A 57671-nucleotide genomic window follows, 5' to 3' on the forward strand; every position below is an offset into this window, starting at 1 on the left:
CTCCACACCAGACAGCAGCCCGAGTAGGTACTTCTGAGCACGGGCACGCGAATCGGCCTGCGCGAACCGGCCAGCTACCAGCGCGAACATGTCATCAAACCCGGCCCGCCAGCGGGCGAAACCCTCGTCTACTACAGTCTCTGACGCGGCCACCGCGTCTTCCTCGAGTCCAATCACACCTCGAAGTTGATCACGCGGTGGCCGCACCCATGATCACGACCCCACACCAAGATCACACTGTGCTGCTGTCGTACTAGGCTCAGCCCCAGATCTCGCGGCGTTGTACGAACAAGCGGTCGGCGGAACACTCTTGCCCACCTTGCTCGGCTTCCTCCACGGCGCCGCGATGATCACCGCCCGCGATCTGCCCGCGGAAACCATGGTCCGCTTCACCCAGAACTGGCTAGCAATGATCGCCGCCCAACTACCCAGACTGGCGGCAGAGATCGACGCAGGCGACTGCACCAACCCAACATCCACAATAGCCTTGTTCGAAGCAGGAATCCCCCAAGAATTGGCCATTGCCAAGGAATCCGGCCTAGACCCATCCTGGCAGCACGGAATGCACGCAGTAGTACAACGCGCAGTGGACCTCGGCCACCGAGACCACAGCATGTCAGCATTAATAGAACCACTCCGGCAGGTAGCACACCCGCGTGTCCACCATTCCTTGTGGTGAGTTGAACGCGCGAGCGGCGCGCGACGGCGAACAGCAGTGCTGGTAGCGAGTCGAGCAGTTTGACTCACCATGAAGGAATGGTGGACACGCGCCAGGGCGGTGAAATGAAAGACGCCCCCGAGACAAGAGCCCCGCAAGCGCAAAGAAACACGGCTGGAAAAAGACCCGACCGCAAGCAACGGCCAAAACACCGGCAAGCAACGGTCAACAAGGCATGCCGGAAAGGTCAACACCCCCTTCAGGAACGGTGGACACGGTCGCAAGGAACGGTGGACACACCCTGCTGGAACGGTGGACACGGCCTGCGGGACCCTGGACACGCGCCAGCCCTCCTGCTCCCCACCTCCCCGCCACTTCGCTCGAACGAGTGTTCGAAATGGGTGTAGTGTTGAGGGCGTGCAGGGATCACTCTTCGACACAGCGGGCGCGGTGGGCCTGCGTCCGCTGGATGCGGTCCGGCGTACGACGCTGACCGATGGCGCGTGGGTCGATGTCCTGCCCGGCTGGCTGACTGGAGCGGAGGACCTGTTCACCCTGCTGGCCGCGGACGTCCCTTGGTATGCCGAGCGCCGCCAGATGTATGACCGCGTCGTCGCTGTGCCACGGTTGTTGTGCTTCTACGCCGAACGAGACTCCTTACCCCATCCGGTTCTGGACGAAGCCCGATCTGCCCTGACCGCGCATTACTTACCTGAGTTGCGTGAGCCATTCCGGACTGCGGGCCTCTGTTACTACCGCGACGGCCGGGACAGCGTCGCGTGGCATGGCGACCGCATTGGCAGGGGCGCGACCGAAGACACGATGGTCGCGATCTTGTCGGTCGGTGATGCGCGTGGGCTGTGGCTGCGGCCGCGGGGTGGTGGCGAGGCCGTGAAGTTCTCGGTTGGCCACGGCGACTTACTCGTGATGGGCGGTTCCTGCCAACGAACGTGGGAGCACGCCGTACCGAAGACGAACCGCGCCGTCGGACCTCGGATCAGTATCCAGTTTCGCCCGGCTGGGGTTCGGTAGTGCGCTTGACGATGGACAGGAACGTCAGTAACTCGGCGTCCTTTCTGCCCGGAGTCGTGGTGAAGATGACCAGGTTCTGCCTGTGGCTCGGCGATATGAGGATCTGACAGTCCAAGGTGATCAGGCCGACGACCGGATGCAGGATGCGTTTCCTGATGTCGGTGCGGACGGCGACCTCGTGCTCCTGCCACAGCCTCGTGAACTCGGGGCTGCGGCGTTGGAGTTCGGCGACGAGCTCGGCTGGCTTCGGGCTGCTTTCATCGCGGCTGTAGGCGGCCCGCAGGTGCGCGGTATAGCTGCGGGAGTGCGTTTCGTGGTCATCTGCGGGGAAGCGGTGTCGTTCTTCGGGGTCGGTGAACCAGCGGTAGATCTGGCTGCGCCGCAGGCCGGTGTGTCCGGTTTGGACGCCGAGCAGCTCTTCGGCGAGTGGATTCTGCTTGAGCGTGACCCCGAGGTCGCTGACGATCTGGGCGGGCGTGTCCAGACGCTCGAGCACGCGTAGCAAGGAGGGGTCCGCATGGTCGCCGTGGGCAGCGCGCGGCGGCGGCTGGTGACCGGCCAGCCGGTACAGGTGATCGAGTTCGTCCTCGGTCAGCCGCAACGCCAGCCCCAAGGCCGCGACCGTAGTCTCGGAGGGACGCGACCCTCGGCGTTGTTCCAGCCGTGTGTAAAAGTCAGTCGAGATATGCGCGAGCCCAGCGACCTCGTCGCGCCGCAGGCCTTCGGTGCGTCGGCGCGCGGACGCGGCGAACCCGAAATTCACCGGCTTCAGCGCCTCACGGCGTCGCCGGAGAAAGTCCGCAAGACCGTCCCGATCCATGCCGGAAACGCTACGCCGCCGCCCGCGAGTGATCCACGGACAGCTTGTCCCTGGACAAGCTGGCTGATTGTCCCGATCGTGGACGGCATTGACGATTTCCGCCGTGACTACTTCTCCCAAGATCGCGCTGATCACCGGCGGCAACCGCGGTATCGGCCGGGCAACGGCTTTGGAAGTCGCCCGCAGGGGCTTCGACGTGATCGTCACCTATCGAACACACGCTTCGGAGGCCGACGAGGTCGTCGCTTCGATCACCTCGCTCGGGTGTACGGCCGCAGCCCTCCCGCTCGACATGGGCGGCGCCTTCGATGAATTCGCGATCGTTTTGGCCGACACCCTGCGCTCGACCTGGGGACGCGACACCTTCGACTTCCTGATCAACAACGCGGGCACGCAACGGCCAGGCTCGTTCGCCGACGCGACCGAGAAAGACTTCGACTTCCTGGTCGACGTGGCGTTCAAAGGAGTGTTCTTCCTGACGCAGAAACTCGTGCCGCTGATGGCCGACAACGGCGCCATCATCAACATTTCCAGCGGAATGACCCGTTTCTACGTTCCGCAGCGGGTCGTCTACTCGGCCGTGAAAGGCGCGGTCGAGGTCCTGACCCGCTTACCTCGCACAGGAGCTCGGTCCACGCGGCATTCGCGTCAACACCATTGCTCCTGGCGCAGTGGCCACCGACTTCAGTGGCGGCTTGCTGCGTGACAACCCACAAGTCCAGGAAGCCGTGGTGTCGGTGACAGCCATGGGCCGCTTCGCCGAGCCGGACGACATCAGCGGCGCGATCGCGGCACTGCTCGACGACAGCAACCGATGGGTGACCGGCCAGCGCATCGAGGTCTCCGGCGGAGTCCACCTCTGAACGGGAAACTGTCGTGACCACGCTCGCCTCCTTCATCACCCTGGTCACCGAGGGCGCACCTGCATGGCGCCCAGACCGGGGCGGATCGGCAACCGAGCGGACAGCAGGAACATCGCGGCCATTCCGGCGAGGGCGAGCATGATCCCGTCGGGGGAGAGCCAGTGGATCGCCGCGCCCGTCAGCGGCGGGCCGACCAGACTGCCTACGCCCCACAGGGTCGTGGCTCCGGCGTTCGCGGTGATGAGGTCGGCGCCTCGGAAATGGTCGCCGATCCGGACGAGACCGAGCGTGTACACGCCTCCGGCTGCGCCGCCAAGCAACACCAGTGCGGGCCACACCAGCGTGGAATCGCCTATCAGTGATGGCATGGCGAGCGCGAGGACCAGGACGAGGACGCCGCATGCCATGTGCAGCCGTGCGCGGTCGGTGCGGTCGGCCCACCAGCCCAGTGGTATCTGTAGTACTGCGTCCCCGGTGAACACCGCGGCCACCATCAGGACCGCGACCGTCTCCCGGTGACCGTTCGCCATGCCGTACAGCGGGAGCAGGGCGAGCACGACGGCGTCGAGAAAGGAGAACATCAGCACGGCCAGCACGATCACCGGCGCCGAGCGGGCGAAGCCGAGTAGTCCGAACGACTTCGTTTCCGGGTTGGCGTCGACCTCGCAGCGCGACAGCGCCAGCAGTGCCGCGCCGGGCAGGTGGACCAGCACGACCACCAGCAGCGACTGCGGCCCGGCCGAGCCGAGTGCGGCCAGCAGGCCCGGTCCCGAGACCTGGCAGAGCGTGAAGACCGCGGTGTACAGAGCGATCCACCGGCCACGGGTCGCATCTGAGGACACCGCGCTGATCCACGTCTCACCGAGAGCGAGCAGTAGACCGGACGCCACACCAACGGTGAAGCGCAGCGCCAGCCACACTGGCATCCAGTCCGTCACCGTGAGCAGACCGATGCTCGCTGCTGACCCGGCGACGCCAATCAGCAGCAGCGTTTTCACGGGCCAGCGGGCGGCGAGCCAGCCCGTGCACAGTGCTGCGATGAGGATGCCGAGTGCGGGCATGGAGGCGGCCACGCTGATCAGCGCGGTTGACGCACCGGTTGCGCTGAGTCGTAGTGACACTAGTGGGATGGTGAGGCCGGTGACGAGGCCCACCACGACCGTGCTGATCGCGGCGATGGGCTCCCAGCGTCGACCTAGCATGCGCCCTCAAGGTGGGGTGCGACCAGGTGCCGGTGGATGTCGCGTTGCGGCAGGGTTGCCCCGAGCACGCGCTCGCCGTTCGTGTACAGGCAGGACGCGGCGGGGCCTTGGCCGCCGTACGGTAGGTAGCCCTTCTCCGTGAGGTGTAGGTCGGTGTCGCGGAGCACGGAATCTGGTTCGTGCAGTGGTGTGTCTACTAAGGACTTGATGTATGGGCTGTCGCCGAATAGTGAGATGTACATGGCGTTCTGGCGGTAGCGTTCGTCGGTGAAGTAGTCCTTGAGCGCGTCGTCGGACTCGTAGGGCTGTATGTAGAACACTGGGGCGAAGAACTCCTCGTAGTTGCCGCCCTTGGTGAGGTCACGCTCGAATACCGTTGGATGGATCATGCCGGTCACCGGATTGGTTTCGCCGCCATAGACGAAGTGCTCGCGCTCGTCACGGAACACGCGGGCGATCTTGGCGGCGTGGTCGGGGTCGCTGTTCGGACCGACGATGTTCGCTGGGTCTGAGTACGGTCCGACGCGCGGCGCTAGCTCGTCCAGCGCGCGGATCAGTGCTGCGCGGAAGACGTCGATCCTGCTGCGGTGCACCAGGATCGCGTTCGGCGCGGCGCAGTCCTGGCCTTGGTTGTACAGCACGACCCGCAAGGCGCTGTCCACTGCTCGGTCCAGGTCGGCATTCTCCGTGACTACCAATGGGTTGTGGCCAGCGCCGTTGAGGATGAACAACGTCTTCTTCAGAAACGCCCGTCGTACTTTCACCGCGTTCTCCGGGGTGCCGGTGAACACCACGGCGTCGGTACGGCGCGCTCGCGCGACCAGGTACTCTTCCTTGTCCTGATAGGACACCGTCAGGTTGGGGAAGAAGCTCGGCAGGTCCAGAATCTCCGCCAGCTTACGGTAATGCGGGTGCATCACGGTCGGTGGGCGCATCGCGGTGTCCTCGGCCATCAGGGATGGTACGACGCCGAAGCACACTGAGGCGTACAACGGTTGGTTGAGCGGGAGGAACGTGGTCACTCCGTGCACTTTGGCCTGGAAGTACTCCTGGTTCAGGTGCAGGTTGGTGAGCAGTTCGACGGATCGCTCGATCTCGTCGAGCGCCACGTTCGCGCACTGGTACTCCGACAAGCTTTTGACGATCAGGCCATGGTTCTCGGCTAAGGTGTCGGCGAACGCCTGCGCGCGCTGCCGCACTTCGGCGAAATCGATGGGGGCCAAACTCTTGGTCACGAATGTCCACTTTCGACTGAGGCGGCAATTGCGATGGCAGGCAGGGTTGCCCTGAGCAGACCTGCCGCGCGCCTGGCGCCGGTGATCCGTAGCCAGGTCACCAGGCGTGGACCGTGCGGACGGCCGAGCAGGGCAAGGTAGAACTTCCGATACGCGGCACGGTGGTCGGGCACGCCGTCGAGGACCGTGGCCAACGCCTTGGCAGGATCGCTGGGTTCGGCGTCCAGCGCGTCGGCGAGCCGATACAGCAGGGCGGAATCTCCTGGCTCACACGTCCGCGCCCGCGCCCGGCGAGTCTCGTGGAAAGCCCACACTTTCGCCACCAGCACCGGATCGACGTCGTGGAAGTATCGGCGCACGAACGTCGACGCATCGGCTGCGTCAACGGGGGCGCAGGCGTCCAGGATGCGCGCGAGGGTGCCGAATCGCGGCCCGGTCACCTGTGTGGGTGCGTTGACTCGGCGCAGTCGCAGCCGGGCGCCCCCGCCGCGGTGCGGGTCGGCGGCCCGGCGAGTTTCGTGGTGCACGGCGTCGTTGATGGCCGGCGTCATGGCTGGGCCGAATCGGCGGAGGCGGTGCGGTTGCCGGTAGAGCAGCAGCCGCAAGCTTTCCGGGGTGAGCAGCCTGCGCACGTCCGCCAGGGAAAAGCCGTTGCCGATCGACTTGGAGATCTTGCGGCCGCGTTCGTCGACGAACAGGCCGTAACTGAACAGCACCGGGGGTACGCGGTCCAGCCGGTGGAAGACCGAGCGGACGACGTTGGCGGAGCCGGTCAGGTCCTCGCCGTGCATCTCGTAGGCGGTGTCCCGGCTCAGCAGCCGAAGCGACCAGTCCGCCTTCCACTGCAGTTTGCACGCGCCGCCAAGCGCGGACACCGTGATCGGCTCGCCGATCGGATCGTGCGGGTACACCTCGTGTGGCTCCGCCCCGTACTCCATACCGGGGCGCTGGATCACGACGTCTTCGGGGATCTCATAGGTGATCGTGCCCGCCGCCGGATCGACGTCGAGCACACGGGTGTGCTCGAGCACCTGTCCGGTGTTCGCCGAGATCGGCATGAACACGCTGTAGGAGGCGCGGCGGACCGGACTGACCGAACGTCCGATCAACTCGTTGAGCCCAGGCAGGTCAGCAAGGAACTCGCGAATGGTGCGGTCGTACTCACCCGCGAGGTAGGCGGCCGAACTGCGCACCAGCTCGTATTCGACATCCATCGCGTCGAGCGCGTTTCGCAGGCGGTCGATCATCCCGTCGGACAGGCTCGCCGCCCGGCCAAACGGGTCCGGCACGCGGAATAACGGAATGCCGAGATGGGCCGCCAGCATATCTGTTTCGGGAAATCCGCCTGGAATTGCTCGCATGGCATCCATGTCGTCGGCGACGACAACCAGCCTCGTCGGTCGACCGGTGAGCTCCTCGAACGCCCGGCATACGAAGGAGGTACGGATGACCTCGCATAACGTGCCGATATGCGGTATTCCTGACGGGCCGAAACCGGCACCGAAGATGACGGTCCCGTTGGTCGAGCCGATCTGTTTAAGTCGGTGCATAATCTTTCTGGACTCGCGAACGCACCAGTCGCGCGGCTGAGCATCCTGAACGAGGGCATGCGGCATCGAAGCGGCTCACAAAGAGAGTCGGTTGAGGAGTTCAGAAAAAGGTCAGTGCGATTCACATGGGACGGTTTTCGGCGCACCGGTCTTCCGGCGCGAGCGAAATCTTCTCGCGCCATTGACGATCACGTCCACGCATCTGGTCCTATCGCTAGCATTCCGACAGGACCGCGGTTATCACTTCTCCAGAACGGGCGGACCGTCCACATAGGAGTGGCGGCCCGAAGGCCGCCACGGATCACACCAGGAAACTGATGAACTCAGGGCCGGACAACCAGCACCGGACACGGCGAAAGGTGCAGCGCCGTCCGGGTGATCGGGGACAACCGGCCGGGCTGGCTCCCGGGGCCGACAACCAGCAGATCGCTTCGCGTGCAAGTCTCGACAGCCTCATGCGGCCTGCTCCGCACGAGATGCAGACTCGGGGTCAACGTCGGGGCGAGCTTCGCGACCAACCGCCGAGCTCGGTCGAGAACCTCGTTCGGCTTGCCTGCCTCCACTGCCCGCGGGCCGGGCAGCGGCCAGGCGTGCACGATTCGCAAGCCGTCGCGGTAGCGGGTCGCTATCTCCGTCGCGCGACGGATTATTGCCTCATCGTGTTGGCCACCGATCGCCGCTGTCACCCATCCGTGTTCGGCGCGGACGGCTCGTGGCTCTCCGCGTACGACGACTGTGTCGCACTGGCTTCGGCTCACCACAGGGAGGACGAGATGGCCGATGCCCAGATTGTGGTGACCATGCCCGTGATGGCCGAGCACCAGAAGATCTGTGTCCGCGCTCGCGGTCAGCAGGGTGTGTTCGGGGGTTTCGTCTGAGGTGGTCACCGACGCGTGTAGCCATCGGTATACATCGAGCCTACGGGCGATTGCATGGTCATCGCTGGTTTTCGCCGAATAGACCTTGAGTCCGGCGTTGACAAGCCAGGCGTGCCGCAGCGCCCACTCCAGCGCGGCATCACCCCAAGTCGAGCCGTCTGTGCCGATCGTGACACGGGGGCGGTGCCGTGCGGACGATTGCTGCGCCGGTACGGCTACCGCGGGCGTCGCCGCCGAAGTAGCTGTCATCGAGCCTCCCGGAAATGGCCACTGGAATGGCCCCAGAATTGACCGGGGTCCACGGTAGTCCTGTCGGAATGCTAGCGATAGGGCCAGATGCGTGTCTGCCTGTACCGGTTAACCGTCCAACATGGACCTTTCCGGGAGATTGCCGTTCGTTTACGTTCGCCGCACAGTGGCAACTCGATATGGGGACCAACCCTCAGGAGGTGCCATGTATCGACGCCGTCCAACGGGTGCACCTGCGCGAATCGGGATCGCGGACGTCGAGAGCGTTGAACGGACAGTCCGGGATCTCCGGGCGCTGGACTACCAGTACGGCGGTGGCAGCTGCCACCGTGCGGTACTCACGCGCCTGCCGATGGCGCAGGCGTTGCTCGCGGCAACAGTACCCGTTCGGTTGACGCGCAGAGTCGACGCGGCGGTGGCGGACATGCACAACCTGGCTGGATGGACGCTGTTCGACAACGGGTCGATCACCGAGGCGCTGCACCACTTCGGCGTCGCGTTGGACTTGGCAACGCGCGCGGGCAACCGGGCCATGGCTGCCAACATCCGTTACCGCAGGGGCCGCGTCCACCTGCACTACAACTCGGCCGGGCAGGCGCTGGCGGAGTTCGAGCGCGGCCGGATCGAGGCGCACGCGGCCAACAGCCCGCTGGCCGCGGCGATCTTGTCGGCCAACCAAGCGTGGGCGTACGCCAAACTCGGCCGGGCAGAGGAGGCGATCGCGGCGCTGGCGACGATGCGCAACGAGTTCGAGGCGGCGGATCGCGCCGAGGTCCCCAGTTGGGCGGCGTTCTTCACGGAGACCGAGCTGTCGGCGATGAGCGGCTCCGTCCACACCGATCTCGCCCGGTTCGTGGACTCCCGGCACGCGAAGCGCGCGGTGCCGGAGTTGGAGACGGCGATCGGCTCATACGGCGATGGGATGGCCCGCAGTCGCGCGTTCTGCCTGATCTCGTTGGCGGTCAACCGGCTGCTGCTGCAGGACGTCGACGTGGCGGTGGACATCGGCCGTGACGCGCTCGTGCACGGTCGTACGGTCAAGTCGTCACGACTGCGGGATCGCTTGCGCCCCTTGGAGAACGAGGCACGGAAGTGGTGCGGCGCGGACGAGCTGACTGAGGAGATCCGGACCATGCTGCCCGCGGCGTCATAGCGGGTTCCGCCAGATCGACAACGGATCCACGTATGGCCGCAGAGCGTCCACGAGCTCGGCGTCGCCGCGCCCATTGAGGACGTCGGACGCGATGCGGCGCGCCACGCCCGCGAGGAAATCGGCGATTTGCACGCGCGCGTCGTCGCGGGAATCGACGAACGTCATGTCAGCGAGCCGATCGCCGAGGGTCAGTTTGATCAGCGCGATCCGGTCTGGGGTCAGCAAATTCTGCCTGTCGTGCACGATTGCGACGGGTTTGTCCGCGCCCCACAGGTCGACCGCGCGCACGATCGCGGGGACGTGCAAGTCCAGGTGCTCGCGGTGTTCGGCCCGCAGAGCATCGTTGTACGCGGACAGCGCCGCGTGGCCCGAGTGATAGATCGTATCCGCGTTCTTGGTCGGCTCAAGCAGTTCGACGACCTTGTGCGCGAGGAAGAAAGCTTTCTCCGTGAGGTGGACGGCGGCGTGGCCGAGGATCGGGCCGTCCGCACTGAGCAACCAGAGCAGGACCGCGCGGTGTTTTTCGCGGAGCAGATGGTTTGCTTTGTACTCAAGCGCGGGCGAGCGTATTCGTTCCCGTAACCGCAGAATGCACTCCTGCGCCGACGACATCGGCAGCAGCACGCTGGCGTGCGCGAACACGTCGGTTATCGCGTCAATGAGATTGCTGCCTTCCGAGCCCGACTCATCGCACGCGACCTCGACGAATAACCCGTTCGTGCGCATAGTGAGTCAGCATTGGATGCGGAGTGGAGAAGTGCAAGCTAGTATTCCGTCGTTACCTTGAGTAATCGGAGGAATGCTGTGCGGAGTGTGCTGGTTGCCCTGATCGCGATGCTCCTGACAGCACTTCCGGTCGCCGCCGCACCGCAAAGACAGGTCTTGTACGACGGCGGCAGTCACTATCCGCGCGTGATCCGGTTGGACAATGGCCGAATTCTCGCCAGCATCACCACGAATGACGGCTCACAGGGGATGGGCGTCATCATGGCGAGCGAGAACGACGGCAAAACCTTCCGGCAGATCGCCACCATTCGTGACCCAGCGTCTGTCGACGGCGCCGGGATTTGCTGCTCGACATTGTTCGAGTTGCCAGCGCCGGTCGGCGCCATGCCCAAAGGCACAGTGTTGTGGGCGAACACCACCGGCTACACGGCGCCATTGGCAACCAAGAAAACCAGGCAACGGATGTGGGCCAGCACGGACCGCGGCAACACCTGGAAGTTCATGTCCGACATCGCGGTCGCGTCCAATGAGCACAATGCTTGGGAGCCAAGCCTTTCCGTCGCTGCCGACGGCAGCCTCGTCGCCTTCTACTCCGACGAGACCGACAAGGCGAAGCACGACCAGAAGCTTGTCCAGGTCAGGACGGTCGACGGTCTGCAGTGGACGGACTACAAGGAGACCGTGGTCAGCGACGCGTGGAACGTGCGTCCAGGCATGATCAATTCGATCAAGCTGCCAGGCGGCGGCTACTTCATGACCTACGAGGTCTGCAACAACGACAAGGTCCACCTGTGCAGCGCCTACTTCCGCAAGTCGGCGGACGGCTGGGACTACGGAGACCCCCGCGCCCTCGGCACGCTGGTGAAAACGGCGGACGGTAAACAAGGACGGCACACCCCAGTGCCCGCGTGGAGCCCCGGCCCTGGCCCGAACGGCACGATCCTGCTGATCACCGAGATGCTCGTGCACAACGGAGGCAAGATCGCCGAGGGCAACGGCGGCACAATCCTGGCGAACGACAATCTCGGCGACGGCCCGTGGTACGAGATGGCAGCGCCGATCCACGTCGCCGGAGTCGACAACGAAGGCTGCCGGAACTTCAGCCCCGGCCTGCTGCCGTCGACGGACGGGAAGTCGGTTCTTGAGGTGACCACCGACTTCGACCAGGCGATTTGCAAGACGTTCTATGCGACGGGACCGCTCGTGAAGAAGAGTTGAACCTCGCTCACCCGGGCTACGTATGAGCTGTGAAGGACGGGACAGCCCGGGGAGGCGGAGCAGGATGGCGCAGCGACTGAACCCAGCCGCTCGGGACGCGGCGGTCAGCCGGGTCACCATGATCACCGCGGGCGTCGTAGCGCTCGGGCTCGCAGGGACCGTGGGACTCGGGTTCCGGATCTCCGAGCAGGTGAAAGCGCAGGAGGCGGCAGAGGCCGCGGCACAGGCGGTGGAAGAAGCCGCCGAAGAGCAGCCGTTGCCACAGGACCAGGTACCCCAAGCCCAGGTCCCGCCAACGCAGCAGCAGGATGAGGGCTACGGAACGCCGACGACGCAGAAGCCGACCGCCGTGAAGCCCACGACGCAGAAGCCCGCACCGGCGCCGAAACCCAAGCCGACCACGAAGCCACCAGCGACTTCATCAGGTGGATCGTGAGGACCGGCAGCCAAATGCGTCGCAGGGCCATTGGGGCTCCAAAGACCTCGGCGGGTGCACCTTGATTACAGGCACCAGATCCATCGCAGGCGTCAAGTTCGAGGCCATTGGCACCACTGCCCATGTCCTCGTTACCGACCCGGAGACGCTGCCGGTCGCCGAGACCATCCTCCGCTGGTTCATCCACGAACTCGACCTGGCCTGCAGCAGGTTCCGGGACGACTCCGCGCTAACCCTCCTGAACCGCACGGGCACGGCCACCCACCCACTGCTGGCCAAAGCGGTCGAAGTGGCCTTACGCGCGGCCGCCGACACCGATGGCCTGGTGGACCCGGCGCTCGGCTCCTACATGGTCACCCTGGGATACGACCGGACCTTCGCCGAAGTGCCGCGCCGAGCGCCAGAACCCATTGACATCGACGCGCCACCGAAGCAAGCCTGGCGGGACATCCGAGTCTCCGGCAACAGCGTCACCGTCCCCAAAGGAATCAAAGTGGACCTCGGGGCCACCGCGAAGGCCTGGGCCGCTGACGTTGCCGCGAGCCGGATCGCGGGCGAAACCGGCGCGGGTGTGCTGGTCAACCTTGGCGGCGACATCGCGGTCGCGGGTCCGGCGCCGGAAGACGGCTGGAGCGTAAGGGTAACCGCCGATCACACCAGCGACGAAGGTGGACAGATCGTCGCCATCGACTCCGGCGGCCTTGCGACGTCCAGCGTGACCGTCCGTACCTGGCAACGCGGTGACGCGCACCTGCACCACATTCTCAACCCGATGACTGGGCTTCCGGCTTCAAGGATTTGGCGTTACGCAACAGTTTCCGCGATGACATGCGTCGCCGCGAACACAGCTTCGACCGCCGCGCTCGTGCTCGGCGACCGTGCACCGAACTGGCTTGCCGCGCGCAGACTCCCCGCGCGCCTTGTGGCAACGGGTGGTGCCGTTACCACTGTGGCCGAATGGCCTGAGGAGGAGTGATGACGTTTCTTGGCGAAAGCACGTACTGGTACCTGGCCCGGGGAAGTGGCCTGGTCTCGCTGGTTCTGTTCACGGTGGCGTTCTCGCTCGGTTTGCTCACCGCAGGCCGGGTCAGTGGGCGGAGGTGGCCGAGGTTTGTGACGGAGTCGTTGCACCGCAACATCTCCATGGCCTCGCTGATCTTCCTTGCGATCCATGTCGTCTCAATCGTGCTGGACACCTATGTCTCGATCGGGATCCTCGAAGTGTTCGTCCCGTTCGTTGGCACCTATAACCCGTTGTACCTTGGGCTTGGCGCGATCGCCCTTGACCTGATCATCGTTCTGGTGCTTACCGGCGTACTGCGGGCCCGGATGCCCTACCGGGCATGGCGATTGATCCACTGGGCGGCCTATGTCAGCTGGCCGGTTGCCGTTATCCACACGATCGGAATCGGCACGGACCAGCTCTGGTCGCTGATCACGATCGGCGCCAGCGTGGCCGTGGTCCTCGGCTGCGGGAGCCTGCGGGTGGTCTCGCTGCGGAGGCGATCCCTGTGAGTGCACCGGCCCAGCGTTACGACGGCCGTCCACGCCTGCTGTCCAAGCAGGCTCGATCCATCACCGAGCACACAAAGGCTGTCGGCCCGTTGCCGACAAGCGTTGTCCCACAACTCATCGACATGATCACGGCGTCGGGCTTACGCGGCCGCGGCGGTGGTTGGTTCCCCAGTGGACGCAAGATAGCTTCGGTTGCTGGCCGGGACAACCCGTACGTCGTGGTCAACGGGATGGAGAGCGAACCGGCTGCAGGCAAAGACAAACTGCTGCTGAGGCTTGCCCCGCACCTCGTCCTCGATGGCGCCGAACTTGCCGCGCTCGCGTTGGGCGCTGACCGGATCACGGTGGCGGTCCATCGTGGAACAGGCCTCGCCAGTCACATGATGAGTGTTATCGCCGACCGTGCCGCGGCCGGCTGGGGCAAGGTCGAGATCGACGTCAGCGAACCGCCGAACTGGTACGTCTCCAGCGAATCGACCGCGCTGGCGAGCTTTGTCGGTGGGGGAGAGGCGAAGCCAAAGGCAGACTCCGCACGAGTGTCCGGTGTGCACGGTCGCCCAACGCTCGTGTCCAATGTGGAAACCTTTGCACATATCGCGCTCATCGCACGCTATGGCCCGAACTGGTTCCGGCAGGCCGGAACGGGCGAAGCGCCAGGGACGGCGTTGTTCACTGTGAGCGGTGCGGTCCGGTCGCCTGGAGTGTACGAGCTTCCCCTTGGTGTCACGGGAGAAACGATCCTGCGCGTAGCCAATGGGGTTCGTGAGCCGATCTCCGCCTTGCTGCTCGGCGGTTACGGCGGCGCCTGGATCCCGCCGACACAGTTGCATCGCCCGTTCACGCCGGAAGGGCTTGAGCCGCTCAACGCATCGCTCGGCGCGGGGATCGTGGTGGCCTTGCCAGCCAGGACTTGTGGGCTGTTCGAGACGGTCCGTGTGGCCACGTGGATGTCCGAGCAGACCGCCAAACAGTGCGGCCCGTGCTTCCGGGGATTACCCGCGATCGCCGAGGATTTCGCGATGATCGCCCGCGACGGATCACGTAAGGCCTATGAACGCCTGAGGTTTCGGCTTGGCGTGATCGATGGCCGCGGCGCCTGCGCGCATCCTGACGGTGTCGTGAAGTTCATCGATTCGGCCATGAAGACCTTCGCGCTGGACATTCGCAGGCATCTGTCCGGGCAGTTGTGCCAGGGCGGGCCGCGCGTCCTGCCGTTACCGGAACTACCGGACGAAAGTGAGGGGTGGCTGTGACTGAGCGCCTCAAGGTCGACATGATCGCGTGCGACGGGCACGGCGTGTGCGCTGAGCTCGTGCCCGAGTTGATCGGGTTGGACGAGTGGGGCTACCCGATCCTGGCCGACGGGCCCGTCCCGAAGGAATTGCGCAAGCACGCAAGGAAAGCAGTGTCGCTGTGTCCGAAGATCGCGCTAAGTTTGGCCACAGGTAGGTCGTGAGTGGTTAGACGTGTTCTAACCTTGCTAACCACTCACGAGTCTTTGTGCGGCTGCTTGCCAGGGAGTGCGGGATCCCTTGGGTAAATAGGTGGCGAATGGCGGGGTTGGGGAGGCGCGGAATCCCGCGGTCCGTGCTTGGACCAGGATGTTGCCCAGCGAGCTGGCTTCGACTGGCCCCGCGTGCACCGGAATCCCGCACGCATCAGCGGTCAACTGGCACAACAGGGCGTTCTTGGCGCCACCGCCGACGAGGTGAACGACGTCGATCTCCCGGTCGGCCAGGCGCTGCGCGGTGTGCAAGGCAGAAGCGTGCGACAACGCCAGCGATTCCATGATTGTCCGGACGACAGCGGCCGGAGATGACGGCACCGCCTGGGAAGTCTTCGTGCAATACGAGGCGATCCGGGCAGGCATGTCGCCGGGTGCGAAGAACAGTGGATCATTGGGGTCGACAACAGCCGTCAACGCAGGCTCGCTGGCGGCAGCCGTCAACAGTGGCTCAAGCGAAATCGCCCACGACCGCAACGACTCGTTGAGCAGCCATAAACCCATGGTGTTGCGTAGGAACCTGACCGTACCGTCCACTCCGGATTCGTTGGTGAAGTTGGCTTGCTGTGCGGCCGGAGTCAGCACGGGCGTGTCAAGCTTCAGGCCCACCAAAGACCAAGTCCCACAGGAGATATAGGCCGATCGTGAACTGGCGAACGGGACCGCGGTCACCGCGGAAGCCGTGTCATGGGACCCGACGGCGACAACCTGTGTCGAGCCAAAAAGTCCACTGTGGTCGCCAGGTTGGCGCAAGGGCGGCAGTAAGGACGAAGGAAGGCCTATCCGGGAGACAATGTCAGAGGACCACTGTCGGGTCGTGGCGTCGAGCAGACCGGTCGTGGAGGCGATCGTGACCTCCGCGCCGATCTCCCCGGTGAGCCAGTACGTGATCAGGTCGGGCAGCATCAGCATCGTGTGCCCGGCCAAGCGCTCGGGCGGTTCGGACATCAGCTGGTAGATCGTGTTGAACGGCATGTGCTGCAAGCCGGTGATGCGATAGTGCTCGTCATCGGAAATCAGCGCACGAACCTGGGAATCGACCCCCTCGACCCTTGGATCCCGGTAACACCGGACGTCGCCATCCAATGAACCAGAGGAATCGATGAGACCGTAGTCGAGGGCCCACGAATCGATGCCGATCGACAGCGGCGACACCGACCGCAAAGCGTCCAGCACCTCGTGATGGATCGCCTGTACGTCCCATCGGAGCCCGCCGCCGGGGCGGGGCCGAGGGCCGGTCGCGAACCGGCGAAGCTCGGTCAGGGAGACCTGGCCGTCGGAGACTTCGCCGAGCATCACTCGGCCGCTGCTTCCGCCGAGGTCGATGGCGACGAACATCAGCGCAGGAAGGCCGCGGCTACTCCGGCGTCAACCGGAATGTGCAGGCCTGTCGTATGCGACAAGTCCCCGGCAGTCAACGCGAACACGGCATTGGCCACGTGCACAGGCAGCACCTCACGCTTCAATATCGTCCGCTGGGCGTAGTACTCGCCGAGTTTCTCCTCGGGCACGCCGTAAACCGCCGCGCGCTGGGCGCCCCAGCCGGAGGCGAAAATCCCGGAGCCTTGCACGACCCCGTCCGGATTGACCCCGTTCACCCGGATGCCATGGGCCCCAAGCTCAGCAGCCAGCAACCGGACTTGGTGGGCTTGATCGGCCTTGGTAGCGCTGTAAGCGATGTTGTTCGGCCCGGCGAAAACGGAGTTTTTGCTGACGACATATACGATGTCACCACCCATACCTTGGGCGATCATCACACGGGCGGCCTCCCGTGACACCAGGAATGACCCACGGGCCATCACGTCGTGCTGCCGATCCCAGTCCTCGACCGTCGTGTCCAACAAGGACTTCGACACCGACAACCCGGCGTTGTTCACGATCAGATCCACGCCACCATAAGCCAAACAAGCCTCGGCGACCGCGGAGACCACATCGGACTCCGAAGTGACATCAGCGGCGACAGCGGTTCCGCCGATCTCCGAGGCCACAGTGGACGCTGAGGACGGGTCACGGTCGGCGACCACAACACAAGCGCCCTCGGCAGCCAGTCGATGTGCGATGGCCTTGCCGATGCCGGATCCGCCGCCTGTGACCAGTGCGATCCGGGTCGCCAATGGCTTCGGCGGCGGCATACGGCGCAGCTTGGCTTCTTCCAGCTTCCAGTACTCGATCCGGAACTTCTCCGATTCCGGGATGGGGGAGTAGCGCGACACGGACTCGGCGCCACGCATCACGTTGATGGCATTGACATAGAACTCACCAGCTACGCGTGCGGTCTGCTTGTCCCGTCCGAAGCTGAACATCCCAACGCCCGGGATCAGGAATATCGCGGGGTCAGCACCGCGCATCGGAGGCGAGTCAGGCAATGCGTGCCGCTGGTAGTAGGCTGAATAGTCGGCACGGTACTGCGCGTGCAACTCCTCAAGCCGCGCGATGGCGGACTCCAGCGAGGTCGGCAGCATGTCCAAGACCAAAGGCGCGATCTTCGTACGCAGGAAGTGGTCAGGACAGGACGTTCCCAGTGCCGCCAATCGCGGATGTTCGGCTCTGGCAAGGAAATCAAGCACCTTGGGACTGTCGGTGAAATGCCCGATTTGCCGATTGTCGGTCGACGCGAGCCGTCGTAACACGGGGAACAACGCGGCCGCGCGGGCTCGCCGGTCGGGCAAAGTGTCGTAGATGACCGGGCCGAATGGCTCGGGTTTTCCGTGCTCTGCCAGGTACTTCGAGGCGGTCTTGATGATCTCCAGGGAATTGGCCGCGCACTCGTCGCTGGTCGAACCCCAAGCCGTGATGCCATGACCGCCGAGAATGCACCCAATCGCCAACGGGTTGCCCGCTTTGATCGCGGCGATGTCCAGGCCCAGTTGGAAACCTGGCCGTCGCCACGGCACCCAAGCCACGCGATCGCCGAAGATCTCGCGGGTCAGTTCTGGGCCATCCACCGCCGTGGCCAGCGCGATCCCCGAGTCCGGATGCAAGTGATCCACATGGGCCGCGTCAACAAGGCCATGCATAGCGGTATCGATACTCGGTGCGGCGCCACTCCGGCCGTGCAAGCAGTAGTCGAACGCCGTGACCATTTCATCTTCCCGGTCCACCCCGGGATACACGTCGACCAATGAGCGCAACCGATCCAGCCGCAACACAGCCAATCCGGAAGCTGTCAAAGTGGCGAGGTCGCCGCCAGACCCCTTGACCCACATCAGTTCTACCGGCGATCCCGTCGCGGGATCGAGCGCAGTTGCTTTGGCAGAAACGTTTCCGCCCGCGTAGTTGGTGTTACGCCGGTCAGCGCCCAGTGCGTGCGCCCTGGCGAGTAGCTCCTCCACCTCACGCTCCCCAACCGGCAGCCGATCCACCAACACGTTCCGCCGCGATCTTCTCCTGATGCCCGGATCGCCGGTACGCTCCAACGGGATCCGGGTCGATTCCCATATCCTCACGCACGGAAGCGAGCAACGGCCGGACATCGGTGTTGAAGGCGTCCATCAGCACCGCGTTCGCGCCCAACACGTCACCGTCTACCTGGGACTGACGAAGCGCGTCCGCGTCCACAAGCAACGCCTTGGCCGTGGCATCCTGGACGTTGAGCACGGACCGGATCAAGGCCGGGATCTTTGGCTCGATGTTGTGGCACTGGTCGAGCATGAACGCGACTCCGGACGTCTGCGAAAGGCCGCCGCCGAGTACGACCTCGGTCATGATCCGGAACAGCTGGAACGGGTCAGCCGAGCCGACCATCAGATCATCGTCGGCGTAGAACCGCGAGTTGAAATGGAACCCGCCCAATCGCGCGCGGTACAGCAGGAACGCCACGATGAACTCGATGTTCGTGCCCGGCGCGTGATGCCCGGTGTCCACGAGAACCCGCGCCCGTGGGCCAAGATCGACACAGTGGGCGTAGCTCGTTCCCCAGTCCGGCACGTCCGTGCTGTAGAACGCGGGCTCGAAAAGCTTGTACTCAAGCAACATCCGCTGGTCGCCGGTCAGCCGGGCGTAGACGTCACGCAGTGCTTCGGAAAGCCGGTCCTGGCGCGCGGTGATCGAGTCCTGCCCTGGGTAGTTCGTGCCGTCGGCGAACCACAGCGATAGATCACGCGAACCGGTCGCGTCCATGATGTCCACACATTCCAGCAAATGCGTCAAGGCTTTGCGGCGGACGGCGGAGTCTGGGTTGCACACGCTGCCGAGCCGGTATTCGTCCTCCTGGAAGACGTTCGGGTTGATCGCACCGAGGCTGATGCCGCGATCACGGGCGTGCGCCGCCAGGGCGGCGTAGTCATCCACCTTGTCCCACGGGATGTGCAGGGCCACGCTTGGCGCGACGCCGGTGAACCGGTGGACGGTTGCGGCGTCGTCGACCTTCTCGTATGCGTTGCGTGGCACGCCTTCCTGCGCGAAAACCTTGAATCGCGTGCCTGAGTTGCCGTACGCCCATGACGGGGTCTCGATGTGTTGCGTGCGCAACGCGGCACGCACAGCCTGACTGTCAGCCATCCGCCCTCCGATGCGCTGAAACGTTTCACCAACGTAACCCGGTGCCTGTCGAAGCGTCAAGATGCCTGGTGGCGGACGGATCGGTTGATACGATTCAGCCCATGGCGCCGAGTATCAAGGATGTCGCCGTCCGGGCCGGGGTGTCGATCGGCACGGTGTCCAATGTGCTCAACCGGCCGGACAAGGTCGCTGAGACGACGCGGGATCAGGTGCTCGCCGCGATCGCCGAGCTGGGCTTCGTGCGCAACTCCTCGGCCGCGCAGCTACGGGCGGGCACCAGCCGGTCGCTTGGTCTGATCGTGCTGGACATGGCGAACCCGTTCTTCCACGACGTGGCCAAGGGCGTCGAGGATGTGGCGACCGAGCTTGGCTACGCGGTCGTGCTGTGCAACTCCGACGAGCAGGCTGGGCGCGAGGACCGCTACCTGCAGGTGCTGGAGGAACAGCGGGTCAGGGGAGTGTTGATCACGCCGGTCGAGGTCAGCTCGGAACGGCTGGACGTCCTGCGTAAACGCGGCACGCCGACGGTGTTGGTCGACCGGCACGACCCGAGGGTCAACTGCTGCTCGGTCGCGGTGGACGACGTGGCGGGTGGTCAGCTCGCCGGAACCCACCTGCTGGCGAAGGGGCACGAGCGGATCGCGTTCTTCAGCGGGCCATTAGGGATCCAGCAGTGCGCCGATCGTCTGGAAGGGTTGCGTAACGCCGTGGCCGATGCGGGCCGCGATCCCGGCACGGCGATCGACGTGATCGAACTGCCCGCGTTGAAAGCCAGAATCTCCTACCAGGCGGCCCGTGAGCTCTTCGAGCGGACAACGGATGTGACGGCTGCCTTCTGCGCCAACGATTTGCTCGCCCTCGGCTTGCTGCGCGCCGCGGTGAGTACCGGCCGCCGCGTTCCCGCCGACATCGCGATCATGGGATACGACGACATCGAATTCGCTGCCGACGCGGCGGTTCCGCTGTCCTCGATCCGGCAGCCGACGATCCAAATTGGACGAAACGCGGCCCAGTTGTTGCTTGAGGAGTGCGACTATCCGGACACGCACACGCATCAGCAGGTGATGTTCCGGCCGGAATTGACAGTGCGAGAGTCAACTTGACGCTGTCGCGAATCGAGGCCAGTGTGGCGGCATGGCCTTTTCGATCAAAAGGCGCATGGGGGGACTCTTGGTGGCCGCGGTCGCGGCTGTTGTGGTCGTATCCGTCGCCGCCGCGCAAGCCGAGGAATCCGCTGTACTGAAGCCGGTTCGCGAGTGCGCGGATCTGAAAGAGCGGATTTTCCCGATCCCGAAGGCGAAAACCCGCGTCACCGCGGCCGTTCCGGTCGCCCAGACACCGACCGAACCCGGGTATTGCGATGTCGAGGGGTACGTCGAGCCTGCTGTCGAGTTCCACCTCAAGCTGCCGCTGACCACGTACACCGGCCGTTATCTGCAGGTCGGCTGCGGCGGGCTGTGCGGCTACATGCCCGAGTTGAAGTTCCCGGAGGGCTGCCTGCCCAAGGGCGGCGACTTCGCGATGGCGGCGACCAACGACGGCCACGACGCTGAGGACGAGGACTGGGCCGCGAACAACCAGGCCGCGCGGGATGACTACTTCTTCCGCGCGCCGCACGTGGTGTCGCTGGCGAGCAAGAAGATCATCCAGGCGTTCTACGGTTCGGCACCGAAGCAGTCGTACTTCTCCAGCTGTTCCAATGGCGGCCGGGAAGCATTGATGCTGGCCCAGCGCTATCCCGACGACTTCGACGGCATCGCCGCGGGCGCGCCAGCGGCCTATTACGGCCCCCTGGTGGCGTACCAGGCGTGGTTGGCCCGCGCGAACACGGCCGCCGACGGTTCGTCGGTCCTGAGTGCTACGAAGCTTCCCGCTCTGCACAACGCGGTGCTGAAAGCGTGTGACGGCTTGGACGGCCTGGTCGACGGCCAGCTTGAGGATCCACGCCACTGCTCCTTCGATCCGGCCGCGGTCCAGTGCTCCGGCGACGACCGGGCCGACTGCCTGACTCAGGCCCAGGTCGAGACGGTCCGCAAGCTGTACGCCGGGCCGACCGATGAGCACGGACGCAGGCTGTACCCCGGAAACGCCACCCACGGCAGCGAACTGGCCTGGAACGGCTGGATCATTCCGCTCTCCGGCTCCGGCTCGGTAGCCGCGATGCTGGCCGAGAACGCCCTGCGGTACATGATGTACCCGATCGGCGCGCCGCATTCGTCCTTGGCGGACTTCAAGTTCACGCAGGCCGAGTTCCACCGGCTGACCGCCGAGGGCTACCAGGCCAACGCGATGAACCTCGACCTCAGCGCCTTCCGCCGGGCAGGCGGCAAGCTCGTGCTCTGGCACGGCTGGTCAGACGAGGCCCTCCCCGCACACGCCACCGTGGACTACTACCAACGTCTTGGCGGCTTCGCGAAGAACAAGGACTGGGCCCGGCTGTTCATGGTTCCGTCGCTGTTCCACTGTGCCAGCGGCGACGAGCTCACAGAGTTCGATCCATTGAAGGAAATGGTGGAGTGGGTCGAGCGTGGCAAGGCGCCGGAGCGCGTGATCGCGACCGGCCGCAATGAGGCAGGCGAAGTCACACGGACCCGGCCGGTGTTCCCGTATCCCTTGCAGGCCAAGTACGACGGGTCCGGCAGCGTGAACGACGCGAGCAACTTCGTTCCCGCGCCGCCGACATCGCCGACGAACGACAAGATCGACTGGGTGGGCACATATCTGCACGCGATCCCAGGCCCGCGCGCTTGACTGTCTCAAGCAGACGTTCAAGACAAGTGGTGCGCTCTTCATGTTCGCCGTCGAACGAGGCAGGCGGTCTTCGCGGTGCACTACGGCCCTGCTCCGATCCCGCCGTGTCGGGCAGCTTCAGCGCCTTGTCTTGTCGTAACCTTGGCGGCAGTTCGGGTTGTGGAGCCTGAAGGCACGAACCTGGTAACTGGGACAGCCGTGTCTTCAGAGCGGGTTGATGACTGTCGCCAGTCCGAGCGGCGACTTCTACGGCAAGTTCGGCAGCTATCGAACCAATAGCGGCCAAGGCCCGGTCACCGTGGTGTGGAGCGGGATTCGCTTCTGGCGCAAGTGAGTACGAACGGCGTTTCGAACCCGCCGGGTAACAAATGCGAACGGTCATTTTCTCGGCGGGTTCTCCAGTCAATGTTCCAGTTGTTATGTCCGATCCGTCCCGGTGTGGTGATCACCGTGTGAGAGCCGTCGCGCACGGACAGCTGACCCCTGTTGCAGGGGGTCTGACCTGCGGCGGCGTCACTTCGGGCACCGGTATGAGATTTTCATGATCCAGGTATGAATTTTTCCTATTCCGGACAGTGATGGACCTTAAAACTCATTGAGGTGATCTCAGCGACTTTCACGCGATCTTGCCGTGTTCGAAATGCGTGAGGACAAGGGCGGCTTTGACGATGTCGCCGATCTTGCTGGGGCTGGCGGTGAGATGCCGCAGGCTGCGCCAGCGTCCGGTGAGCAGGGCGAAACCACGTTCGCCCAGACACCGCAGGCCACGCAGCAGAGCGTTGCGTGTGCGGGTGTCCACGTCGAGGACCTGGCCATCGGCAGGCTGTTTGACCGGGGTGTGCACGCCGATGCCGGCACCGTCGTAGCCGCCATCGGCCAGCGTCGGCAGATCAAGGTGCGAGGCGGCCCAGTACAGCGCACCCAGCACATGCTCGCGCGCCACGGTCAAGTCATGGAGTGAACCGGGCTCGACATCCGAGACCCACCACGGAAAACCGTCCGGCGCGCACAGCGCTTGGATGTTGCCGCCGTGCTCGCGGGCTTTGCCGGAGTACCACAGGTCGATCGGCTCGCCTTTCACGCTCAACGTTTTCTCGCTACAGCGATCGGCGGAGAAGACCTTTCCATCGAGGATCACGTAGGCCGTGCCCTCATCCTTGGCCCGCTGCAGGGCCTCATGCAGGTCCGGCGCCTGCTCGGCGAGCACGATGACGACCTCATCCAAGTAGCGGTAGCCGGTGGCGCGGGAGATGCCGTGATCGCGAGCCAGGGCGGGGACGTCGGTGTTCTGCCGGAACCAGCGCAGGCCCAGCACCGCGTGGCGAAAGCAGGTCAACGCCCTGCTGTTCTTGCGGGTGCCGCGTCGGCGGCGTTCGGCGTGCAGCAGCCGGCTGAGGTAGAGGGCCAGTTCACGCGGGACATCGAGCATGGCACGATACGCAATCACGGGGAGCCTTCTGGTCCGGACTTGATCTTCGCAATCCAGTTCTACCAAGGGCTCCCCGCCCATCTTTCCCCGGGTCTCACCACTCCCCAGCACATCGACCAGCGCTCGTCCGAGCAGCTTCGCGGCTCAACAAACGAACCAGAATCTTGGTGAGATTACCTCATTGATTAGGGCGACACTGGTTTCCGGGCTCCCGCTGGCGCAAACTTTTTTCGCACCACCAATTCAGCGGGGATTCTGAGATTGGGGAACACCGTGACCGCCACCTTTGCAACCGCCACTCTGACCGACACCATCGCGACTTTCTTCGCGGGCACGACCGACACCGTGGCCACCGACCTCGTGATCGACGAACTCGACCAGTGGCACAACCCGATGGACTCGGTCGCCAGCTTCAGCAAGCCGACGTTCAGCCACGTCGCCATTGGTGCGCACCAGTTATGACCGCGCCAGGTGCGCCGACAGGACGGGTGGTCGGCTTCAAACGCCACCTGCGCGTCGAGGTGATCAAGGGCGAGGCCGTGTATCTCTTCTCCGAGCGCGGCGTGACGGCGTTGAAGGGCTCCGACGCTGAGGCCCTCGCGCCACTGTTGGACTGCACCCGCGACCTTCCGGGCCTGCTCCGGGATGTCCCCGCGGGCGTGGCCCCCGAGCAGGTCGGAAGGTTCATCGCCCGGCTCGACCAAGCCGGGCTGCTCACCCTCGGGCCGCCGCCGGGCACCGGCGCGGCCGAACGTGCCAGGGCGTACTGGGAAGCCGCTGGCACGGACGCCGACGCGGCCGTGGCGAACACCGCGGCCAAGCAGGTCCTGGTCATCGCGACCGGGACCACGGATCCGTCGGACGCGCTCAACGCGTTGCGACAGGCTGGGTTGAGCGCACAGGTCGGCTCGGGCGAGCTGACCACCGACGATCCGGCTGACCTCTCGGTCGTCCTGTGTGATGACTACCTTTCACCGGACCTTGCCGACATCGACGCGGTGCACCGGGCCGCACGCCGGCCGTGGTTGCTGGCCAAACTCATCGGTGCGCAGGTGTGGCTTGGTCCGGTCTTCGACTCGCCCGAACTCGGCTGCTGGCACTGTTTGGCCAGCCGGGTGTGGGCACATCGCGATGCCGAGGCGCACGTGCAAGACGCGCTGGGACGCGTGGGCCCGGCATCGCGCCCAGTCGCCTCGTTGCCCGCGTCGGACACGATGGCCGCGCACCTGATGACCCTTGAGGTCACCAAATGGCTTGCCGGATACCGATATCCGGGTCAGCGCGGGGTGCTGACGTTCGACAGCCTCGACCTGACGGCCAAGCTCCATGAGTTCCGCCGCCGCCCGCAGTGCGCGCTGTGCGGAAATCCGACCTATATGCGCGCGTTGGCTCGCCAGCCCGTGCGGCTGTCGTCGCAGCCGAAGTCACCGGACAACGCGGGCGGGCATCGTTCGCTTACCCCACATCAGGTGTTCGACCGCTACGAACACCTGATGAGCCCGGTTACCGGCGTGATCAAGGAAATCACGCAACACACGACCGGTCCGGCGTTCTTCAACTCCTTCCGGGCCGGGCCCAATGTGGCCGTACGCCGAAACTGCCTGTTCGACCCGAACGCGCCACGCGCGGAAAACGGCGGCAAAGGCGTGACACCGCTGCACGGCAAGGTCAGCGCGATGTGTGAGGCACTCGAACGGCACTCCGGGTTCTTCCACGGCGACGAAGAACGAACCAGGGGTAGCTACAAGTCCTTACGCGAGCACGCCATCCATCCGTCCAGCTGCCAACTGTTCGACGACCGGCAGTATCCGGGCAGGTCAGCGTGGAACGCGACGCATTCGTCGTTCCAGCACGTGCCAGATCCGTTCGACGACAACCTGGTCGTCGATTGGACACCGGTATGGTCCCTTACGCGAGAGCGGCATCGATTGCTCCCCACGGCGATGCTGTACTACGGCGCCCCGCCAGAGGCGGGGTCGGTGTCGCTCTACGCCGACTCGAACGGCAACGCGGCTGGCAGCTGTCTGGAAGACGCTGTACTGCAAGGACTGCTCGAACTGGTGGAGCGCGACGCGGTGGCGATGTGGTGGTACAACCGGGTTCAGCGGCCCGGAGTCGATCTGACTGCGTTCGCCGACTCGTGGATCGACGAGTTGCGGGCCGTGCACGCGGGCCTGAACCGGGAGGTCTGGGTGCTCGACGTGACCGCGGATTCGGGGATCCCGGTGCTGGTGGCGTTGTCACGGCGGACCGACGGCGGGAACGAGGACATCATGTTCGGCTTCGGCGCACACCTGGACCCACGGGTGGCGCTGCGCCGGGCGTTGACCGAGATGAACCAGCTGATGCCGGTCGTGGTCGACGGTTACAAGTGGAACGAGCCGGAGCCGTTGCACTGGTGGCAGAACGCGACCGTCGCGAACCAGCCGTACCTGGTGCCGGATCCGGCTGTGCGGGCGCGGGTTCCGTTCGACTATGCCTACGAACCGTCGTCCGATCTGCTCGACGATGTCACGCAGGTGCGTGGCCGCGTCGAGGCGCTCGGTCTGGAAGTCCTCGTACTGGACCAGACCAGGCCGGACATCGGGCTGCCGGTGGTCAAGGTGATCGTGCCGGGGATGCGCAGTTTCTGGGCGCGCTTCGCGCCAGGACGGCTGTTCGACGTGCCAGTCCGGCTCGGCTGGTTGCCGAAACCGACCGCGTACCACGCTCTTAACCCGATCCCGTTATTCATCTGAAAGACGGGCACGCAGCAAGAGAGGATCCAGTGTTCCAGCACCTCACCGACGAACCGGAACGCGTACGGCTGTGGTCCTTGCGCGAGGACGCGTTGGTTGAGACGGGATCCGACGACTCACTGCTGGTCTTCACGCGCTGGGGCGACATCGAGATCGACGACCCGAGCCCGGTGGTCAGGGAATGGCTCTACCGGATGAGCCTCGGCCCGGTGTCGCTGGAGAACCTGCTGCCGCCCCAGCCCGATGAGCACGCAAGGCCGGTCGAGGACGACCCGGAGTACGACCGGGTGCAGAACGTGCTGTCCAAGCTGGGCAGTTGCGTTGTGCACTCGCTCGGGCTCGCTGACATGGGCGGGCCGTTGCTGTCTGCCGTGCCGATTTCCCGTAAGGCGTCGTTTCAGCTGCCCAGGATCGAATCCGACCATCCCGTCCGGCTGTCCCGGTTCGCCGCCATGCGGGCCAGTGACGGCGAGGTCGTGCTCGAATCACCACTGGCCCGGCATCGAGTGATTTTCCACCGGTCGTTGGCCACGCGCGTGATCGGCTCGCTTGGCAAGGCGACGACCGTGGCGGATCTGGCGCCCGCGTTGGACGTCCCCGAAGCGTTAGTGGCGGACATCGTCACGTACGTCGCTGCGGTGGGGATGATCGTGCTCAGTGAGAACGGCGGTAGCGCGCCCACCGCGCGGTTCGCTGAGGACAGTGATCCGTCGCTTGTGGTCTGGTCGCACAGTGACCTGCTGTTCCACGCGCGCAGCAAGCTGAGCAAGCCTGACGCGCCGCGTCAGGCGACGTATCCACGTGGCGACAAGATGCCGCCACCGCCCGCGGTCAAGCCCTTGCCGGATGGGCCACGATACCCCCTGCACAAACCGGTGCTCGCGGAAATCGTGGACGCCGACCCGAAGTTCACCGAGGTACTGGAAAACCGCCGATCCTTTCGGAAATTCGCCCGCCGACCCCTTACCGCGCACGGGCTCGGTGAGTTGTTGTTTCGGTCCGCACGCATTCGTTCGGTACGGCCCGCGGAAGGCGGCGGGGTGAGCTATGCGGTTTCCGATCGGCCGTACCCAAGCAGTGCCAGTCTGCACGAGCTGGAGCTTTACCTGACCCTGGATAGGTGTTCCGACTTGCCACGCGGGATTTATCACTATGACCCCTTAGGGCATGCGTTGACGCTTATCAATACGTCGTCAGACAAAGTAGGAGAATTACTGGACGACGCGAAGGCGGCGACCGGTGCAATACAGCGGCCACCCGCGTTGATCACGATGACCGCGCGGATGGGCAGGTTGTCATGGATGTACAACGGGATCGCGTACGCGACTACTCTGCGGCATGTCGGTGTACTGCAGCAGACGCTCTATCTTGTGGCGACCGCGATGGGTCTGGCGCCATGCGCGCTTTCCGTGGGTGATATAGAAGTATCCGACAGTGCCTTCCTGCTTCAGTGGCCGTCCGAAGTCACTGTAGGTGGGTTTGTCGTCGGGTTACGGCCCGAAGTGCCTGCGGAGGCGTGAACAGGGTGACTGCAGCTTGCTGCAGGGCCTATCCTCGCAGGTTGACGTGTACTCTCTACGCATGCCGAGAGCGTGACGACGCTGGGGGGAAAATGAGCCCAGACTCGGACGGTAACGACTTATCCGTCAGCTCGACACTCGCCCCTAAGGTGGCAAGAGGGGTCGTTGTCACGGTCTTCAGTTGCATAGCGGTGCTCGCCTTTATCAGGGTGCTGCTCTTGCCGGACGTTGGACTGGCAAGCAAGTTGCTGTCCGCGGTCTACCTGATCGTCCTGCTGTCGATCCAGATTTTGTGGACTTCTCGGCGCGCGGCTGAACTGTCACCGCTGTTGCGCTACTCGGCGCTGTTCGTTCAGGCCTGCCTGGTGTATCTGCCGTTGCTCCAGTTCAGGGAAAACTGGGTTTCGATGCCAGGGTTCCTGGCCGGAAGCGCGCTTCTGATGCTGCCGCCATTGTGGGGCTGGCTGACCGCGGGACTTGTCGTGGTGAGTATGACTTACGCGCAGGCGGAATTCAGCCAGGGACAGGTAGAGCCGGTTGCATACATAACATTGTCCACAATACTGACCGGCTTGCTGGTTTACGGACTGAGCTGGCTGGCGACGCTGGTGACCCAGTTGCATTCGGCCCGTGAAGAATTGGCGAAGATGGCGGTCGCTCGGGAACGGTTGAGATTCGCAAGGGATCTGCACGACTTGCTCGGCTACAACCTCTCCGCCATCACCCTCAAGAGCGAGCTGACGCACCGGCTGGTGCTGAAACACCCGGCGCGGGCCCGTGAGGAACTGGTCGAGATCCTGCAGATCTCCCGGCAGGCCTTGGCCGACGTACGCGCGGTGGCCAGCGGCTACCGCGCGATGTCCCTTGACGAGGAATGCGAGTCGGCGCGTTCGGTGCTCGCCGCCGCGGATGTCCATGTGACGATGGAAGTCGAGTACCGAAACCTCCCGGTCCGCGTTTCCACCGTACTGGCAACGGTGTTGCGTGAGGGAATTACAAACCTGTTGCGGCACAGCAAGGCTGAGTCGTGTGAGATCCTGCTTCGGCAGGACGCCACTACGGTCATGATCATGATGATCAACGACGGCGTTCCGGAGGATCCGGTCGATTCCCGTGAGGACAGTGGGCCAGGCGGCAGCGGAATCCACAACCTGTCGGCAAGGGTGGCTGAGCTCGGCGGTGAACTGATCGCCGAGTTCGTGCCACAGAAGCGATTCAAGCTGTGCGCGACAATGCCCCTGTCAGAACAGCCGGTCACAAGCAAGGACGACGACCTCGACCCACCCCTGCGGGTAGTCTCCTAAGCCGTGTCCACCGTTGCGGAACAGTGTGTCCACCATTGCGGAAGCATGAAATACACGTTGCGACACCACGAAATTCCCGTTGCTGCACCTACCGCCGTTAGCCCATGGCGTGTTTGTGGCACCACGAAAGCCTGGCCCGGCAACCTACTCCCTTACAGCCATCCTGCTTCCGTCGCGATCCTGATCGCGTCGACGCGGTTGCGCGCGTTCAGCTTCCCGGCGATCGTCGTCAGGTAATTGCGCACGGTTCCCACTGACAGGTACAGCTTCGCCGCGATTTCCGCAGCGTCCGCACCATGCGCGGCCAGCCGGAGAACTTCGCTTTCCCTGGTGGTCAACGGGCAATCAGTGCTGTCCCACGCCGCGAGAGCCAGTTGACTGTCAACGACCCGACGGCCCGCCGCCACGCTGCGGATCGCGTCAGCGAGCTCGCTGGCCGGTGCGTCCTTCAGCATGAAGCCGCTGACGTGGGCAGACAGTGCCCTCCGCAGCGTTCCTGGGCGGCCGAGGCCGGTCAGGATAAGGGTTCTCACTTCGGGCAGGGCCGTACGGATTTCGGCGGCCGCTGTCAGGCCGTCCTTGCCTGGCAGGTCGATGTCCAACAGCGCTACGTCGGGACGGTGTTTGTGTGCGGCGGGCAGGATCTCGTCGCCCGACGACATTTCCGCGACCACCTCGATGTCGGGCTCGACGTTGAGCAATGCGACGAGAGCACCACGAACCATGTGCATGTCCTCGGCGATCATCACTCTGATCATCGGTGCCCCCTTCCATCGATGACACCCATTAACCCGAGATCATAGGGGTTTTGCCGCTCATTCGGATCGGCTGATAGGGGAATGCGCTGCGTTCTGGGTGTCCGTCCAGGTGTGTGCGAACTCGCTGTATTCGGCCGATCACGCGAAGTGCGCCTGGTAATTCCCCTAAAACACGACGTTTTTCAAACGCATTTCTGTCGCTTGATCAGGTCAATGCGGGCAACACTGGCACGGATGGCGTACGCGTGCCGCCCGATGGGTGCAATCCGGCGTGCTCCGGCGTGCGCCGCGCCGGAATCGACGCGATGCGACGGGCCGTGGCGACGACCGCGGACCACGGTGGCAGGGTGCGGCAACGACCTCGGTCGTTCAATCCACGGACACCCGTTTTTCGCGTCGAATTCGCACGGTACAACCACACGTGCGCCGCTGGGTACCGGATGGACTTCGATGCGTCGAAGCACGTCTTCGTGCTTCGGTGCGCCATGGCACGCAGGCCGGGTCAGAAACATCCACCACTGGCCGTCGCTGTCGGCGAGCACCGGCCCGGCCAGCATCGCGATCCGCAGGTCGGCAAGGACTTCACGGCCGAGGCGGTGCGGCATCACGACCGCGTCGGCGACCTCGCCGAGCCGCATCACCAGCCTGCCCGGCCGCACTTCGATGGTCACCGGCCAGCCGAAGCGTTCCTCGTAGCACGTCCGTGCGTCGGACAGCGAACGTAACCGTTCCAGTGTTGGATTTCTCGTGCTGGTCCCGGTCATAGTGCCCCTCCAGATGAAAACACCAAAATGTATACGCCGGGCCACTCGAGTCCGGGTAGTAGCGCCCTCATGAAGTCCCGTATGAGATTGCGCCACGACCGGCTATGAAGAACACCCAGTCGTTCACCGCGCTCACTCATACCGGTCGGTGACAACCGCACACCTATCTTGATGACCCGTGCACTGGAAAAGGTTTCGATCAGCGCTGACCATTTTTTGTGGGGACGACTTCAGCCGATACAACGGCGACGAAAGGCTTTGGCGATGGAGCTGGTCGAGCGAATTGGCCCATTGGGGGCGTTGGAACGGATGCTCACGCGCACCGCCACCGGGCAGGGCGGGGTCACGCTGGTCACCGGCGGAATGGCCACCGGCAAGACCGAGCTGTTGCGCGAGTTCACCGGCAACGCGGCCCGCAGCGGCACGCTGGTGCTGTCCGCGACCGGTTCCCGTGCCGAGCAGTCGCTGCAACTCGGCGTGATGTGCCAGATCCTGCACGGCCCCGCGTTCCCTGACCTCCCGGTGCCGTCCTTGTCCACTGTAGACGCGATCAGGTGGGACGAGGTCGACCCGGATCCGGCAGTCGTCGGTCCACACGACGCACCAGTAACCCGGGAGATGTGCGGCGCGCTGCTCGCGGCGGCCAAGCATCACACGGTCGTTGTGTGGATCGACGACATCCAGTTCGTCGACAGCGCCACCTTGCGCGTGCTGCTGTACCTGCGGCGACGGATGACCAACGCGCCGGTCATGCTGATCCTGTCCGGTTGGGCGCAGCGCCGTCAGACATGGCCGTCGTTCCGTGCCGAGATCACCAGGCAGCCCCACGAACACATCAAGCTCGAACCGCTGTCACTCGACGGCGTCGGCGAGCTGATCACGGAACGGCTGGACGGCCCTGCCGCGACCCGCCTCAACCCGGGCTGTCACCAACTCAGCGGCGGAAACCCCTTGTTGGTCAACGCATTGCTGGAGGACGTGGCAGGCAGGGAACTGGAGCCGGGGGCCGCGTACGGCCAAGCCGTGCTGACGAGCCTGCACCGCGCCGGACCGCAACTGCACGCCGTCGCCAGCGCTGTGGCACTGCTCGGCGAACACGTGACGCCCGCTCTCATCGGGCAGCTCGTGGGTCAGGCGCCCGACGAGGCACTGGACTTCCTGAACTGTGCGGGCGTGTTCGACCAGTTGACATTCCGGCATCCCGTGGCCGCGACCGCCGTACTCGACAGCATCCCGCCCGACGACCGTGCTCAGATGCACCTGACGGCCGCGAAGCTGCTGCACCAGAAAGGCGTTGGCGCGCTGGAGATCGCACGGCATCTGGTGGCCGCGGACTCAGCCGAGGGTGACTGGGCGGTCGCGTTGCTGTGCGAGGCAGCGGAACGCGCGTTGGCCGATGACGACGTCGACTGGGCCGGGCAATGCCTGCGGTTGGCGTTACGAGACTGCCACGACTCCAGGCGGGACGAGATCGCGAAGTCCTTGGCACGCGTGGAATGGCGGGTCAACCCGGCCGCCGCGGCCATGCACATGGCGCCACTGATGAACGGCAAGCCAGTGGGCCGAGACGCGATCATGGTGGCCAGGCACGCCCTATGGCAGGGAGACAAGCGCGCGGCCATTGCTGCCTTCAGCGCGGTGACGGACGTCCAGGCGGCCGACGAGTTGCGCCTGGTGTACGAGTGGCAGTACGGCTCCCAAGAAGGCCTGCCCGCCAAAGAAGGCAGCAGTACGCCGTGGGTCCAGGTCGGCAGCAAGCTGTCCGGGCTGATGATCAAAGGCAGGACCGCGGACGTGGCCGCCAGCGCCGAACACATCCTGCAAAGCTGCCACCTGGCCGACACAACGCTGGAAATCGTCGTATCGGCGATCATTGCCTTGTGTTACGCGGACAAGTCGGACAAAGCCGCGTTTTGGTGTGACACCTTGTTCGAAGAAGCCGACCGGTCCAACGCCACCACCTGGCAGGCGGTTCTCTGTGCGGCCCGCGCGGACGTGGCACTGCGGCAAGGCGATCTCGCGATGGCCGAGACCCAGGCGAACACGGCGCTGCAGTTGTTGCCAGCCGACGGCTGGGGTGTCCTCATCGGACTTCCAAGGGCGACATTGTTGTTGGCGTACACCGGAATGGGCCGGACAGAGGCGGCGGGGGAGGTGCTCCGGCAGTTCGTGCCCGACCGGATGTTCGAAACCGTGATGGGCCTGCGGTTCATGCACGCCCGCGGGCACTACTACCTGGCGACCGACCGTGCGTTGGCCGCGTTGGACGACTTCCAGACGTGCGACCGGCAGATGCGTGAGTGGAACATCGACGTGCCCGCGCTCGTGCCCGCGCATTCGGATCTCGCACAGGCATATCTGCGGCTGGATCAACGCAAGGTCGCCAGGGAGCTGGTGAGCCGCCAGCTGGACCGGCCACGTGCCATCAGTTCACGGACCCGGGGCACGGCACTTCGTGTGCTGGCCGCGACCAGTGAGTTGCGGCAGCGCCCGCAGCTGTTGATGGAGGCACTTGAGGACCTGCACAACTGTGGGGATCGGCTGGAGCTCGCCCGTGCGCTGATCGACTTGAGCGAGGCACACCAGGAGCTCGGCGAGTTCAGCCGGGCGCGGATGCACGCCCGCCGGGCCGCTGCCGAAGCCAAGGCCTGCCGCGCCGAACCGTTGACGAGGATGCTGTCGCACGGTGGTTCGTTCGAACCTAAGAGTTCCTAACAAGTTGATCACTTGTGGTGCCTGAAGGTTCGTGATCGTTGATCATGAAACGAGTGAGGAAAGGTGAGCAGCCGCCATGGATCGTCCCCGACGACCTGTGGGAACGAATCGAGCCACTGTTGCCGCGCTGGGAGTACGCGTTGTCCCGGCCAGGCCCCAAGCGGCTGCCGGATCGTCTCGTCCTGCAAGGCATCTTGTTCGTGCTGCACACCGGTATCCAGTGGGAGTTCCTGCCCCAGGAGCTGGGGTTCGGGTCAGGGATGACCTGCTGGCGGCGCCTGGCGGAGTGGAACGATGCCGGGGTGTGGCAACGGCTGCACGAGGCGCTTTTGGCCGAGCTGAACGCGGCCGGGAGGCTGGACTGGTCGCGAGCGGTGATCGACAGCTCGCACGCGCGGGCGGCGCGCCGCGGCCCAAAAGCGGGCCGAGCCCGGTCGATCGCGCCCGGCCAGGCTCCAAGCACCACGTGATCACCGAGGGCGGCGGCATCCCGCTGGCCGTCGGCCTGACCGGTGGCAACGTCAATGACGTCACTCAACTCCTCCCGCTGGTCGAGGCAATCCCGCCAGTGCGGGGCAGGCGCGGGCGTCCTCGCCGCCGCCCCGACGAGCTCTACGCCGACCGCGCCTATGACTCTGCCCAACACCGTGGTGAGTTGCGCGGTATGGGCATCGACCCACAGATCGCCGAGCGTGGAAGGGAACACGGCTCCGGGCTCGGCGCGATCAGGTGGGTCGTGGAGCGCACAATCGCGTGGTACCACGGGATGCGGCGCCTGCGTATCCGATGGGAACGCCGCGCCGACATCCACGAGGCGTTCCTCGGTCTGGCCACATGCGTGATCTGCTACCGACACGTCAAAACCTTCTGTTAGGAACTCTAAGGACCAAAGGCTGGAGGCTGAGGGTGTTCCGCCGTTGAGTGGAGCCGAACGCAGGGTGGCCACGCTGGCGGCGCGTGGATACAGCAATCGTGAGATCGGCCGGATGCTGTACATCACGGTGAGTACGGTCGAGCAGCACCTCACTCGGGTATACCGCAAGCTCAACGTGGGCAGCAGGGCAGATCTGCCCGTCGGCTTGCTGCTGAGCCGGGTGCCGGTGAAGGGCGTCAACTAAGTGTCGATGCCGCGAAGGTCACCTTCGCGGCGTTGAACGCGCGAGGGCCTCCCTTGACGCGTTAGGTACCAATGCCAGGAACTCAGGGTTCGAGGTTTGGCCGAGGCGGGCGTGGGGCCGTTGACTTGCGAATATTGTGGAGCTGGCACGGTCGGTACTGAGACTGGGTGCCATGGTGAGGGGCGTGAGCATCGCACAGCGTTCAAGGGTGTGAGGGCCGAGTTAGGTGCGTTGAGCGCCGTCAAGGTGGCCTTCACGGCGTAACATCCTGTGATAGGTATGGCTGGTGTTACAGGTGTGACTCGTGAGGCAATTTTTTGTCCTTTGTGGACCTTGAGATGGTCGAAAGAGGCCGCACGAGGGCCTGGCACTGACACATCCGTCTCGACGGGTGCCGTGAAGGTCACCTTCGCGGCGTTGAACGCACCAAACTCGGCCCACACGGCCGAACCCGGGTCATTGGTCCTTTATGGACACAAAGATAGGGGATTTTCGGGCGCGTTATGGGGTGGTGGGTGTGGTAGTGCCGAAGTTCTAATGGATTTCGTGGCTGTCCGGCCGGAACCCTGGGTACGAGCCGTGGTCTTCGCCGACGGCCGGATGGAACTGTCCGGTGACGGCAGGCGAATCCGCTGTGGACCGGTCGGCACCGCGATGTGGGTCGCTTTGTGCCGGCAGGATTGGCAACTCGACGCGGCCGCCGCCCTGCTCGCCGCGCTCTGGCAGCTCGACGTTGACAACATGCGCGCCGACCTGGACATCTGGATCGGCGAGTTGTGGGATGCCGGGTTGCTCAGAAAGGCCTGACGCGACAGCGATAGCGCGGATGGCCGCGGCGAGGTCGGCGCCCTGCGGCGCTTTCTTCGGATCGACCAGCCATTGCGCGATCACCCCGTAGAGCATGGCGAGTGCGAAGGATCCCACTGAGCGGACCGACTTCTCATCGGCGGTCGGGTCGAGCAGTCGCAGCAGTGTCGCCAGTGCGCGCCGGGCGCTTTCCTGCGTTGCCGAGAAGTACGGGCGCGTTTCAGGCGCGTGATGCAATTGCGTCAGGACTTCGAACTGGGTCACCCACAGGGCGCGGTGCCGTTCGAACAACTCGAGGATCCGCGGCCACGAAGCCTCGAACACGTCAAGCGGTGTGCCTGTTGGTGCGGTGCCGGCGAGCAGTTGGCCTATGTCTTCGGCCCATTCGTCGGTCGCCTGAACCAAAGCGGCGTTCATCAACGCGTCCTTGGTGCCGAAATGGTATCCGATCGATCCGAGGTTGGTCTTCGAGACCGCGACGATGTCGCGTGCGGTCGTCCGGGCGTAACCCTTCTGCAGCAGGCACTTCTTCGCACCTGCCAGCAGCTGCTCCCGATGCCCCATAGCTGTCCCATCGCCGGGCGCTCTTTGTGGACGGAGGTCCCCCGTGCAGCAGTTTACAAACCGGGAACCGGGGTTTCCAGGGGTTGGCCCCGTGTTGGCCGATTCATCCCCGGATCGGAGGATTGCCGTTACCCCTGCGAACCATTGCCGGTGACTGGGAGCGCGCCCGGAGAATTCCCAGGAGAATTCACTGTGACGGCAGAGAAACCTCTCGCCAAGTGCGGAGATCCCGGACGCTCGTAATCTCATGGCGCCTGCGCGATCATTCAGTCAAGGAATTCCCCGTGATGAAGGAGCTTCGCGGTATGGCGGACTGGCGGATCTCGCCAACCCTCGCGCTCAACGACATGGTCGCGCAGCGCCAGGAGAACGGCGAGTCCATTGTGCACCTTGGCTTCGGTGAGGTCCGGCTGCCCGCGTTCGCGCCACTGGTCGACCGTCTCGTCGCCGGTGCGTCACGCAACACCTACGGCCCAGTCGCGGGAAGTTCAGCGGTCCGCCAAGCGGCGGCGGGCTACTTCACCCGGCGCCGGATTCCTACGGACGCGGAACAGGTCGTGGTCGGCCCTGGTAGCAAACCACTGTTGCTTGCGCTGAATCTGGTCGTGCCCGGCGACGTGATCGTCCCGAAGCCCGCCCGTAACACCTATGCGCCGCAAGCGGAACTCGCCGGCAAGAAGGTGTTTCGCGTGCGGATCCCCGCGCGTGCGGGTGGTGTGCCCGATCCGGCTGCCTTGCAGGACACCATTCTGGCCGCACGGGCGCTCGGCCGCGATCCACGGATCGTGATCCTCACACTGCCCGACAATCCAACTGGCACGCTGGCACCGCCGGACCTGGTCCGCGAGATCTGCGCGGTCGCCGAACAGGAAGACCTGTTGATCATCTCCGACGAGGTCTACCGGGACGTGCTGCACGACCCGTGCACTCCGATGCTCAGCCCCGCGGAGATCGCGCCACGCAGAACCGTTGTCACGTCAGGGCTTTCCAAGAACCTGGCGTTGGCGGGATGGCGGATCGGCGTGGCGAGGTTCCCGGATGGGCTGTGGGGGCAGCGGATCAGGGACGGTGTGATCTCGTTCGCCAGCGAGGTGTGGTCCACAGTGGCCGGACCGATGCAGCAGGTCGCCGAGTACGCGTTCACTGAACCGCCGGAGGTTCGCGAATGGCTCGCCGACACCGCGCGGCTGCATGGCGCGGTTGCCCGCGCGGTGCACCGCATCATGGTCGACGCGGGCGCGGTGTGCCGCCCGCCGGTTGGCGCGTTCTACGTGTATCCCGACTTCAATCCAGTCAGGGACAAGCTTGCGGCACACGGCGTTACCGATGCGGAGTCGTTGGGCCGCTACCTGGTGGATGAGCATGGGATCGTCGTGCTCGGCGGACACCTGCTTGCTGACGATCCGGCCGGGCTGAGGTTCAAGGCCGCCACGAGCATGCTCTACGGGGACACGGTTGAAGCGCAGCAGCAGGCCCTGGCTACGGACGACCCGACGAGGCTGCCGCATATTCGAGAGGTTCTCGATCGGCTTGCCGAGGCGTTCACCAAGATGTGTGGTTGAGATCCTGTGGTCCATTTGCTGGCCCATAAACTGGAACACGTTCCTACTTGACCGTAGATTGGCCCTGCTCACCGCCCGAAAATCCCGGATTCCAGTCCGGTTGGTATGTCCCGCATTCATTGAGTTGGTGATTCACCGCCGTTCAATGAACCGCCTGCATGCCTCTTGATATTTCTTCGGCCGAAGCTATGTTGAGCGTCACTAAGTAGTTGCAACTGGGGTGGCGTCGCTTATTCGGGGAGGCGGGGCAATGCTGGGTTTCTCTTTTGATGTGGTGAGTGCGGTCATCGCGTACGGCGTGTCCGTCGTTGGCAGTGCACTGGGCTTGCTGTGCACGTCACGGGCTCGCGCGACGCGCGGTGCGAGCCGGGCGAGGTGGCTGTTGCTCGGTGCGCTGTCCATTGGCGGGACCGGTATCTGGGTCATGCATTTCATCGCGATGCTCGGTTCGGAAGTTCATGGAACACCGTTACGCTATGACGTTCCGGTAACGATCCTGAGCATGGCACTGTCGATAGGTGTTGTGGCGGTTGGGTTGTTCATCGTCGGCTTCTCGACACGCTCGGCATGGCTTTTCGTCGGCGGTGCCTTCACGGGTGCGGGAGTGGCCATCATGCATTACGTCGGAATGGCCGCGATCAACTTGTTCGGCGAGATCCATTACGACCCGTTGCTCGTGGCCGCGTCGGTTGTGATCGCTGTTGTCGCGGCGACGGCGGCGTTGTGGGCCGCGGTGAACATCCGGGCGTTCGGAGCGGTCATCGTCGCGTCGTTCATCATGGGCGTCGCGGTGAACGGTATGCACCACGTTGGAATGTCCGCGGCCGAGGTGACGCCGCACGCGGCCACTGCTGGGCTTGCCGGGATGAACGGCCAGGATCTGTTGCTGCCTATGGTTGTTGGCATCAGCTTCGTCACCGTGATGACGTTGGCGATCGTGGCGCTGTCGCCCAACGCCCAGGAGATCGCTGAGGAACGGGCGCTGCAGGCGAGGATTGCACGCGCAACGAGCTTCCGTTGAGTGGAAACTCGGGCTGACTGAGGTTCATCTACGCGGTATCTGTCTGGTCTTGCTGAACTAGACAGGAGCGGCGATGGCGTTTCTCAGCGACGAGACCTGGCGCGGAAGGATCTTTCGAGGTTCTTGGGTGGCGTCGGCTGGCGGCGACCGGGCCGTGGTTGAGCCAGCGACCGGCACCGAGCTCGGCCGGATCGGGATAGCCACACCGGACGACGTCGCCGCGGCCTCCGCTGTCGCGGCCGAGGCTCAACGCGCCTGGGCCGCAACGCATTTCCAGGAACGCGCGGCGATTCTGCGTAGGGCGGCTGGATTGTGGCGCGAGCACGCCGCCGAAATCGGTCAGTGGCTCACCAGGGAGGCAGGCAGTATCGCGGGTAAGGCTGCCTTTGAAGTGCATGTGGCAGAACAGGAATGCCTTGAGGCGGCGGCGCTTCCCAGTCGCCCCAGCGGTTGCGTGGTTCCTAGTGAAGTGCCCCGGCTGAGCATGGCGACCAGGGTGCCCGCTGGAGTGGTGGGTGTCGTCGCGCCCTTCAACTTTCCGCTGATTCTTTCGATCCGTTCCGTGGCACCGGCTTTGGCGCTCGGCAACGCCGTCATCCTCAAGCCAGACCCGCGAACCGCGGTGTGCGGCGGCGTTACTCTCGCCCGCATCTTCGAGGAAGCCGGGCTGCCGCCGGGAATCCTGCACGTCCTGCCCGGCGGTGCGGACGCGGGCGAGGCGCTGGTCACCGACCCGAACGTCCGCGTTATCTCATTCACCGGATCGACCGGCGCCGGTCGACGCGTCGGCGAGGCGGCTGGTCGGCTGCTCAAGCGCGCGCACCTCGAACTTGGCGGGAACTCGGCGCTGATCGTCACCGAGGACGCCGACCTTGACCAGGCGATCGGCGCGGCCGCGTGGGGTTCGTTCTTCCATCAGGGCCAGATCTGCATGGCCACCGGCAGGCACCTGGTGCACGAGTCGATCTTCGACGACTACGTCCGGCTGCTCGCCGCCAAGGCCGACGGGCTGCCGGTCGGCGATCCGGCGACCGGCGAAGTCGCGCTTGGACCGATCATCGACGCCGGCCAGCGGGACAAGATCCACTCGCTGGTGACCGAATCTGTCGACGCTGGCGCGATTTTGGCCGCAGGTGGGACTTTCACGGGTTTGTTCTACCGCCCGACCGTTCTTGTCGACGCGACGGCGAGCACCCGGGCGTATCGCGAGGAAGTCTTCGGCCCGGTCGCGGTTGTGACGCCGTTTGCGTCCGAGGACGACGCGGTGAAGCTGGCGAGCGACGGCGAATACGGTCTGTCGCTTGGCATTCTGACCGGTGACGCGATGCGCGGGCTGGCGCTGGCCGAGCGAATCCCGACCGGCATCGTGCATGTCAATGACCAGACCGTGAACGATGAAGCAAACGTTCCGTTCGGCGGTGTCCGTGCGTCTGGGACGGGATCACGGTTCGGTGGCGCAGAGGCGAACATCGAAGCCTTCACCGAGACGCGCTGGGTGACGGTCAGGGGCGACATTCCCAGTTACCCGTTGTAAGTACCGTCACACTGTCATGGGACCCGGCCACGGCCGGGTCCCTTCATCGTTTCAGGGCACTGCCTGCACTCACTCTGGTGAGCGGATTGGCCCAAGGAAGGTGTGGTTGCCAGACAACAGTCACCGCACGCGTGAGAAATTCTCACAAGGGTGTGGACTGTGCTCCGTTTTGTTTGTACGGTGATCGTCGTGCGACGGACTGTCACAAGACGAACCCTCTTTGTGGCGGATCTGCTGGACTAGGCGTCAAACAAAGACCTGATTAATTTCGTTGCGACGAAGTTAACCCACTGAAACGGTTGTAAACGGTCCGGAAACGTCCCGCCGGGGTGGCGCTCCGGTTGTTAACACACTGGTTTCCTTTCACATCCCGATCCCTGTAGGTGTGGAGGAGGAATCGATTTGAGCACGCTTTCCTGCCGTGACCTGGTGATCGGCGTGAGTCCGTTCGGCGAGCCCAATGCGGGACTAGTCGTCGCGGTCGCGCGCGCCGGTGGTCTCGGCGTGCTCGACCTCGGCAGCGATCGCGCGCGTGCGGTGGCCGCGCTGGCGACCGTCCGGAGCAGGCTGACTGGACCATTCGGTGTCCGGCTTGCACCCGACTGTCCACTTAGCGCAGAAGACTTGCCGCGAGACGTTGACACAATCGTTACGCCGCAACTTGTTGCAAGTCATGGCCGAAGAGTGCTTGTCGAAGTGACCTCGGTCGACGAAGCCCGCGCCGCGGTCCGAAGTGGGGCCAATGGTCTGATCGCCCGTGGCAGCGAGTCGGGTGGACGCGTCGGCGAACTGACCACGTTCGTACTCCTGCAGCGGCTGTTGGCCGAGTTCGATGTGCCCGTCTGGGCCGCTGGTGGGATCGGTCCGAACACTGCTGCGGCGGCCGTCGCGGGTGGTGCGCGCGGTGTCGTTCTCGACAGCCAACTCGCCCTCGTCAAGGAAGTCCGCGATTGTCTCAATACCGAGGTCGTGGCGGCTATTGCCGGGATGGACGGCGCCGACACCGCTATTGTCGACGGCAATCGCGTGCTTAGCCGCCCGGGGGCAGCATATGCGCTCCGGGTCGGTCAGGACGGCGCGCTGGCGGAGGGCTTGCGCCAATCGGGTGGCACGGCCGGTGGGATCGTGCAATTAATTCAGAAGACTGTCAAGGCCAATCTCGAATTGGCCGCACGGAATCCAGCACTACGGCCGGACGGACCATTCTGCGCGCGTGCGGATAGCCTACGTTACCCACTGGTACAAGGGCCGATGACCCGGGTGAGTGATCAGCCCTCCTTCGCCAACGCGGTCGCGGAGGGCGGCGGGCTGCCGTTCCTCGCTCTCGCATTGATGAACGGCGAACAGACCAGGGACCTGTTGACCCGGACGGCCGCTCGACTCGGCAGCCGTCCGTGGGGAGTCGGAATACTCGGTTTCGCCGAGCCGGAACTGCGGCAGGCCCAACTGGCGGAAGTGCTTGCCGTCAAACCGCCGTACGCGATCGTCGCCGGCGGCAAACCGGCGCAGGCCAAGGTGCTCGAAGACGCGGGGATCGAGGCGTTCCTGCACGTTCCGTCGCCCGCGCTGCTGCAGAACTTCCTCGACGAAGGCGCCCGCAAGTTCGTCTTCGAAGGCTGGGAGTGCGGCGGCCACACCGGTCCGCGGTCCAGCTTCACCCTGTGGGAGCAACAGATCTCGGTGCTGCGGCGCCGGGCGTCACTCGACGATGTCAGCGTGCTGTTCGCAGGTGGAATCCACGACGAACGCTCGGCCGCGATGGTCTCGGCGATGAGCGCGCCCTTGGTCGACAAGGGCGCGAGCGTCGGCGCGGTGATGGGCACGGCCTACCTGTTCACCCGCGAGGCCGTCGAGCACGGCGCGATCACCCCGGTATTCCAGCAGGTCGCGGTCGAATGCTCGGCGACCGCGTTGCTGGAGACCTCACCGGGGCACAGCGTCCGATGCGCCCAGTCGTCCTTTGTGGACATGTTTGAACAGGCGAAGGCCGGTCTTGCCGACGCGCCCAAGCAGGAAGCCTGGGAGCAGCTGGAGAAGCTGAACCTCGGCAGGCTGCGGATCGCCAGCCGCGCACTGAAGCGTGACGGCGATGACCTTGTCGGCGTGGATGAGGACGAGCAGCATGCGACCGGGATGTTCATGATCGGTCAAGCGGCCACACTGCGCTCCGAACTCACCGACATCGCCAGTCTGCACGCCGAGGTCACCAGCCAGGAGTTCTTCCGGGCGAGGTACGCCGAACTCGTCGAACAACCGGCCCAGCCTCAGGCCGATCCCCTCGACATCGCGATCGTCGGGATGGCCGCGATGCTGCCTGGCGCTTCCGATGTGGCCGAGTACTGGGCGAACATCGTCTCCGGAGTCGACGCGATCAGCGAAGTCCCGGCCGAGCGCTGGAATCCTGAGCTGTACAAGGACGCCACGCCGTCACGCTGGGGCGGATTCCTCGACCCGGTCGCGTTCGACCCGCTCGCGTACGGCATCCCACCGGCGTCACTGACCTCGATCGAACCCGCCCAACTGCTTGCTCTGGAAGCGGCCGCGCGGGCACTGCACGACTCCGGTTACGAGACACGGGAGTTCGACCGGGAACGCACATCGGTGATCTTCGGTGCCGAAGCAGGAGCCGACCTGGCCAACGCGTACACCGTCCGATCGGCGTTGCCCGCCTTGTATGGCAGCGCCCCGGAAGGGCTCGACGACTACCTGCCCACGTTGACCGAGGACTCGTTTCCCGGCGTGCTTGGCAACGTCATCGCCGGACGGATCGCCAACCGGCTCGACCTTGGCGGCGCCAACTACACCGTCGACGCGGCCTGCGCATCGAGCCTGGCAGCGCTGGACGTTGCCTGCAAGGAACTTCGCGGCGGCACAAGCGACATGGTCTTGTGCGGTGCCGTTGACCTGCACAACAGCGCCCATGACTACATGATGTTCGCCTCGGTCAAGGCATTGTCGCCGAGCGGCCGGTGCGCCACGTTCGACTCCGCGGCTGACGGGATCGCCCTTGGCGAAGGCGTGGCCTGTGTGGTGCTCAAGCGCTTGGCCGACGCCGAACGTGACGGCGACCGGATCTACGCCGTGGTCAAGGGAATCGGCGCCTCCAGCGACGGCAAGTCCTTGGGGCTCACGGCTCCGCGTGCCGATGGGCAACGCCGTGCGTTGCAACGGGCTTATGGCTCGGCTGGTGTTTCGGTGAAGGACGTTGGGCTCGTCGAGGCGCACGGGACGGGAACCGTTGTCGGCGACCGGACCGAACTGGCCGCGCTGACCGAGATGTTCAGCGACGCCGGGGTGGACGCGGGAAGCGCGACCATCGGGTCGGTGAAGTCGCAGATCGGGCACACCAAGTGCACCGCGGGCCTGGCCGGGCTGATCAAGGCCGCGATCGCCGTCCACATCGGGATCCGGCCGGGCACGCTGCACGTGACCAAGCCCAACGCCTACTGGAAACCGGAGACCAGCCCGTTCGCGTTCGGACATCGCACCTGGTCAGCCCCTGCTTCCGAGCGGACGGCCGGGGTCAGCGCGTTCGGCTTCGGTGGTACCAACTTCCACACCGTGATCACCGGCTATGGCGGTGTCGACGAACCCATGCACGGCTTGCACTCGTGGCCTGCGGAGCTGTTCGTGTTCCGTGGCGCGGACACTGCCGCGGCGCAACGGGTCGCCGAGCGGCTGGCCCGGCTGGTGAAAGCGAACGACGCCGCCGGACGCCCCAAGACCTTGCGTGACATGGCAGGCACTGGGGCTGCCATGTCACCAAGCCAACCCATCCAGGCGGCAGCCGTCGTGACCAGCCTCGACGAACTGTCAGAGGTGCTGGCGGACGTCCAAGCGTGGCGTGCGTCGAGCGCTGTGCGGCTGCGTTCCGGTGACTCGCCCAAGGTCGCGTTCTTGTACCCAGGCCAGGGCAGTCAACGGCCGGGGATGCTCCTGGACCTGTTCACGGCGTTTCCACGGTTGCAGCGGACTTTGCGGCTGTCCGGTGGCCGGTACGAGAACGTCATGTTCCCGCCTGCCGCCAAAACTCCCGAACAAGCCGATCGGCAGAAGGCTGCGATCACCGACACCACGGTTGCCCAGCCCACGCTCGGCATTGCGGGCCTCGCGATGACGCAACTGCTGGCATGGCTCGGGATCCGGCCGGACATGGCCGGTGGCCACAGCTATGGCGAGCTTGTGGCGTTGACCGCGGCCGGGGTTTTCGAACACGAACAGTTGTTGGAGCTGAGCGAAGCACGCGCCAAAGCCATTGTGGGCGCGGTCGGCGACGATCCAGGAACCATGGCCGCGGTCACGGGCTCGATTGACGACGTTCGGAAACTCGTTCCTGACAATGTGGTCGTCGCAAACCACAACTCGCCGACCCAGGTCGTGATTTCCGGTGGCACCGAGGCTATCACCGAAGCCGTTACGCGATTGAAGCAAGCCGGGCTCTCGGCGCGGACGATTCCTGTCGCGGCGGCGTTCCATAGTCCGCTTGTCGCGCAGGCCTCGGACACTTTCGCGGACGTTCTCACATCGCAGGAAGTCCAATCGGCACAGTTCCCTGTATGGTCCAATGTGGATGCTTCGGTCTACCGGGATGTCCGGTCCACAATGGCCCGTCAGGTAGCGTCCGAGGTTCGGTTCGTCGAGCAGATCGAGGCGATGTACGAAGCCGGTGCTCGGGTGTTCGTCGAAGCAGGACCGAGCGGTGTGCTCACCGGTCTGGTTCGCAAGATCCTCGGCGACCGGCCGTACACCGCGGTTTCGTGTGATGCTCCTGGCCAGAACGGGATCAAGACATTCCTGACCGCACTGGCGGACCTGGCCGTCGCGGGTGTGCCGGTGGACGTGGCTCCGCTGTTCACCGGACGGGCCGAACCGGTCCGGCTCGAGGACATTCCGGCTCGTCCCAAGTGGTTCGTTGATGGAGGACTCGTGCGTGACGCCAACGGCAAGGCGTTGAGTGGCGGCCTGCGCCCAGCCACCGAGGCGCCCAAGCTGACTGCACCGACAGCCGCGAACCCAGTGAACCGGGACGTGATCGTCAAGGAATTCCTCGACGGTATGCGCGAAGCCGTTGCCGCGCAACGCGATGTCCTGCTTGGCTATCTTGGGACAGCGCCAGTGCCCGCTACTCCCGCGCCTCAGCCTGTTGTCGTGGTGCCCGAGGTAGTCACGCCAGAGCCGGTGAAAGAGCCCGAGCGCGTGGTCGATGTTGGTACGGTCGTGCTTGAGACGATCAGCGCCCGCACCGGCTACCCGCCCGAGATGCTGGAACCAGGTCTGGATCTGGAAGCCGACCTGTCGATCGACTCGATCAAGCGGACCGAGATCATCGGTGAACTCGCCACCGCGCTTGGCGTGACCGGCGACGGGACGACGGTCGAGGCGCTGACCCAGATCAAGACCATCGAGGGTATCGTCGGCTGGTTCGGTCAGCGTGAGACCACGACAGCACCTGTGCCACAGCAGGAAAAGGTGGTCATCGAAGGCGGACGGCCGATCCGGCAAGTGCCCACATTGGTCACGATCGACGCGTGCGCCGAACCTGCTTCCCTTACCGGCCAGCGTGTCCTGATCGTGGACGACGGCGGAAACGTGGGACTGTCGATCGCCGACGGCGTCGAACGCCTTGGCGGAGTGCCGCACACCGTGGATCAAGTGTCGACTGTGGACGCTGACTACGTGCTGTATCTCAGTGCTCTCAGGTCGACCGGCGAGCCGACCTTGCCGGAAGCGTACGAGGACATCCGGGCGTGCCTCACGGCCGGGATCAAGGGCTTGATCGTGGCCACCGCTGGCGGTGGGACGTTCGGATTCGGCGAGCCCGAAGATGACCACGAACCTCTGGACCTCGGCATGCACGGCCTGATCAGAACGGCCGCACACGAGTACCCGGACCTGCACATCCGCGCGGTGGACGTGAGCCCGAAGGAAAGTGACTCGCTGATCGCGGCATCCCTGCTGGCCGAGCTGACCACAGTGGACGGCCCAGTGGTGACTGGTCATGCTTCGGGACAGCGCTACGCGATCGAACTGAGCACTGTGGAACTCCAGGGGACTGGCACGCCACAGCTCAATGAGGACAGCGTGGTGCTGCTGACCGGTGGCGCCAGGGGCATTACGGCACTCGCGGCGGTCGCGCTGGCCGAGCAGACTGGATGCCGGATCGAACTCATCGGCCGGACCGCGCCCCCGAAGGGCCCAGAGGACCCAAGCACGGTGTCGGCCCAGAACGAAGCAGAACTCCGCAGAGCCCTGATCGAGACTGGCCTCAAGGACCGTGAGGAGATCGCGGCACAGGCTCGGCGGATCCTGGCGGAACGGGAGATCCGGGCGACCATGGACGCGCTGCGATCGTCGGCGGCGTCCGTGCGCTATCACGCGTGCGATGTCCAGGACACCGACGCAGTCCACGGCGTGATCAACGACATCGTCGCCAGATTCGGCCGGATCGACGGCGTCGTGCACGGCGCTGGCGTCCTCGACGACAAGCTGATGGCCGACAAGACGCCGGAGTCGTTCGCCAGGGTCTACAACACAAAGGTCAACGGCGCGCGGGCGCTGGCGAAGGCCTTGAACCACGACCCGAAGTTCATGGTCCTGTTCGGCAGCATCAGTGGTGTCCTCGGCAACCGGGGCCAGGCCGACTACGCGGCGGCCAACGACACGCTTGACCGGATCGCCCGGTTCTGGGCAACCCAAACGAACGCTCGTGTGGTGAGTGTGGACTGGGGGCCATGGGCTGGCAGCGGGATGGCCGCGGACCTCGCCGAGGAGTACGGACGCCGAGGCATCCAGCTGATCGATCCCCGCGAGGGCGTCGCGTGCCTGCTGCGTGAGATCGCCGTTGGTGAGGCTGTGCAAGTCGTCTACCAATGCGCGATCCAGGGCATGTCGTGAGTGGTTACGCGCGTTCTAACCCTCCTAACCACTCACGACAGAACGTGGCAATTGTCGGCATAGGAGCGCTCTTCCCAGCCGCTGCCGATGTGCCTGCGTTCTGGCACAACATTGTCGGATCGGTCGACGCGATCGGCACGATCCCGGCTGACCGCTGGGACCCGTCGATCTACTACGACCCGTCAGCTACGCCCGCGAGCGATCGGTTCTACTGCCATCGCGGCGGTTTTCTCGACGATCTGGCGATGTTCGACCCGACTCGGTTCGGCATCATGCCGTCCACAGTGGACGCCGCTGAGCCTGACCAATTGCTAGCTCTGGGCGTGGCCGCCGCGGCGATCGCCGATGCCGGTGGCGAGCAGTCCTTGCCGGACCGGGCCAAGGTGGGAGTCGTGGTCGGCCGTGGGGGATACCTCACTCCCGGCTGCGCCCGGCTTGACCAGCGGGTCCAGGTAGGACAGGTGATCTCGGTCGTCAAGGACCTGATTCCCGGGGTCGACACGGCGGCGCTGAGGGAGGCTTTGCGGGAGCGGCTGGGGCCAGAGCAGCCTGAAGCGTCCATTGGCCTTGTGCCGAACTTGGCCGCGTCCAGGATCGCGAACCGGTTCGATCTGCTGGGTCCGGCGTACACAGTGGACGCAGCCTGTGCTTCGGGACTTGTGGCAGTTGAACATGCGGTTCGTGAGCTGGCTTCTGGTCGGTGTGACGCGATGTTGGCTGGTGCCGTGCACGTATCGCATCACCCGACTTTGTGGAGCGTGTTCACGCAACTGCGCGCGCTCAGCGTTCAACAGCGGATCCGGCCGTTCGACCGATCAGCGGATGGAACGCTGCTGTCCGAAGGCGTCGGCATGGTTCTGCTCAAGCGCTACAGCGATGCCGTGGCCAATGGCGACCGGATCTACGCCGTGATTCGCGGTGTTGGCACGGCGAGTGACGGCCGTGCGACGAGTATGATGACGCCGAACCCGGAAGGCCAGCTTCTGGCTGTGCGCCGAGCTTGGCAGGAAGCGGGGCTCGAACCCGGCGAGGCTCTCGGCCTGATCGAAGCCCACGGAACCGCGACGCCAGCGGGTGACGCGGCCGAACTGGCCACGATGATCAAGGCCTTTGGGACGGCCGGGGACCAGGTCGGCATCGGCACGGTCAAGTCGATGATCGGCCACGCGATGCCAGCGGCCGGGATGGCCGGGTTGATCAAAGCCGCCCTTGCCGTGCATCACGCGACTCTGCCGCCGACTTTGCACATCGAGGACCCGCATCCGGCCCTTGCGGGCACTCGGTTCGAGCCAGTGCTGGAACCACGGCCGTGGGATGGGCTTCGCCGGGCGGGCGTGAACGCGTTCGGGTTCGGTGGGATCAACGCCCACATCGTTCTTGACCAAGCGACCGATTCCGGTGCGGTACAACCGGATCCATTGGCGCCCGTATTGATGCTTTCGGCGAATTCGGCTGAGGAGCTCGAACGGGAACTGCTGGCTGAGGACGCCGATCTGCTGAGCCGTGCGGCGCTCAGGACCAGGGCCGAGGACAAACCGTGCCGCTTGGTGATGTGGCAGCCGGATGCCCGCAGGCTCAAACTCGCGCGGCAAATCGTCGGCCGTGGCAAGAAATGGGCAGGCAGGCACGACATCTGGTTCTCGCCGAAGCCATTGTTGACCCGCAACGACCAAATCGCGTTCTTGTTCCCAGGGTTCGAGCATCGTGGAACCGCGGAACTGGCCGGGGAAGAGTCTGTCGTCGAGCATGCGCTTGCTTTGCTGCGAGCCGGTCGACGACAGGCCACCAAACTCCGCGAAGCCGGGATCGTGCCAAGCGCGATGGCCGGGCACAGTATGGGGGAGTGGACCGCGATGGTCGTCGCGGGCATCTATCCCACGGTCGACCAGTTCGTCGAATCGCTGCGTCCTGGGATGGTCGGGGTCGTCGACGTGGTCTACGCTGCGCTCGGCTGCTCGGCCGAAAAAGCCCAAGGGATTCTGGACTCGCTGTCGGTCGATGTGGTCGTCAGCCACGACAACTGTCCACATCAGTCAGTCATTTGCGGACCCGCGCACGACCTCGCCAGGGCAGTGGAAAGCCTGACGGAAAACGGAATCATGGCGCAGGTCATGCCGTTCCGTACGGGCTTTCACACTCCAGCCCTCGCACCACACTTGGACGGTGCCAAGGCCACGGTCTCGGCGCTTACCGTGCATCCGCCGTCCATCCCGGTCTGGTCCGCGACCTCGTTGGCACCGATGCCGGACGATCCAGCCGCGATCCGTGAGCTCGTGTTGCGGCACCTGGTCGAGCCGGTTCGGTTCCGGCCGCTGCTGCAACGGTTGCACGACAGTGGAATCCGAGCCTTTGTTCAGGTTGGCGCGGGTAGCTTGCCCGGGTTCGTCGACGATACGCTCAGTGGCCAGGAATTCGTGACCATCGCGGGCGATTCGGAGCACCGGGCCGCCGCGGCTTTGTGGGCGTTCGGTCTTCAGCGCGGTCATGGCGGGAAGTTGCTGTCCCTCGGTCTCAAGCGATTCACTCTGGATCCTCTTAGCATCGACCAACCAGTGACCGTGGACGCTTCCACCGACGTCGGCGCCGCGCTGAGTGCGGTCCTTGCTGAGACCACGGCGGTCGCGCGTGAGGTCGCCGAGGCATTGGCGGCGCCTAAGCCGACCGAAGTGGAGCTGAGCCGGGTCTTTTCGGTGCAGACCATGCCGTATCTGGTCGACCACTCGATCTTCCCGCAGCCCGAAGGATGGCACGACCTGTCCGACGGATTCCCGATCGTGCCGATCACCGGCCTGGTCGAGGTCATCAAGGACGCCGCCCGCGCTGTGGTCCCGTCAGGTGTGGTGACCGCGGTCGAGTCGGTCCGTGCCATGCGTTGGCTGGATGTCGAGCCCGGGCGCGAAGTCCGGATCACGGCCAAATTGGACGGTGGTGTGGTTCGCGTCCGCGTAGGGGATTACGCCGAAGGTGTTGTCCGATTTGGATCCGGATACCCTGAGCCGGAATCCCGCACCTATCCGCCGTTGCGAGCACCTCGACCGGCGCCCGTGACGGCGAATGAGCTTTACGGCGAAGGCTGGATGTTCCACGGTCCGCGGTTCGCCGGGGTCTCGGAGATCACCACGTTGGCGGACAACGGGATCACCGGCGAGCTGACGGTGTTGCCTGCATCCGGTGCCTTGCTGGACTGCGCGGGACAGCTGATCGGGCACTGGATGCAGGTCAGCAGGGACGTCGACCAGACCGTGCTTCCCACCGGCATCGGCGCGGTCCGGTACTACGGACCCGATCCCGAACCCGGCTCGCGCATTAGCTGCGAGGCGTGGATTCTGGACGTCACCGCGGAGACAATGCGGGCTGATGCTGTGTTGCGGACGTCCGACGGCAGGCTCTGGTGCCGGATCGAAGGATGGGCGACCCGCAGGTTCACCACGGACGACCGAATCTGGCAGGTCAAGCTGCGTCCCGAGCTCAACACCCTGGCCGAGCCACAGGACGGCGGCTGGGTCCTCGTGACCGAGAAGTGGGCCGACGACAGCGCGACCCGTGAGCTCATGGCCCGCAGGTACATGACGGCAAGCGAGCGTGCCCACTATTCGTCCCTTGACCTTCGAACCCGACGCCAGTGGTTGCTTCGCGTCATCGCCGCCAAGGACGCGGTTCGCCGCTGGCTGTGGGACCGGGGCGTCGGAGCGATCTTCCCGGTCGAGTTGACGGTCACAGATGATGGATCCAGCGTGCAAGTTCGTGGCGCGTTCGCCACCCCCAAGGTCTCGGTCGCGCAATGGGCGGATCCCACCAAGCCTTCGGCCCCCGGATGTGCGGTGGCCATCGCAGGGGACACCGTGCACGAAATCGTCGTTACGGATGACGGAACGTCCTATGCGGTCACATGGAAACAGACGGGAGAGCAGCGTGTCTGAACCAGAAGTGCTCGACGAGGTGATCCGGCTGATCGCCGAAGTGGTCGGCGAGGACGTACTGCTCGGCATGGAGGTTACGTCGGAAACGACATTCAGCGACGATTTGGGCCTGGAAAGCATCGAGTTCGTCGCCTTGGCGGACAAGTTGCGCTCCCGGTACGGCAACCAGGTCGACCTGGTCGCGTTCCTCGGCGACATGGACATCGACGAGATCATGGCGATGACCGTCGGCCAACTCGTCGGCCACATCCAAACCCAACCCGCCGCGACCACCGGCTGAGACCTGTGGCCGACATCCACGCCCGTGGCCTGAAGTTCCACGTACAGCAGCTGGGGTCCGAAAACACCGGGCCCACAGTGGTGTTCGTGCACGGTCTAGTGATGGACAATCTGTCCAGTTTCTACTACACCCTCGCGGCACCATTGGCGCGTAACGGAATCCGGACCATCTTGTTTGACCTGCGCGGGCATGGGTTGTCGGCGCGGCCTGAATCCGGTTACACGCCTCAGGAAAATGCCCTGGATCTTCTGGCCATCCTGGACTCGTTGGGTGTCTCAGAGCCGGTGTACCTGCTGGGCAACAGTTATGGTGGTGTGGTCGCGATGCATGCGGCTCTGAAGGCTGTGGACCGGGTGGCCGGGGTTGTGCTGGTGGAGTCGGCTTGTGCGGGGGAGTCGGGCGAGGAGTGGGTCGAGGACATCGTCAACACGTTGAGTGTGGCCGCTTTGGGTCTGGAGTTCGATCGGACGGGTGAGCAGCTGATCAAGCTGGGGCAACGAAAGGTCGCCAAACTAGCGAACAACGCGGATGCTCTGCTCAACCGGACGTCGTTGATCGATGATCTGGTTTCGGGCGCTTTGCTGTCCGAATCGGACCTTGCCGCGGTTCGGTGCCCTGTGCTGGGCGTGTTCGGGGCCGAGTCGGAACTCGTTGGTGCGGCCAAGGATTTGGACAGGTTGGTGCCGGGTTGCGAGACCCATGTGATTCCCGGTTTGGGGCATACGGTGTTGAGAGAGGCGACTGGGGAGCTGATCGAAAAGGTGCTTGCCTGGTTGGAGAAGGTCGGATGAGCGAGTCATTCAACACAGTGCCCGGCTCATGCTACGCAGGTGACCACAGCGTGGAGAAGGCATGAGTCGCTTCCTCTTCATCGTTCCACCTCTCACTGGCCACATCAATCCCACTATTGGTGTCGGGGCCGAACTCCTGCGCCGTGGCCATGAGGTTGCGTGGGTCGGCCATCCTGCCACCGTCGAAGCCCTCCTCCCAGACCAATCACACATCTTCCCTGCCCTTGACGACCGCCTTGAAGCCGACATCCAGGAAGCCCGGCAACGCTGGCTCCAACTGAAGGGCATCGCGGTTCTCAAGTTCCTGTGGGAAGAGTTCCTGATCCCACTGGCGCACGCCATGATTCCTGGGGTTCAGGCCGCCGTGAAGGAATACCAGCCGGATGTCCTCATCGCTGACCAACAAGCGCTTGCTGGTCCGGTGGTTGCCGAAGATCTCGGCATCCCATGGGTGACCAGTGCGAGTACTCCGGCCGAGCTGATTCGTCCGCTCAAGACGATGCCCAAGGTCGAAGATTGGGTCCTCGGCCAGCTTCACGAGCTCAGCGGGTCCGATATCAGGTTCTCCGAGATCCTGGTTCTGGTGTTCACGTCACCACTCCTCGTCGGCGAGACCTTTCCACCCAACTACGTCTTCACGGGGCCGATCCTCGAACATCGGCCTGATCGCGGCGACTTCCCGTGGGACTGGCTGGCCGAAGAGAAACGCAAAGTGCTGGTGTCACTGGGCACGCTGAACGGCGTGGCGGGTCACCGCTTTTTCGGTGAAGTGATCGACGCCGTCGCGGAAATGCCAGATGTGCAGATCGTCATGGTCGCACCGCCGCTCGAAGTGCCACGCAACGTCCTGGTGCGGGAAAGAGTTCCGCAACTGGCACTTATGAAGCATATGGACGCTGTGATCTCGCATGGCGGCCACAACACTGTCTGTGAGACGCTGGCGCATGGGCTTCCGCTCGTTGTCGCTCCCATCCGTGATGATCAGCCGATCATCGCTCAGCAGGTGGCTTCTGTGGGTGCGGGGATTCGCCTGAAGTACCAACGAGTTCGTGCCGGTGAGATTCGTGGGGCACTGGCTGACGTCCTGACAAACCCGGAGTACGCGGTCAATGCGCGCCGGGTGCAAGAGTCGTTCCGGCTCGGCGGCGGTGCGTCCGTCGCGGCTGATCATCTCGAGGCGGTGGTGGCATGATCGCGTGGATCCTGTTCGGCCTGGTGGTGGCCTACCTGACCGTGGACACCCTGCGGCTGAGAGGCCGGGCCAGTCAGATTCGGGTATGCCGTGAAGGCCACCCTCGCGGCGTTCAACGCGCCAAAACAGGCCCTCACGACCTGTTGCCCGCTGCCTCAGGAGACTCCGAGGACTTCCAGTCGTTCCCGGCCGAACTGCCAGCAGACGTCCGGCAGTCGGCGATCGAGTTCGCCAGAGCCGAGGACCTCGGGCTGGTCGACCTCGTACCAGCCAACCTGTCCACTGTGGCCGCAGTCGACCTGCTCAACCAGTTCGATCCCAAGACCTACCGCGAAGGTCGGTGGATACGTGGGACGAGCGCAGGCGAGGCAATCCTGTACAGCCGCAAGGCTGTGGACAAACTGGACATCAAGGATCCGGTTGATCCTACCGAGTTCGTCACCGTAGCCAGGCGCGTCAAGGACCGGGAAGGCGTCAGCGTCGACATCGCGGTCGCTCCAACGCTCAACGCAACGCCGTACGACCTGTCGACACGCAAAGCCAGGCTTCGTAAGTACGGCAAGCGTCCGGCGATGTCCACCGTGGCCTCGATGATCGGATACCTCGCGGTCGTCGGCGCGACCGTGTGGACGTGGCCATGGGGCCTGATCGCGGCTGGCCTGTACAGTCTGCAGCCGCTGCTCGTGTTCGCCGCAACGCCGCTGAAGCCCAAGGATCTGTGGCTGACCTCGATCCTCCGGGTTGCCTACCAGCCGTACCTGTGGATCCGGACGATGGCCGGGACCTGGCGTACCGCGGCCGAGATCCAGCACGAGAAGGACCTGCTGGCCTCAGTCCCGGCCTATAGAGTCGAGATCGAACGCGGCACGGACCGGTTCTTCGAGCCACGCCGGGAGACTTGCCCGACCTGTGGCGGTGTGTCCCTCAAGCGGATCGTCCGAAGTGTTGACCTCGTACAGCTCAAGCCCGGTGAGTTCACAATGGACGAATGTGTCTCCTGTGGACACGTCTTCCAGAACCCGCGACTGTCCACGGCTGGACTTGACTTCTACTACCGTGACTTCTACGACGGCCACGGCGCCGGCGCGGCCGAAGCCGTCTTCGCCGGTAAGCCGGATCCATACTACGACCGCGCCAAGATGGTCGTCCCATTCACCACCCCACGCAACTGGCTGGACGTCGGCTCCGGGCACGCGCACTTCTGCCGTGGTGCCAAGGAAGTCCTGCCGGAAACCCGGTTCGACGGCCTTGACCAGGGAGCGTCCATTGAGGACGCAGCCACGCTAGGCTGGATCACCGAGTCGTATCGCGGGAACTTCAAGGACTTCGCCGACGAGCTGACCGGCCGCTACGACGTGATCAGCATGCATCACTACCTCGAACACGTCCGAGACCCGTGGGACGAACTGGACCTGGCCGCGAACACGTTGCCCGACGGCGGATACCTGCTGATCGAGGTGCCCGACCCGGAATGGCGCCTCGGCAGGCTGTTCGGCAAGTACTGGATGCCATGGTTCCAGCCACAGCACCAGCACATGCTCCCCATCGGCAACCTCAAGAAGGCGTTGGTCGAACGCGGCCTCACACCCGTAGCCGAAGAACGCGGCAAAGCCCATCTGTGCAACGACTTCGTCCTGTCCAGCTACTTGTTCCTCGCCTCCCTCGCGCCGCGTTCACCGTCGCCGTGGCGCCCGGCGAAGCCGAAACTGAAGGCATTGCGCAGCGCGGCCGTCTGGTCGGTCGGTATCCCATGGCTGATCGTGGCGGGGCTGCTGGACAAGACGCTGAACCAGTCGATCGCCAAGCGCAATGACCGCGGCAACGCCTACCGAGTGCTTGCTCGCAAGGAGCCCGCATGATCGATCTCGCGGACCGTACGGACGTCGCCCCGGAGCTTCGTCTTGTGCCGCACGCGTTCCGGGAAGCGTTCGGACAGTCCGCAGAAGGCGTCTGGTATGCACCGGGTGTCGTGTCCGTACTGCCTGGTTTGTCGGTGTGTGCGCGGTGGGGCGCGATCGTCGCTGGCGCTCGAAGGGACGATGGGATCATTCATCTCGCGTCCATCAACAGGCCCGCCGAACCAGTGATCCTGCCAACGGATGATGTGCCCGGTTGGGCCAAGCCGGTGGTCCAGGTGGTCCAACGGCTGCACCCCGGCGGCATCACCTTGCTGTGCAGTGTGGACCTTCCGACGGGCAGCGGGCTGTCCTCGTCGACCGCATTGGCATGCGCGGCTGGAATGGCTCTTCGTGACCTATGCCAGCCCGGCATGCCCTTGGGGCACCTCGTGGACGTGCTCGCCCAATCGCAACCGCGATCGCGGGTGGAGGCGGCATTCGCGGGATATGAAGTGGGCGTGGACATCGCGGGCGCCCGGTTGCTGATCGTAGACACCCGCGTGCGTCGCGACACGCCGGTGCGGCTCGCGGATTTCCCGGTACGCCAGCACGGTTCGCTTGACGAGCTTGGCCAGGATCTGACCGGTTTCCACCGTGCGCAGCAAACCGAGACCGAACAGGACATCGCGGTCGACGCGGCACTGAATGCCGGTGCGCTCGGGGCAACGATGCTGGTTGACGATCCGGGACGGCCTGTTGTCGTGCTGGCAACGCCGGATCGGCTGGCCGCGGTCCGGGCCTGTGTGTCCGATGCGTTCCGCCGCGAGTCGCGCACACCACCGAGGTATCTGACCATTCGGCCGTCCGCGGGCGCCCGCAAAGTCACCCGATAATTCCTGTGCGCCGCCCGTCGCGCAGCGTGAACCCGTAACCTAGGCGGTGATCAGCGACAAAACAGACGGGATCGGTGCATGACTCGGGGTGATGAATCGTCGGACGTCCGGGATGCTCCGCTCCGGGTGGACACGACGAGAGCGAGTGTCACCCGGGTGTATGACGCCCTGCTCGGCGGCAAGGACAACTTCCAGGTCGACCGGGACGTACGGGCGCGTTTCCTGGAACTGGACCCGGAATTCCTGCGCGCGGTGCTCGACCGGCGCGACTTCATGATGCGCGTGACCCGCTACCTCGCTGGTGAACTCGGTGTCGGGCAGTTCCTCGACCTCGGCGCCACGTTGCCCGAGGCAGAGAACACGCACGAGGTCGCACAGCGTCTCAACCGCGAGTCGGCGATGGTCTACGTCTCGCTGGACCGCGGTGTGCTCGCCCACGGCCGCGCGCTGGTGGCCGACAACGACCGGACCCACATGGTCGAAGCCGATTTCCGCAAGCCACGCCAGGTCATCGAGCACCCGACCGTCGCGAAGCACCTCGACTTCACCCAGCCGATGGCGGTGTACCACGTCGGCACGATGCAGCACGTCCGTCCCGAGCGCGATCCCGCCGGAATTGTCGCCGCCTATATCGACGCACTTGCACCGGGCTCATATTTCGTCTTCGCGCATCTGATCGATCCCGTCGAGGACGTCGAGCTGTCCAAACTCGCCCATGACGTGCGGGATGTCTACGAACAAGCCCAGGTCCCACTGTGGCTGCGGACCCGCGACGAGATCTCGGCCATGCTGTCCGGACTGGAATTGCTCGACCCCGGCCTCGTGCTCCTCGCGGACTGGTGGCCGGACGGCCCGCGCCTGCAGCCGCTCGGCCGCACGCAGCGGCTCGCGCTCGGCGCGGTCGGCCGCAAACCCTGACCTGTCACAAATCTGAACGCTGTCCCGTCCTAGTTGGTGCGTACGTCTGTGCACTGATCTTTGGAGAGGACAGCCACTGTGGAACCGCGGTTGAAGGCCCCGCTCGAGCCGTACAAGCACATGTTCGCCCTTGAGGAGTGGACCAAGTCCAGCGCGCTCCCCACCACCATCCATGAGCTGGTGAAACTCCGCGTCAGCCAGCTCAACGGGTGTGCGTTCTGTGTGGACATGCACTCGCACGAGCTCAAGGAGCACGGCGAGACCGACGAGCGCCTGTTCAGCGTGGTCACCTGGGAAGAGACGCCGTTCTTCACCGAGCAGGAGCGGGCCGCGCTCAAGCTCGCCGAGGAAGGCACCCGGCTGACCACCGGCCGCGTGTCCGACGAGGCCTGGGACAACGCCAAGAAGCACTTCACCGACGCTGAGCTGGGCGCTCTCGTTGTGGCCATCGCGACCATCAACGCGTGGAACAGGTTCGGGACGATCCTGCAGACCGTCCCGGGGTCCATGCGTAAGTAGTCAGCTCGCACCGATTCCGGTCACCGACCGGACGTCCATCTCGTCACGCAGTTCGGCACCTTCGTCGGGTCCCTTGCGTTCCCCGGCGAAGGTGCCGACGATGCCGAGTACGAACGACAGTGGGATCGACACGATGCCCGGGTTGGACAACGGGAACAGCGCGAAGTCGATGCCTGGGATGATCGAGTTCTCGCTGCCGGAAACCACCGGCGAGAACAGGATCAGCACGAGACAGCTGGCCAGGCCGCCGTAGATCGACCACACCGTCCCTGTCGTGTTGAACCGGCGCCAGAACAGCGTGT

45 protein-coding genes and 2 pseudogenes (2 of these 47 cut by a window edge) are annotated in these 57671 nt (G+C 64.7%); 32 read left to right on the plus strand and 15 right to left on the minus strand.

The window, feature by feature from the left end:
• A protein-coding gene (locus tag LWC34_RS11855; protein ID WP_233726418.1) for an IS701 family transposase crosses the window boundary here: on the minus strand, positions 1–90 show its beginning. The gene continues 1032 nt to the left of window position 1, outside the view; 90 of the gene's 1122 nt are visible here — the first part of the coding sequence; it begins with the start codon at positions 88–90; its stop codon lies off the left edge, out of view.
• 187 nt (positions 91–277) lie between these two features.
• On the opposite strand from LWC34_RS11855, the pseudogene LWC34_RS11860 reads away from it, so the two are divergent.
• A pseudogene (locus LWC34_RS11860) lies at positions 278–679 on the plus strand (imine reductase family protein); the annotation flags it as partial.
• Positions 680–1075: 396 nt separating this feature from the next.
• Positions 1076–1690, plus strand: coding sequence for an alpha-ketoglutarate-dependent dioxygenase AlkB (locus LWC34_RS11865; RefSeq protein WP_233725103.1), 615 nt, complete (start codon positions 1076–1078; stop codon positions 1688–1690).
• Here the strand turns inward: LWC34_RS11865 and LWC34_RS11870 are convergent.
• Positions 1656–2510 carry a helix-turn-helix transcriptional regulator gene (locus tag LWC34_RS11870; RefSeq protein WP_233725104.1) on the minus strand — a complete coding sequence of 285 codons (855 nt, stop codon included), beginning with the start codon at positions 2508–2510 and terminating at the stop codon, positions 1656–1658. The two genes, LWC34_RS11865 and LWC34_RS11870, sit on opposite strands and share 35 nt — an antisense overlap.
• A 103-nt stretch (positions 2511–2613) precedes the next feature.
• Between LWC34_RS11870 and LWC34_RS11875 the strand changes: the two genes are divergently transcribed.
• Together LWC34_RS11875 and LWC34_RS56800 are read left to right on the plus strand one after the other, a co-directional pair.
• A complete protein-coding gene (locus LWC34_RS11875; protein WP_308200017.1) occupies positions 2614–3216 on the plus strand; it encodes an SDR family NAD(P)-dependent oxidoreductase in 603 nt (200 codons plus the stop codon).
• On the plus strand, positions 3182–3373 hold the full coding sequence (locus tag LWC34_RS56800; protein ID WP_308200018.1) for an SDR family oxidoreductase: 192 nt from the start codon (positions 3182–3184) through the stop codon (positions 3371–3373). The genes LWC34_RS11875 and LWC34_RS56800 overlap by 35 nt, the downstream gene beginning before the upstream one ends.
• Positions 3374–3417: 44 nt before the next feature.
• Here LWC34_RS56800 and LWC34_RS11880 read toward each other — a convergent pair whose 3' ends face one another.
• From LWC34_RS11880 to LWC34_RS11895, 4 genes are all read right to left on the minus strand, one after another.
• The gene (locus LWC34_RS11880; protein ID WP_233725105.1) at positions 3418–4575 is read right to left on the minus strand and encodes an MFS transporter; all 1158 of its coding nucleotides are present in this window, start codon (positions 4573–4575) and stop codon (positions 3418–3420) included.
• A complete protein-coding gene (locus LWC34_RS11885; protein WP_233725106.1) occupies positions 4569–5810 on the minus strand; it encodes an aldehyde dehydrogenase family protein in 1242 nt (413 codons plus the stop codon). The genes LWC34_RS11880 and LWC34_RS11885 overlap by 7 nt, the downstream gene beginning before the upstream one ends.
• Positions 5807–7426, minus strand: coding sequence for a hypothetical protein (locus LWC34_RS11890; protein WP_284051434.1), 1620 nt, complete (start codon positions 7424–7426; stop codon positions 5807–5809). Before LWC34_RS11890 ends, LWC34_RS11885 begins: the two co-directional genes overlap by 4 nt.
• Before the next feature lie 257 nt (positions 7427–7683).
• Positions 7684–8487: a universal stress protein gene (locus LWC34_RS11895; protein ID WP_233725108.1), complete on the minus strand. Its 804-nt coding sequence runs from the start codon at positions 8485–8487 to the stop codon at positions 7684–7686.
• A 205-nt stretch (positions 8488–8692) separates the two neighbouring features.
• On the opposite strand from LWC34_RS11895, the gene LWC34_RS11900 reads away from it, so the two are divergent.
• A complete protein-coding gene (locus tag LWC34_RS11900) occupies positions 8693–9640 on the plus strand; it encodes a tetratricopeptide repeat protein (protein WP_233725109.1) in 948 nt (315 codons plus the stop codon).
• Here LWC34_RS11900 and LWC34_RS11905 read toward each other — a convergent pair.
• The gene (locus tag LWC34_RS11905; RefSeq protein ID WP_233725110.1) at positions 9635–10366 is read right to left on the minus strand and encodes a DUF3800 domain-containing protein; all 732 of its coding nucleotides are present in this window, start codon (positions 10364–10366) and stop codon (positions 9635–9637) included. The two genes, LWC34_RS11900 and LWC34_RS11905, sit on opposite strands and share 6 nt — an antisense overlap.
• 78 nt (positions 10367–10444) lie before the next feature.
• On the opposite strand from LWC34_RS11905, the gene LWC34_RS11910 reads away from it, so the two are divergent.
• The 6 genes from LWC34_RS11910 to LWC34_RS11935 all read left to right on the plus strand — a co-directional run bounded on the left by LWC34_RS11910 (position 10445) and on the right by LWC34_RS11935 (position 14991).
• Positions 10445–11584 (plus strand): sialidase family protein, encoded by a 1140-nt coding sequence (locus LWC34_RS11910; protein ID WP_233725111.1) that lies wholly within the window; start codon positions 10445–10447, stop codon positions 11582–11584.
• A 64-nt stretch (positions 11585–11648) separates the two neighbouring features.
• A complete protein-coding gene (locus tag LWC34_RS11915; RefSeq protein ID WP_233725112.1) occupies positions 11649–12020 on the plus strand; it encodes a hypothetical protein in 372 nt (123 codons plus the stop codon).
• Positions 12021–12081: 61 nt separating this feature from the next.
• The gene (locus LWC34_RS11920) at positions 12082–12996 is read left to right on the plus strand and encodes an FAD:protein FMN transferase (protein ID WP_233725113.1); all 915 of its coding nucleotides are present in this window, start codon (positions 12082–12084) and stop codon (positions 12994–12996) included.
• On the plus strand, positions 12996–13535 hold the full coding sequence (locus LWC34_RS11925; protein ID WP_233725114.1) for a ferric reductase-like transmembrane domain-containing protein: 540 nt from the start codon (positions 12996–12998) through the stop codon (positions 13533–13535). The genes LWC34_RS11920 and LWC34_RS11925 overlap by 1 nt, the downstream gene beginning before the upstream one ends.
• A complete protein-coding gene (locus LWC34_RS11930) occupies positions 13532–14788 on the plus strand; it encodes an NADH-ubiquinone oxidoreductase-F iron-sulfur binding region domain-containing protein (protein WP_233725115.1) in 1257 nt (418 codons plus the stop codon). Before LWC34_RS11925 ends, LWC34_RS11930 begins: the two co-directional genes overlap by 4 nt.
• Positions 14785–14991, plus strand: coding sequence for a ferredoxin (locus LWC34_RS11935; RefSeq protein ID WP_233725116.1), 207 nt, complete (start codon positions 14785–14787; stop codon positions 14989–14991). The genes LWC34_RS11930 and LWC34_RS11935 overlap by 4 nt, the downstream gene beginning before the upstream one ends.
• A gap of 24 nt (positions 14992–15015) precedes the next feature.
• On the opposite strand, the gene LWC34_RS11940 is transcribed toward LWC34_RS11935, so the two are convergent.
• Genes LWC34_RS11940 through rhaI form a run of 3 tightly spaced genes read right to left on the minus strand, consistent with a single transcriptional unit; the run spans position 15016 to position 19539 of the window.
• Entirely contained in the window at positions 15016–16377 is a 1362-nt protein-coding gene (locus LWC34_RS11940; protein WP_233725117.1) for a rhamnulokinase, read from the minus strand.
• A complete protein-coding gene (locus LWC34_RS11945) occupies positions 16377–18371 on the minus strand; it encodes a bifunctional aldolase/short-chain dehydrogenase (protein ID WP_233725118.1) in 1995 nt (664 codons plus the stop codon). The genes LWC34_RS11940 and LWC34_RS11945 overlap by 1 nt, the downstream gene beginning before the upstream one ends.
• 1 nt (position 18372) lies before the next feature.
• Positions 18373–19539 (minus strand): L-rhamnose isomerase, encoded by a 1167-nt coding sequence (gene rhaI / locus LWC34_RS11950; protein WP_233725119.1) that lies wholly within the window; start codon positions 19537–19539, stop codon positions 18373–18375.
• 101 nt (positions 19540–19640) lie between these two features.
• Here rhaI and LWC34_RS11955 point away from each other — a divergent pair, with 101 nt between their 5' ends.
• Both LWC34_RS11955 and LWC34_RS11960 read left to right on the plus strand, forming a co-directional pair.
• Positions 19641–20642, plus strand: a complete 1002-nt coding sequence (locus LWC34_RS11955; RefSeq protein ID WP_233725120.1) for a LacI family DNA-binding transcriptional regulator — start codon at positions 19641–19643, stop codon at positions 20640–20642.
• Positions 20643–20697: 55 nt separating this feature from the next.
• Complete coding sequence (locus LWC34_RS11960) at positions 20698–22290, plus strand: tannase/feruloyl esterase family alpha/beta hydrolase (protein ID WP_233725121.1); 1593 nt, start codon at positions 20698–20700, stop codon at positions 22288–22290.
• Between the two features lie 616 nt (positions 22291–22906).
• Here LWC34_RS11960 and LWC34_RS11965 read toward each other — a convergent pair.
• Positions 22907–23737, minus strand: coding sequence for a transposase family protein (locus LWC34_RS11965; protein WP_233722715.1), 831 nt, complete (start codon positions 23735–23737; stop codon positions 22907–22909).
• A gap of 255 nt (positions 23738–23992) precedes the next feature.
• On the opposite strand from LWC34_RS11965, the gene LWC34_RS11970 reads away from it, so the two are divergent.
• From LWC34_RS11970 to LWC34_RS11985, 4 genes are all read left to right on the plus strand, one after another.
• Positions 23993–24181: a hypothetical protein gene (locus LWC34_RS11970; protein WP_233725122.1), complete on the plus strand. Its 189-nt coding sequence runs from the start codon at positions 23993–23995 to the stop codon at positions 24179–24181.
• Positions 24178–26457: a TOMM precursor leader peptide-binding protein gene (locus LWC34_RS11975; protein WP_233725123.1), complete on the plus strand. Its 2280-nt coding sequence runs from the start codon at positions 24178–24180 to the stop codon at positions 26455–26457. Before LWC34_RS11970 ends, LWC34_RS11975 begins: the two co-directional genes overlap by 4 nt.
• A gap of 29 nt (positions 26458–26486) precedes the next feature.
• On the plus strand, positions 26487–27977 hold the full coding sequence (locus tag LWC34_RS57990) for a SagB family peptide dehydrogenase (protein ID WP_233725124.1): 1491 nt from the start codon (positions 26487–26489) through the stop codon (positions 27975–27977).
• 218 nt (positions 27978–28195) lie between these two features.
• Positions 28196–29281 carry a sensor histidine kinase gene (locus LWC34_RS11985; protein WP_233725125.1) on the plus strand — a complete coding sequence of 362 codons (1086 nt, stop codon included), beginning with the start codon at positions 28196–28198 and terminating at the stop codon, positions 29279–29281.
• 152 nt (positions 29282–29433) lie between these two features.
• On the opposite strand, the gene LWC34_RS11990 is transcribed toward LWC34_RS11985, so the two are convergent.
• Complete coding sequence (locus LWC34_RS11990; protein WP_233725126.1) at positions 29434–30039, minus strand: response regulator transcription factor; 606 nt, start codon at positions 30037–30039, stop codon at positions 29434–29436.
• A gap of 182 nt (positions 30040–30221) precedes the next feature.
• Positions 30222–30803 carry a hypothetical protein gene (locus LWC34_RS11995; protein ID WP_233725127.1) on the minus strand — a complete coding sequence of 194 codons (582 nt, stop codon included), beginning with the start codon at positions 30801–30803 and terminating at the stop codon, positions 30222–30224.
• Between the two features lie 264 nt (positions 30804–31067).
• Here LWC34_RS11995 and LWC34_RS12000 point away from each other — a divergent pair, with 264 nt between their 5' ends.
• From LWC34_RS12000 to LWC34_RS12010, 3 genes and pseudogenes are all read left to right on the plus strand, one after another.
• Entirely contained in the window at positions 31068–33518 is a 2451-nt protein-coding gene (locus LWC34_RS12000) for an ATP-binding protein (protein WP_233725128.1), read from the plus strand.
• A 44-nt stretch (positions 33519–33562) separates the two neighbouring features.
• Positions 33563–34392 (plus strand): IS5 family transposase gene (locus LWC34_RS12005; RefSeq protein ID WP_233723282.1). Its coding sequence is split into 2 segments (ribosomal slippage): positions 33563–33935 and positions 33935–34392, totalling 831 coding nucleotides; the frame shifts between segments, so codons are not numbered across the junction.
• 43 nt (positions 34393–34435) lie between these two features.
• Positions 34436–34636 (plus strand): annotated as a pseudogene (locus LWC34_RS12010) (helix-turn-helix domain-containing protein); the annotation flags it as partial.
• Positions 34637–35170: 534 nt separating this feature from the next.
• On the opposite strand, the gene LWC34_RS12015 reads toward LWC34_RS12010, so the two are convergent.
• Positions 35171–36007 carry a TetR/AcrR family transcriptional regulator gene (locus LWC34_RS12015; RefSeq protein WP_233725130.1) on the minus strand — a complete coding sequence of 279 codons (837 nt, stop codon included), beginning with the start codon at positions 36005–36007 and terminating at the stop codon, positions 35171–35173.
• Positions 36008–36294: 287 nt separating this feature from the next.
• On the opposite strand from LWC34_RS12015, the gene LWC34_RS12020 reads away from it, so the two are divergent.
• The 12 genes from LWC34_RS12020 (at position 36295) to LWC34_RS12075 (ending at position 57369) form a co-directional block, all read left to right on the plus strand.
• Positions 36295–37569: a pyridoxal phosphate-dependent aminotransferase gene (locus LWC34_RS12020; protein ID WP_233725131.1), complete on the plus strand. Its 1275-nt coding sequence runs from the start codon at positions 36295–36297 to the stop codon at positions 37567–37569.
• 250 nt (positions 37570–37819) lie between these two features.
• Positions 37820–38590, plus strand: coding sequence for an MHYT domain-containing protein (locus LWC34_RS12025; protein ID WP_233725132.1), 771 nt, complete (start codon positions 37820–37822; stop codon positions 38588–38590).
• 73 nt (positions 38591–38663) lie between these two features.
• Entirely contained in the window at positions 38664–40124 is a 1461-nt protein-coding gene (locus LWC34_RS12030; RefSeq protein ID WP_233725133.1) for a benzaldehyde dehydrogenase, read from the plus strand.
• Between the two features lie 402 nt (positions 40125–40526).
• Positions 40527–47018 carry a type I polyketide synthase gene (locus LWC34_RS12035; RefSeq protein WP_233725134.1) on the plus strand — a complete coding sequence of 2164 codons (6492 nt, stop codon included), beginning with the start codon at positions 40527–40529 and terminating at the stop codon, positions 47016–47018.
• 44 nt (positions 47019–47062) lie between these two features.
• A complete protein-coding gene (locus LWC34_RS12040) occupies positions 47063–50938 on the plus strand; it encodes a beta-ketoacyl synthase N-terminal-like domain-containing protein (protein ID WP_233725135.1) in 3876 nt (1291 codons plus the stop codon).
• Positions 50931–51218, plus strand: coding sequence for an acyl carrier protein (locus LWC34_RS12045; protein ID WP_233725136.1), 288 nt, complete (start codon positions 50931–50933; stop codon positions 51216–51218). The genes LWC34_RS12040 and LWC34_RS12045 overlap by 8 nt, the downstream gene beginning before the upstream one ends.
• A 5-nt stretch (positions 51219–51223) precedes the next feature.
• Entirely contained in the window at positions 51224–52009 is a 786-nt protein-coding gene (locus LWC34_RS12050) for an alpha/beta fold hydrolase (RefSeq protein ID WP_233725137.1), read from the plus strand.
• Positions 52010–52070: 61 nt separating this feature from the next.
• Entirely contained in the window at positions 52071–53201 is a 1131-nt protein-coding gene (locus LWC34_RS12055; protein WP_233725138.1) for a glycosyltransferase, read from the plus strand.
• A complete protein-coding gene (locus tag LWC34_RS12060) occupies positions 53198–55060 on the plus strand; it encodes a class I SAM-dependent methyltransferase (RefSeq protein ID WP_233725139.1) in 1863 nt (620 codons plus the stop codon). Before LWC34_RS12055 ends, LWC34_RS12060 begins: the two co-directional genes overlap by 4 nt.
• Positions 55057–55932, plus strand: a complete 876-nt coding sequence (locus LWC34_RS12065; RefSeq protein ID WP_233725140.1) for a GHMP family kinase ATP-binding protein — start codon at positions 55057–55059, stop codon at positions 55930–55932. Before LWC34_RS12060 ends, LWC34_RS12065 begins: the two co-directional genes overlap by 4 nt.
• A gap of 78 nt (positions 55933–56010) precedes the next feature.
• Positions 56011–56850: an SAM-dependent methyltransferase gene (locus tag LWC34_RS12070; RefSeq protein WP_233725141.1), complete on the plus strand. Its 840-nt coding sequence runs from the start codon at positions 56011–56013 to the stop codon at positions 56848–56850.
• 78 nt (positions 56851–56928) lie between these two features.
• Entirely contained in the window at positions 56929–57369 is a 441-nt protein-coding gene (locus LWC34_RS12075) for a carboxymuconolactone decarboxylase family protein (RefSeq protein ID WP_233725142.1), read from the plus strand.
• On the opposite strand, the gene LWC34_RS12080 is transcribed toward LWC34_RS12075, so the two are convergent.
• Positions 57370–57671 carry the 3' portion of a monocarboxylic acid transporter gene (locus LWC34_RS12080; RefSeq protein ID WP_233725143.1) on the minus strand. 1300 nt of this gene lie beyond the right edge of the window, so 302 of the gene's 1602 nt are visible here — the last part of the coding sequence; its start codon lies off the right edge, out of view; it ends in the stop codon at positions 57370–57372.

Origin of the sequence: Kibdelosporangium philippinense (genome assembly GCF_021390435.2) — a bacterium.
In the GTDB taxonomy this organism is placed as follows: domain Bacteria; phylum Actinomycetota; class Actinomycetes; order Mycobacteriales; family Pseudonocardiaceae; genus Kibdelosporangium; species Kibdelosporangium philippinense.

What these genes read in the sequence shown, in the direction of transcription:
- LWC34_RS11870 (WP_233725104.1), bottom strand. Translation starts at nt 2,510, where the DNA reads ATGGATCGGGACGGTCTTGCGGACTTTCTCCGGCGACGCCGTGAGGCG.
- LWC34_RS11880 (WP_233725105.1), bottom strand. Translation starts at nt 4,575, where the DNA reads ATGCTAGGTCGACGCTGGGAGCCCATCGCCGCGATCAGCACGGTCGTG.
- LWC34_RS11890 (WP_284051434.1), bottom strand. Translation starts at nt 7,426, where the DNA reads ATGCCGCATGCCCTCGTTCAGGATGCTCAGCCGCGCGACTGGTGCGTT.
- LWC34_RS11895 (WP_233725108.1), bottom strand. Translation starts at nt 8,487, where the DNA reads ATGACAGCTACTTCGGCGGCGACGCCCGCGGTAGCCGTACCGGCGCAG.
- LWC34_RS11900 (WP_233725109.1), top strand. Translation starts at nt 8,693, where the DNA reads ATGTATCGACGCCGTCCAACGGGTGCACCTGCGCGAATCGGGATCGCG.
- LWC34_RS11905 (WP_233725110.1), bottom strand. Translation starts at nt 10,366, where the DNA reads ATGCGCACGAACGGGTTATTCGTCGAGGTCGCGTGCGATGAGTCGGGC.
- LWC34_RS11915 (WP_233725112.1), top strand. Translation starts at nt 11,649, where the DNA reads ATGGCGCAGCGACTGAACCCAGCCGCTCGGGACGCGGCGGTCAGCCGG.
- LWC34_RS11925 (WP_233725114.1), top strand. Translation starts at nt 12,996, where the DNA reads ATGACGTTTCTTGGCGAAAGCACGTACTGGTACCTGGCCCGGGGAAGT.
- LWC34_RS11940 (WP_233725117.1), bottom strand. Translation starts at nt 16,377, where the DNA reads ATGTTCGTCGCCATCGACCTCGGCGGAAGCAGCGGCCGAGTGATGCTC.
- rhaI (WP_233725119.1), bottom strand. Translation starts at nt 19,539, where the DNA reads ATGGCTGACAGTCAGGCTGTGCGTGCCGCGTTGCGCACGCAACACATC.
- LWC34_RS11955 (WP_233725120.1), top strand. Translation starts at nt 19,641, where the DNA reads ATGGCGCCGAGTATCAAGGATGTCGCCGTCCGGGCCGGGGTGTCGATC.
- LWC34_RS11960 (WP_233725121.1), top strand. Translation starts at nt 20,698, where the DNA reads ATGGGGGGACTCTTGGTGGCCGCGGTCGCGGCTGTTGTGGTCGTATCC.
- LWC34_RS11975 (WP_233725123.1), top strand. Translation starts at nt 24,178, where the DNA reads ATGACCGCGCCAGGTGCGCCGACAGGACGGGTGGTCGGCTTCAAACGC.
- LWC34_RS11990 (WP_233725126.1), bottom strand. Translation starts at nt 30,039, where the DNA reads ATGATCAGAGTGATGATCGCCGAGGACATGCACATGGTTCGTGGTGCT.
- LWC34_RS11995 (WP_233725127.1), bottom strand. Translation starts at nt 30,803, where the DNA reads ATGACCGGGACCAGCACGAGAAATCCAACACTGGAACGGTTACGTTCG.
- LWC34_RS12000 (WP_233725128.1), top strand. Translation starts at nt 31,068, where the DNA reads ATGGAGCTGGTCGAGCGAATTGGCCCATTGGGGGCGTTGGAACGGATG.
- LWC34_RS12015 (WP_233725130.1), bottom strand. Translation starts at nt 36,007, where the DNA reads ATGGGGCATCGGGAGCAGCTGCTGGCAGGTGCGAAGAAGTGCCTGCTG.
- LWC34_RS12020 (WP_233725131.1), top strand. Translation starts at nt 36,295, where the DNA reads ATGAAGGAGCTTCGCGGTATGGCGGACTGGCGGATCTCGCCAACCCTC.
- LWC34_RS12025 (WP_233725132.1), top strand. Translation starts at nt 37,820, where the DNA reads ATGCTGGGTTTCTCTTTTGATGTGGTGAGTGCGGTCATCGCGTACGGC.
- LWC34_RS12030 (WP_233725133.1), top strand. Translation starts at nt 38,664, where the DNA reads ATGGCGTTTCTCAGCGACGAGACCTGGCGCGGAAGGATCTTTCGAGGT.
- LWC34_RS12055 (WP_233725138.1), top strand. Translation starts at nt 52,071, where the DNA reads ATGAGTCGCTTCCTCTTCATCGTTCCACCTCTCACTGGCCACATCAAT.
- LWC34_RS12060 (WP_233725139.1), top strand. Translation starts at nt 53,198, where the DNA reads ATGATCGCGTGGATCCTGTTCGGCCTGGTGGTGGCCTACCTGACCGTG.
- LWC34_RS12065 (WP_233725140.1), top strand. Translation starts at nt 55,057, where the DNA reads ATGATCGATCTCGCGGACCGTACGGACGTCGCCCCGGAGCTTCGTCTT.
- LWC34_RS12070 (WP_233725141.1), top strand. Translation starts at nt 56,011, where the DNA reads ATGACTCGGGGTGATGAATCGTCGGACGTCCGGGATGCTCCGCTCCGG.